A 55,944-nucleotide genomic window follows, 5' to 3' on the forward strand; every position below is an offset into this window, starting at 1 on the left:
TGGAAACAGCGCGCTCTGGGAGCGGTTTTCACCTTGGATATAGCGCATAAGAAAAATGCCCGTATCTTGCGATACGGGCATTTTCTTCAACCGGCCAGCAGATTGCTAGGTTTTCACACAGCCTGAATCGCAGGCCCTTTTTTTGTACATCGAAAACCGTCTTAAGGCTTGTGCGCCCGGGACAGAAATTCGTGGGATTGCATTTCCAGCAGGCGGCTCAGCGTGCGCTGGAACTCGAACGTCAGGCGGCCGCCGGTGTACAGGTCTTTCAGCTCGACTTCGGCAGAAATGATCAGCTTCACGTTACGGTCGTAGAACTCGTCGACCATGTTGATGAAGCGCCGGGCGATGTCGTCGGTGGTGACGCTCATTTGCTCGACACCGCTGAGCAGCACGGCGTGGAAGATTTTCCCCAGTTCGATGTAATCGTTCTGGCTGCGCGGGCCGTCGCACAGTTCGCGGAAGTCGAACCACGCCACATCGTCGCAGGTACGCAAAGCACGAATTTCGCGGTTTTCGATGATCAGCACATCGTTTTCCACCGCCGCCGTGCATTCCGGCGTCAGCGCCTTGAAGCTTTTGCGCAGGCTTTCGTGGGCGGCCTCGTCGAGCGGATAGTGAAACAGTTCCGCCTGTTCGAGGTGACGCAGACGATAGTCGACGCCGCTGTCGACGTTGACGATTTCGGTGTGCTGCTTGATCAGCGCGATGGCCGGCAGGAAACGCGCGCGTTGCAGGCCGTCCTTGTACAGGCCGTCCGGGACGATGTTCGAGGTGGCGACCAGCGTCACGCCGTTCTTGAACAATTCTTCCATCAGCGTGCCGAGGATCATGGCGTCGGTGATGTCGGACACGAAAAATTCATCGAAGCAGATGACGCGGGTTTCAGCGGCAAAGCGCTTGGCGATGACCGTCAGCGGGTTTTTTTCGCCGCCCAGGGTCTTCATCTCTTCGTGTACGCGCTTCATGAAGCGGTGGAAGTGAGTACGGGTCTTTTCCTTGAACGGCAGCGCTTCGAAGAACGTGTCGACCAGGTAAGTTTTGCCGCGACCCACGCCGCCCCAGAAATACAGGCCTTTGACCGGCGTCAGATCCTTCTTGCCGAACAGTTTGCTCAGCAGGCCCGGCTTGTTCTGATCGGCTGCGATCAGGTCGTCGTACAGGCGCTGCAGATGACGCACAGCAGTTTCCTGCGCGGCGTCATGGAAGAAATCCGGGCGCTTCAGATCAGCTTGATATCGTTCTAGGGGCGTCATAATTCGTTAGCAAGGTAACAAAAACGGGCCGTCACTGTAGCGATGGCCCGTGGGAATGGCAATCGGCCCTTGGTCGGGCCGTGCCGCTGTTTAGTCTTGAGCCGGGGTCAACGCAACGCGCAGCGCCTCGATGGCCGCGTCTCGCGCCGTGCTGTCCGCGAACGCCGGGCTGTCGCCAATGCGCTCGCCTTGCAGCCACACACTGAAGCTCAGGCCTTCGTTACGCACATCCAGCGCCTGACCGGATTGCAGTTGCTTGGTCACCTGGCCAGCCGCTTTGCCATCGGCGAAGTGGCGCGACAGCAGCAGTTGCTCGCCATCGGCCGCGAGCAGACGGAAGCGGAAGCTGCCGTCGTCTTCACGGAAGCTGACGAAACGCGCAGCTTTCGCGGCTTTCTTCTTGGTGGTCGCAGCCACTTGAACCTGATTGACGAAAGAACGCAGGCCGACCGCTTCACGCAGTTCGTTGAGGAACGGCGTCGCCACGGCACGGGCCTTCCTGGCGCCGACTTGCAGCATGTCTTCAAGATCCGCCGGACGTTCGATCAACTGGTGATAACGCTCGCGAGCCTCACCCAGATCGTTGTCGAGCAGCTGGAACAGACGGCTCTTCGCCTCGCCCCAACCCAGGCCGCCGAGCAGTTCGCTGCGAAACTCCTCAGCCTGCGCCGCAGTGGCGAAGGCCTGGAACAGGGTGAACAGGTGCGAGTTGTCCGGATCTTTCGCTTCGCCCGGCGCGCGGGAGTCGGTGACGATCCGCGAAATCGCGTCCTTCATCTCTTTGGCGCTGGAGAACAGCGGAATGGTGTTGTCGTAGCTCTTCGACATCTTGCGACCGTCGAGGCCTGGCAGCGTAGCCACGCTTTCTTCGATCAGCGCTTCGGGCATGGTGAAGAACTCTTTGCCTTGGCCGAACAGATGGTTGAAGCGCTGGCCGATATCGCGGGCCATTTCGACGTGCTGGATCTGGTCGCGACCGACCGGAACCTTGTGGGCGTTGAACATCAGAATGTCCGCCGCCATCAGCACCGGATAGCTGTACAAGCCCATGGTGACGCCGGCATCGGGGTCTTCGCCGGTTTCGACGTTCTTGTCCACCGAAGCCTTGTAGGCATGGGCGCGGTTGAGCAGGCCTTTGGCGGCCACGCAGGTCAGCAGCCAGGTCAGCTCGGGAATTTCCGGGATGTCGGACTGGCGATAGAACGTCACGCGATCGACATCCAGGCCACCGGCCAGCCAGGTCGCGGCGATCTCCAGACGCGAGCGCTGGATGCGCAGCGGATCATCGCATTTAATCAGGGCGTGGTAGTCGGCCAGGAAGTAGAACGAATCGGCATTGCTGTCACGGCTGGCAACGATTGCCGGACGGATGGCGCCGGCGTAGTTGCCCAGGTGCGGGGTGCCGGTGGTGGTGATGCCGGTGAGGATGCGGGTACGGTTCGTCATGGGTAATCGCTTGTCAGACTGCAATCAATTCGAGAGACGCGGCAGGATCAGATCCTTGAGATCGGTCAGCTTGCCATGAAAAAAGTGCCCGCATTCTGCCACTTTCAGCAGCGTATGGGGGCGCTCAAGCGTGTCAGACCATTGGTAAACCAGTGACGGGTCGATCACTTCGTCGGTTTCTGGCTGGATCACGGTCAACTCGCCCTGCTGCGGCAGCTGATCCTGATCGCCCAGGCGCATGACCGCTGGGGCGACCATGAACAAGTGCTTGAGCGGCACACCCTGTGCTTCGAGACGGCCGCCGAGACTTGCTGCAACAAATCCGCCGAAGGAGAAACCGAACAGGGTCAGCGGCAGGTTCGGGTGTTTTTCCAGCAACCAGGCGGCAGCGGCCTGGGCGTCATCGACTTCGCCGGTGCCCATATCGTGCGAACCTTCGCTGGCGCCGACGCCGCGATAGTTGAAGCGCAGGGTAATCAACCCCGCGTCGCGCGCGGTGCGCTGCAAGGTCGAGACGACTTTATTGAGCATGGTGCCGCCCTGCACCGGGTTCGGGTGGCAGATCAGCGCGATGCCGCGTGGCTGCTCGACTTCCAGGTACAGGCTTTCCAGTTGGCCGACGGGGCCGTCGATGACTACAGGGGTTTCACGCATCAGCAAGGGAGGAACTCCGTGACCTTGAATCGGGTCGACTCGTCTAGCAAATTGTCTGTGCCGATCTATTGCGAGTGAATCGCGGTATACAGCGCAGGTTCGAGCCGTTAACGTAAAGCAAAGCCGTTTATAGAGGAAGGACTCGTGGAACACTCGCTCTTAGTTTGGTTGTTACCGACTCTTGCCCTGGTTGTGGGTGTCGCCATTGGTTTCCTGATCGCTCGCGTCGCGCCGAATGCCGCGCCAAGCCGCACGCAGCGTCAACTGGATGACATTCAGGAACGTTTCGACAGTTATCAGAACGAGGTGGTCACCCACTTCAACAGCACCGCCAATCTGGTCAAGAAACTGACCCAGAGCTATCAGGAAGTGCAGGATCATCTCGCCGAGGGCGCCAACCGCCTGGCCCTGGACGAGCAGACCCGTCAACGCTTGCTCGCTTCCCTGCACTCCGAAGCGCCGCAGACACCGCGCGAACGCCTGACGCCACCGCGCGATCAGGAGCCGCCACGTGACTACGCACCGAAAAACCCGAACTCGCCGGGCATGCTCGATGAGCAATACGGTTTGAAGAAGTAATCAGGTTTCGCGCGACAACAGAAAGCCCCCGGACAAGTGATTGTCCGGGGGCTTTTTGTTTCTACTCCGGTATGTGGGACGAATGTATCGGCCTCATTGCCGGCAAGCCAGCTCCCACAGTGTCCGTGTCGTTCATAAAATCTTTGTACACCACATAACCCTGCGGCAGCACCTACAGGGGATTGGGGGCGCCGCCAAATCTGGCTTAACCCAAGACCTCGCCCGCCACCTGATCGATCGCGCCCTTGGTGATGTCGACGATCAGATCCGCCTCAGCCTCGGTCAGCACCAGCGGCGGTGCGAAGCCGAGGATGTCGCCGTGAGGCATTGCCCGGGCGATCATGCCGCGCTCAAGGCACGCCGCCGAGACCTTCGGCCCGACCTTCAAGGCCGCATCGAACGGTGTGCGTTGCTCACGATCCGCCATGAATTCCACCGCTGCGAGCATGCCGTCGCCGCGCACTTCGCCCACCAGCGGATGGCCTTCGAGGGTTTCACGCAGGCGACGATTCAGGTAGCCGCCGACCTTGTCGGCATTCGCCGTGAGGTTTTCGCGCTCAAGAATGTCGAGGTTAGCCAATGCGGCCGCCGCGCAGAGCGGATGCCCGGAATAGGTCCAGCCATGACCCATGGCGCCTTGGGACTCGGAGGCCTTTTCGATCACGTCCCACACTTTTTCGCCGACGATCACTGCCGACAACGGTGCATAAGCACTGGTCAAACCTTTCGCCGTCGTGATCAGATCCGGGCGCATGCCGTAACGCTGGCTGCCCATCTTCGACCCCAGGCGACCGAACGCGCAGACCACTTCGTCAGCGATCAGCAACACGTCGTACTTGTTCAGCACCGCCTGAATGGCCGCCCAATAACCGGCTGGCGGCACGATGATGCCACCCGTACCCATCAGCGGTTCGCCGATGAACGCCGCCACCGTGTCCGGACCTTCAGCGAGAATCATTTTTTCCAGTTCATCGGCGCAGTAGCGCACGAACGCCGCTTCATCCATGCCGGTTGGCGCCTTGCGATACCAGTGCGGGCACACGGTGTGTTTGATGCCTTCGACGGGCAGGTCGAAATGCTGATGGAATGTCGCGAGCCCCGTGAGGCTGCCGGTCATGATGCCCGAGCCGTGATAGCCGCGATCCCGGGAGATGATTTTCTTCTTCAGCGGACGACCGAGCACGTTGTTGTAGTAGCGCACCAGTTTGATCTGGGTTTCGTTGGCGTCGGAACCGGACAGGCCGTAATAGACCTTTTTCATGCCCTCCGGCGCCCAATCGATGATGCGGCTCGACAGCTCGATGATCGCCTCGGTCGAGTGGCCGACGTAGGTGTGGTAGTAGGCCAACTCTTTGGCCTGCTTGTAGATGGCGTCGGCGACTTCGGTGCGACCGTAGCCGATGTTCACGCAATACAGGCCGGCGAAGGCATCGATCAGTTCGCGGCCTTCATGGTCGCGGATGCGGATGCCCGAGGCGCCGGTGATGATGCGCCCCTTGAGCGCGCCGCTGGCGTGGTCATGGGCGTGGGTCGACGGGTGCATGAAGTGCGCGCGGTCTTGTTCAAACAGGTTTTCGAGTTCCGGGTTCATGGCGTTCTCCTTGAAGAAGGGGGTTAAAACTGGCCTTGATGGTGCAGGCAGAAATATTTGGTTTCGACAAAGGCTTCGAAGCCCTCGGCGCCGCCTTCACGGCCCAGCCCCGAGGCTTTCATGCCACCGAACGGAATCGGATGGCCGGTGAACTTGACGCCGTTGACCGCGACCATCGCGTGGTCGAGTCGGCGGATCAGCGGGTAGATCAAATCCATTCGATTGGAACAAATGTAGGCGGCCAGACCGTATTCGGTGTCGTTGGCCATTTCGACGGCTTGATCGAGTGAGTCGAACGGCATCACCCCGGCAATCGGCGCGAAGTTTTCTTCACGATAGATGCGCATCTGCGGGGTGACATCGGCGAGCACCGTCGGCTGATAGAACAAACCGCCGAGGGCATGGGCCTCGCCGCCAACCAAACGCTGCGCGCCGTGTTGCAATGCATCGGCAACACGCTCGGCGGTGACATCGAACGCGGCTTGATGCATCAGCGGGCCGATGTCGACGTGTTGCTCCTTGTCGTCGATCAGCGCCGGACCGACCTTCAATTCGCGCACGGCGGCGGCAAACTGGCTGAGAAAAGCGGGGTAGATGGCGCGATCCACCATGATCCGGTTCGCCGCGCAGCAATCCTGCCCGGAGGTCTGGAACTTGGCGGCGACGGCGACTTTCACCGCCAGCTCAAGATCAGCGTCGGCACAGACAATGAACGGCGCGTTGCCGCCCAACTCCAGCGACACCTTCTTCACATCCTCGGCCGCCGCTTGCAGCACCAATTTGCCGACACGGGTCGAACCGGTGAAGCTCACCGAGCGCACGCGGCTGTCCTGCACCAGGGTTTGCATGGTCATCTGCGGCTCGCCGAGCACGACGTTGAATACGCCGGCCGGGAACCCCGCCTCCTCCGCCAGTTGCGCGAGGGCGAAGGCCGAATACGGCGTTTCGTGCGCCGGTTTGATAACCACGGTGCAACCGGCCGCCAGCGCAGCGGCGGCTTTGCGAGTGATCATCGCCGAAGGGAAATTCCACGGTGTCAGCAGTGCACAGACGCCGACCGGTTCCTTGACCGTGCCCAGGTGCGCGCCGGGAATGTGGCTGGGAATGTTCTGCCCATACAGGCGCCGCGCTTCTTCGGCGAACCACGGAATGAAGCTAGCCGCATAAGCGATCTCGCCACGGGATTCGGCCAAGGACTTGCCCTGCTCCAGACTGAGAATCCGCGCCAGATCCTCCTGATGCTCAAGCATCAACGCCGCCCAACGCCGCAGAATCGCACCGCGTGCTTCGAGGCTTTGCTCACGCCAATCGCTGAAGGCACGGTGCGCGGCATCGACGGCGGCGACGATTTGCGGCTGATCGAGCAACGGCACATGGCCGATCAGTTTTTGATCTGCCGGGTTGTGCACGGCGATGCTGTGACCGCTGTCGCTGTGTACCCAATGGCCATCGACGTAGCACAGGGCCTTGAACAGTAGCGGATGTTTGTAAGTCATGGCGTTCACTCCAATCCGTTTTGCGTGGAACCATGCTAGGGGTTTGGGGCGTGGGGAATTTGCGGTTTGCCGGGGGCTGGCAGGTGGTTTTTTCTGATTGAGTGGCGGCAAACAGAAATTTCCGGCAACCAAAAATCACTGTGGGAGCTGGCTTGCCAACGATGGCGATATGTCAGTCACATTAATGATGAATGTCGAACCGCTATCGCTGGCAAGCCAGCTCCCACAAGGGTTGTGGTGGCTCAGGACTCCGTCGGCAGTTCTGCGGGCAACGCCCCGGCGGTCTTGATGGTTTTGGTGACGATGTAGGTGAAGTAGCGTTCGATACCCAGATCATCGAGCAACAACTGATCGATGAAGCGCTGGTAATGGTCGATGTCCGGCGCCTGGATCATTGCCATGTAATCGACGCCGCCACCGGTGGCGTAGCAGAACGCGACTTCGCTGGCTTCGCTCATGCGCTGCTCGAAACGGCGCATGTCCTGGGCCGTGTGTCGCGCGAGGGTAATTTCCACCAGCACTTGCTGGCTCTTGAACACCGCGCCCCAATCGATCTGCGCCCGATAGCCCTTGATCAGGCCAAGCGCTTCGAGCTTGCGCACGCGCTCCCACGCCGGGGTCACCGAGAGGTTGATTGCCTCGGCCAGACTCGACTTGGTGATACGCCCGTCTTCGGCGAGGATCCGCAGGATTTTCAGGTCGTAACGATCGAGTTTGTGCATGGCCGAGGCCCTCCGGTTAATAGAGAACCCTGTGGGAGCTGGCAAGCCAGCTCCCACAGGTAATGGAGTCAGGTCAGGACGTCGGCGATGACGGCCACCGTGTCGCCACATCGCACCAATCCGGGAAAGTGCCGCGCCGCGAGCAATCCGCTGCGCGCCGCACGGTATTCCACTGGCGCGACGCCGCTGCGGGTAGCGTCGTAAACCCGGGCGATCACTTCGCCCTGGCTCACCGCGTCACCCAGATCGCGGCACATTTCCAGCAAACCATCGTGCTCGCTGGCAATGAAACAGTCGCCATCAGGCATGTCGAGCATGATCGACGGCGACGTCTGCACTTCGCCCTCAACGATCCCCGCATGCACCAGCAGATTGCGCACACCGCGCTCGGCAATCGCCACGCTGCGCGCCGTGGACGAACCGCCGCCGCCCAGTTCCGTGGTGATGAAAATCTTGCCCTGGGATTCAGCCGCCGTGTCATACATCGCCCCGGCATCCAGCTCCAGCATGCGCATGCTGTACGGCGCACTGAACGCGCGCATGCCGGCCTCGCATTGCGCCTGTTGCTGCTTGTCCGGCAGCACATGGCACGCGGCGAACGGCAGGAAATCCAGCGTCCGCCCGCCCGAGTGGATGTCGAGCACGATGTCTGCCAGCGGCAGCAAAGTGCGGGTGAAGTAATCGGCGATTTTTTCGGTCACCGTGCCATCCGGTTTGCCGGGAAAACTGCGGTTCAGGTTGCCCTTGTCGATCGGCGAAGTACGCCGGCCGGCATGGAACGCCGGGGCGTTCATGAACGGGATGATGATCACCCGTCCCGTCACCTCGGCCGCCGTCAGGCCTTGCGCCAGCTTGCTCAGCGCCACCGGGCCTTCGTATTCGTCCCCGTGATTGCCCCCAGTGAGCAGCGCGGTCGGCCCCGCCCCGCGCTGAATCACCGTGACCGGAATCATCACCGCGCCCCAGGCCGAATCGTCCCGTGAATACGGCAACTTGAGAAAACCGTGCTGCACGCCTTCGCGGTTGAAATCCACCGTGGCGCTGATCGGGTTGTCAGGCAGTTCGCTCATGATTCAGTCCTTCACGAACAGTTGGCGTGGCACGTTGCACAGGGTTTCGACGCCGGTGTCGGTGATCAAAATGCTCTCGGTGATTTCCAGGCCCCAATCGTCCATCCACAGCCCCGGCATGAAGTGGAAGGTCATGCCCGGTTGCAACACGCTGGTGTCGCCGGGGCGCAGGCTCATGGTGCGCTCGCCCCAGTCCGGTGGATAACTGATACCGATCGGGTAGCCGCAACGGCTGTCCTTGTGGATGCCGAATTTTTCCAGCACCTTGAAAAACGCTGCGGCGATGTCGCCCGTGGTGTTGCCCGGCTTCGCCGCTTCGAGGCCAGCGGCGATGCCTTCGACCACGGCTTTTTCGCCGTCGAGGAAATGCTGCGGCGGCTTGCCGAGGTAGATCGTGCGCGACAGCGGGCAGTGATAACGTTTGTAGCACCCGGCGATTTCGAAGAAAGTGCCGGCACCCTTTTCGAACGGCGTGTCGTCCCAGGTCAGGTGCGGCGCGCTGGCGTCGGCGCCGGTCGGCAACAGCGGCACGATGGCCGGGTAATCGCCGCCATGGCCGTCGGCGCCGAGGATGCCGCTGCTGTAGATCTCGGCCACCAGTTCGTTTTTGCGCATGCCCGGTTCGATGCGTTCGAGGATCCGCCCGTGCATGTTTTCAACGATGCGCGCGGCGATGCGCATGTAGGCGATTTCCTGCGGCGACTTGATCGCGCGCTGCCAGTTCACCAGACCGACCGCGTCGATCAATTTGGCTTTCGGCAAGTGCTTTTGCAGCGACAGATACGCCGCTGCACTGAAGTAATAGTTGTCCATCTCCACGCCGATGGTCAGCGCATCCCAGCCGCGAGCGGTGATGACTTCGCGGGACAGGTAATCCATCGGATGACGTTCGCGCGACTGCACGTAGATGTCCGGGTAACCGACGATGTTGTCCTGCTGCATGAACACCGTGCGCTTGGCACCGTTGGCGTCCTGGCCGCGACCGAACCACACCGGTTCGCCGTCGAGGGCCAGCAGCACGCACTGGTGAACGTAGAACGACCAACCGTCGTAGCCCGTCAGCCAGGCCATGTTCGACGGATCGGTGACCAGCAACAGCTCGATGCCCTGCGCCTGCATGGCCACACGCACCTTGGCCAGACGCTGGGCATATTCTTCCCGTTCGAACGGGAGATTGACGACTATCTGAGACATGCACCTGCCCTCTGATAAATGACGCACGGATGAAAAAAACGGTTAACTGCCGAACTGAAAACCCTTGCCCGCCGCGCGCGCGCGCTCGAACGCCAGATTGGCCATGGCGGTGTCCTGGGCGCCGGTGCCGGTCAGGTCGCACAAGGTGATCTGCGCCGCATCGCTGCGACCGGGACGCTGGCCGGCGAGCACCTGGCCCAGCTCGGCGAAGCTTGATTCGTCGCTGACCACACCGGCCGCGAGGGCGTGATGCAACTCGCCGAGAATTCGCGTCTGGCTCAAGCGGTCGGCCACGTAGCGGTCAACCTCTGCCAGCACGGACGGGGCAATTTCGTTTTTGTGTTCGGCATCGGAGCCCATGGCGGTGATGTGCAGGCCGGGCCGCAAATGGCGGGGTTCGATCAATGGCTCGCGGCTTGGCGTGCAGGTGATCGCGATGTCGATGTCGGTCATCGCCTCGTCGATGCTTGCGCAGGGCATCACCGCCAGACCGCTGTCGCGGGCCAGTTCGGTGCTGAAGGCCTGCGCCTTGGCGAAGTCGCGGGCCCAGACCCGCACACGCTCGATCGGGCGCACCAGGCGCAACGCCTGCAACTGCAACGCTGCCTGCTCGCCGGCACCGATCAGCGCTACGCTGCGGCTGTCGGCTCGCGACAATGCCCGCGCTGCCACCGCGCCTGCCGCTGCCGTGCGCACGGCGGTCAGATAGCCGTTATCGAGCAACAAGGCATCGAGCAAACCGGTGCGCGCCGAAAGCAGCATCATCATGCCGTTGAGGCTCGGCAGACCCAGCTTCGGGTTGTCGAAAAAGCCCGGGCTGACCTTGATCGCAAAACGCTCCAGCCCCGGCAGATAAGCGGTTTTCACGTCCACTTCGCCGTTGTGCTCGGGGATGTCCAGGCGCAAGATCGGCGGCATCGCCACGGCGGCGGTGGCCAGCAGCACGAAGGCTTGCTCGATGGCCTCAATGCTCGCCAGATCCAGCGCCACGCAAGCGCGCAGATCGGCTTCGCTCAACAGGGTGACGTCACTCATGCTGCCCTCCGGTTTTTATGGGTTTTCAGGCGTCTGCGCCGCTGAGCACGCGCAGGTGTTGTTGGGTGTCGACATTGCGTCCGCTGACCACAATGACCACCGGCCCACGCGGCGCTATCAAGCCGTCGAGCACTGCCGCGATCCCCACCGCCGCCGCGCCCTCAAGCACCAGCCGTTCTTCGTGATAGGCATGGCGCAGGGCATTGGCGATAGAGCTTTCGCTGAGCAGATGCAGGTGATCGCAGGTGTCGCGGGTCATGCTGAAGGTGTACCGGTTGTCGAGGCCGATGCCGCCGCCGAGGGAATCGGCCAGGGTCGGCAGTTCTTCGACTTCCACCGGATGTCCGACGGCAAGGCTGGCGTGCATCGCCGCACCGCGCTGCATGCTGATGCCATGAGTGGTGATGCGCGGATTGGCGCTTTTGATGGCCAGCGCTACGCCAGCGAACAGGCCGCCGCCGGACAACGGCACCAGCACATGGGCGACGTCCGGTTGCTGCTCGAGAATTTCCAGGCCCAAGGTGCCCTGCCCGGCGATGATCGCCGGATGATCGAACGGCGGCAGCAACGTCGCACCGTGGTCGCGGGCGATGCGTTCGGCTTCACGCTGGGCATCGTCTTGGGACTGGCCGACGATGCACACCTCGGCACCGAGATCACGAATCGCCTGCACCTTGTTCGCCGGCACCAGGTTCGACAGGCAAATGGTCGCCTTCACGCCCAACCGCGACGCTGCATACGCCAGTGCCCGACCATGATTGCCGGTAGACGCGGCCACCACGCCACGCTGTTTCTGTTCGTCGTCGAGTTGCGCCACGGCATTGCTCGCACCGCGTAATTTGAAGCTGCCGGTGATCTGCAAGGACTCGAGCTTCAGATAAACCGGCACGCCCAACCGGCGCGACAGGCTCGGCGAATGCTCCATGGGCGTGCGCCGCACCAGCGCTTCGATGCGCTGGCGGGCGAGGTAAACATCGTTTAGTTGCAGTGCTGGCATGACCGCATCCCGACTCAAGTGTTGGGCGCAGTCTAAGAGGGCTGAATTGTCGTGATGAATGTACTAGGGCAATTTAGTCGACAAACTTTTTTGCCCCGGGACACTGCTCAAAAATCGTGGATTTGCGGGTACTGGCCGAAAATTTCGCGCATGCCGATCAGCGCTTCGCGCATCTCTTCATCGCTGCATTCAGCGCCGACACACACACGAACCGCCCGAGGCCGAGGGGTGCCGCGCACGGTGAACGGATCGGGGGACGTGACCGCAATGTGTCGATGACGCAGCGCTCGCACCAGGCCGTCGACTTCCCAGTGTTTGGGAATACCGACCCACGCACTCAAGGCATTCGGGTGCTGCCCGAGCAGGTATTCGCCGAGGTATTCGCTGACCATCGCCTGTCGGCTGACCAGCAGGCGGCGCTGCAATTGCACCAGCGTGTCGGCGCGCCCGTCGCGAATCCAGCGCGCCGCGATCTCGGACACCATCGGCGTGGCCATCCAGCTGTTCACCCGCAAGATGCTTTCGGTGCGCAACGCCAGACGCTTGGGCACCACCAGATAACCGATGCGCAAACCGGTCAGCACCGACTTGGTCATGCTCGTGCAATAGAACGACAGTTCCGGCAGGTAATGGCTGATCGGCGGCGCACGCTGTTCGTCGAGCAACGGGCCGTAGACGTCGTCTTCGATGATGTGCACGCCGAAGCGCCGGGCGATGTCGGCGATTTCCCGGCGACGGCTGTCCGGCATCAGGCTGGTGGTGGGGTTATTGAGGTTCGGCGTGCAGACCAGCGCGGTGATACGTTCGTTGCTGCACATGTCCTCGAAGTGTTCCGGGTCGATGCCATAGCGATCCATCTCCAGACCTTTGAGGGTGAAGCCGAGCACTTGGGAATTGCCGATCACGCCGTGGTCGGTCAAGCCTTCGCAGAGCACCACGTCATCCGGACCCGCCAATGAGGCAAGGGCGAGAAAGATGCCGTGGGCGGCGCCGTTGGTGATCAGGATGTCGTCGCGTTCGACCTTCAGGCCCTGACGGCCGATCCAGTGCATCGCCGCTTCACGGTGGGATTCAAAACCGGCAATCGGACGAAAGGCATGAATCCACGGCTGGTCGTCTTCGGTACTGAGTTCGCGACAGGTTTCGCGCCAGAACTGATCGTGCTCGCGGGTATGCAGAATCCGCGTGATGGAAAAATCCACCAGCGCCCGTTCGGAACTGTCGAGGATATACGTGGCGACCCGGTCGCTCATGCGCCGCGAGACAAAACTGCCGCGCCCGACTTCGCAACGCACCAACCCCTGGCGCTCCAGTTCCTTGTAGGCATTGGTGACGGTCTGCACGCTGATGCCCATGGCGTCGGCGACCTGCCGTTGTGGTGGCAGGCGCTGATCGTTGGCCAGCACCCCTTGCTCAATGTCGTCGGCGATGGCCTGAACCAGAATCTTGTATTTCGATTCGCCGCTGCGGGCGATTTCCAGTGCTGCTTTCCACTTGTCCATCGGCGTTGAACCCGCGTGTTTGCCAGTGCCGACAGCATCCCGCGAGAATCCGGGCAAAGCAATTGTCCTAGTGCAATGCATTGTTGCGCGGGGCTTTTGTATGCTCGGGTCAAGGTCGATGCACAGGCCGGCGATACACGCCGCCAACAACAATCAATCGACCTGTACCGGAACGCGGTTCCCGTACGCTTTGCTCTTGTCACACTGCCTCCTAACACAGAGCCGTCAACGACGGGTCCACAAGAAACAGGAGATTTTATCGATGAGCAATTCCTCTTCCCGCACCTCCCATGCTTTGCGTCACCTGTTCGTGGCTTGCGCGATGTTCGGCCTCGCCGCCGGCGCCCACGCCGCGACCACGCTGGAAACCATTACGCAGAACAGCAGCCTGCGCATCGGTTACGCCAACGAAACCCCGTTCGCTTACACCGAGACCGATGGCCGGGTGACCGGTGAATCGCCGGAAATCGCCAAAGCCATCTTCGCCAAAATGGGCATCAAGCAGGTCAACGGCGTGTTGACCGAGTGGGGTTCGCTGATCCCCGGCCTGCGCGCCAAGCGTTTCGACGTGATCGCCGCCGGCATGTACATCACTCCGGAACGTTGCAAGCAGGTGATTTTCACCGACCCGCAATACCAATTGCCGGACGCCTTGCTCACCGCCAAGGGCAATCCGAAAAACCTGCACAGCTATGAAGACGTCGCCAAGAATCCTGACGTGAAACTGGCGATCATGGCCGGCACGGTCAACCTGAAATACGCGCGGGATTCGGGCGTCACCGACGCGCAAATCCTGCAAGTGCCGGACACCACCGCCCAGTTGCAAGCCGTGCGCGCCGGTCGCGCCGACGCCGCTGTCGGCACGCAATTGACCATGAAGGGCCTGGCGTCCAAGGGTGGCGAGAAGGTCGAAGCGGTTACCGAATTCAAGGATGACCCGTCGCACATTGGCTACGGCGCCCTCGCCTTCCGCCCGGAAGACAAGGACCTGCGTGATGCGGTCAACGCCGAGCTGAAAAAGTGGCTGGGCTCGGAGGAACACCTGAAAACGGTCGCACCGTTCGGCTTCGACAAGGCCAACGTGACCACCAAAACGGCTGCCGAGTTGTGCAATCCTGCTTAAGGCTCAATAGTCGAAACAGGCATGGCGCCTTGGCGCGATGCCTATTCCCTGCTTAATCCGGATGGTCAGGTTTAAACCATGGGCGAATTACTTCCGCTGTTGATACAAGGCGCCTGGGTCACGCTTCAGGTGACCTTCTTCGGTTCGATTCTGGCGATTATTGCGGCGATTCTCGCGGCACTCGGGCGCATGTCGCCGTGGCGGGCGCTGCGCTGGTTTTCGGTTGCCTACATTGAAGTGTTTCGCGGCACCTCGTTGCTGGTGCAATTGTTCTGGCTGTTTTTCGTGCTGCCGCTGCCGCCGTTCAATCTAGAGTTGAGCTCTTACAGCGTGGCCATCGTCGGCCTCGGCTTACACATCGGCGCTTATGGCGCGGAGGTGATGCGCGGTGCAATCAGCTCGGTGGCGAAGGGTCAATACGAAGCGGCGACGGCACTGAATTTCAGTGGCTACAAGCGCTTTCGGCGGATCATTCTGCCGCAGGCATTGCTCGCGGCGATTCCACCGGGCACGAACCTGCTGATCGAGTTGCTGAAAAATACGTCGCTGGTGTCATTGATTACGTTGTCGGACTTGAGCTTTCGCGCCCGGCAACTGGATCAGGCGACCTTCCAGACCCTGGAAATCTTTAGCCTGGCGCTGGTGATGTATTTCATCCTGGCGCAAGCGATCAACCTGGGCATGCGCAGCGTCGAGCGTCGACTGGCGCGCGGCCGGATGCGTGGAGGTCTGTCATGACCCTGTTCGACTGGGCGTATGCCTGGCAGATCCTGCCCGATCTGCTGCGCGCTTCACTCAATACCGTGGGCATCACGCTGATCGGTTTTCTGATCGCCATCGTGCTCGGGCTGTTTCTTGCCATTGGCCGACGTAGCCGATTGTTCTGGCTGTCATGGCCGGTCGCCGGGATCATCGAGTTCATCCGCAGCACGCCGCTGCTGATCCAGGTGTATTTCCTTTACTACGTGCTGCCCAACTACGGCGTGAGCATGAGCGCCATGCAGGTGGGGATTATCGGCATCGGCGTGCATTACGCCTGCTACATCGCCGAGGTCTATCGCGGCGGCCTCGATGCGGTGCCACGGGCGCAATGGGAGGCGGTGACCGCGTTGAACATCGCGCCGTACAGCGCCTATCGCAACATCATTCTGCCCCAGGCTTTGCGGCCGATTCTGCCGCCGCTGGGCAACTATCTTGTGGCGATGCTGAAAGACACGCCGGTGCTGTCCGCCATTACCGTGGTGGAAATCATGCAGCAGGCCAAGAACATTGGCTCCGAGAACTTCCGCTACCTGGAACCGATCACCATGGTCGGCCTGTTCTTCCTCGCCCTGAGCATCGCTTTGGCTTATCTGGTACGGCGCCTCGAAGTGCGCCTGGAGCTACGCTAATGACTTCTCCCCTTGCGAATTCCTCTGACCTTTCCCGGCGCGGCAACCTGACACCGCTGCACCCGCAGGAGGCCACGGCCATGCAACAACCGACAGCGGTCAAGCCGATCGTCAGCTTCCAGGACGTCACCAAAAGCTACGGCAATTTCACGGTGCTCGATCACCTGAACCTGGATGTCACGCCGGGCGAAAAAGTCGCGATCATCGGCCCCAGTGGCTCGGGCAAGTCGACACTGCTGCGGGTGTTGATGACCCTGGAAGGCATCGATGACGGGGTGATTCGCGTCGAAGATGACCTGCTGACCCACATGCCCAATCGCAACGGCGTGCTGGTGCCGGCCAATGATCGGCATATCCGTCGGGTACGCGGCAAGATCGGCATGGTGTTTCAGAGTTTCAACCTGTTCCCGCACATGACCGCGCTGCAAAACGTCATCGAGGCGCCGGTGCAGGTCTTGGGCATGAAAGCGGCCGAGGCGCGCGAGCGGGCAGCGGATCTGCTGGAACTGGTGGGATTGGGCAGCAAATTGGGGCACTACCCTTCGCAGTTGTCAGGTGGTCAGCAGCAGCGGGTGGCGATCGCCCGGGCGTTGGCGATGCGGCCCAAAGTCATGCTGTTTGACGAGGTGACGTCGGCGCTGGATCCGGAGTTGTGCGGTGAAGTGCTCAACGTGATCCGCAAGCTCGGTGCCGAACACAATCTGACCATGTTGATGGTCACTCACCAGATGGGTTTTGCCCGGGAATTCGCGGATCGGGTGTGCTTCTTCTACAAGGGCCAGATCCATGAACAAGGGACACCGGCGCAGATCTTTGAGCATCCGCAGCAGGAGCGCACTTGCGCGTTTCTGAGTGCGGTGAAAGAGGCCAACTAAACAACATATGGTGCCTGTGCTGACCACAAAACGCGTGTACGACAGATAAACCTGTGGGAGCTGGCTTGCCAGCGATGAGGCCTGCAAATCCAACCCAAAAAAATGCCCGATCACCAGGATCGGGCATTTTTTGTATCATCTGACGCTTACGGATACTGCTGAACAGTGCCCGGCTGTTGCTGCTGTCCGCCATATTCCTGACCCGGAATCGCCTTCAGGTTCACTTCAACCCGGCGGTTCTGCGCACGGCCATTGACGTCGCCGTTGCTGGCAATCGGGTTATCCGGGCCGGCGCCACGAGCAGTCAGGTTGGCACCGCTGACACCTTGCGATGTCAGGTAGGTCGCCACGCTCTGCGCGCGACGCTGGGACAGATCCATGTTGTGCTGACGGCTGCCGGTGCTGTCGGTGTAGCCGACGATTTCGATCTGGTTCTGGTTGAACTCCTTGAGGGAGTTGGCCAGGTTGTTCAGCGGCTGATAGAAGCTTGACGCGATGTTCGCCGAATCGGTGGCGAAGGTAATGTTGCCCGGCATGATCAGCTTGATCTGATCGCCCTGGCGCTGCACTTCAACCCCGGTGTTGGCCATGCTGGCGCGCAGTTTCGCTTCCTGCTTGTCGGCGTAATAACCGTAACCGGCCGCAGAAGCACCCACCACTGCCGCGCCAATCAGCGCGCCCTTGCCACGGTTATTGTGGTCGATGGCGGCACCGGCCAGTGCACCGGCCAACGCACCGAGCCCGCCGTATTTAGCGGTTTTGCTCATGCCTTGGGAGCCCCCGTCAGCCTGGCCCTGATTGTCATACGGATTGGGCGAGGCGCAACCGGCGAGCAAGGCCACGGCAGTAGCGGCAATAATCAAACGAGGCGTGGTGAACATGGAAAGCTCCTACTTTTTTTGCATTCTGTGGTGCAGCGGTCACTGGAACGGCCCGTGCGGGCGTTGGATCATGACAATGCGGAATAATTCCGCCGCATGCCCGTGACAAAATGTTTAAGCCCGCACAAACGGGTTCTCACGCATTTCTTCGCCTAGACGCGTGTCGGGTCCATGCCCGGTCACCACGGTCGCCTCTTCATCGAGGGTATACAGCCGCTGCTTGATCGAACGCACAATGGTCGCCTGATCGCCACCCCACAAATCGGTGCGCCCTACCCCGCGACGAAACAGCGTGTCGCCAGCAATCAACAGCTTAGCCTCTGCAAACCAAAAGCTCATGGAACCCGGCGTATGGCCCGGCGTGTGCAACGCCACGCCGCAGCCGCAGGCCAGCTCCTCATCATCGGCCAGCCAGCGATCCGGCGATGGCACTGGCGTGTACGGCACACCGAACATCTGGCATTGCATCTCCAGGTTGTCCCAGAGGAACTGGTCTTCCTTGTGCAAATGCAAGGTGGCGCCGGTTTTTTCTTTCATCTGGCCAGAGGCGAGGAAGTGATCGAGGTGTGCGTGAGTGTGAATGATGCTGACCACTTTCAGGCCCAGGGCATCAAGGCGCGCGAGAATCAGCTCATGGTTGCCGCCCGGATCGACCACGATGGCTTTCTTCGTGATCGGGTCGCCGATGATCGTGCAGTTGCACTGCAAAGGTCCGACGGGGAAGGTTTCGCGGATGAGGGTGTGGCTCGGAACGGTCATGGGCAATCCTGGGCAATCGATGAGCAGCGGCGAGAACGCGTTTTCTGCGGATATTAACGCCGCTAAACCAATACCCCCAACTCCTTGGCCCGCGCCACCGCCTGAGTGCGCCGCTCCACCCCGAGTTTGCTGTTGATGTGGCTGGCGTGGGTTTTCACGGTGTGCAGCGAGATGAAGAGCTGGTCGCTGATTTCCTGATTCGAGCAACCTTGTGCGATCAGGCGCAAGACCGCCAACTCTCGGGAGCTGAGTTGTTCCATCGCTGAGGATTCGACGCAGGGACGCGAGGGGGCAAGCGGGAGATGTTCTAAAAGCTTCTGCCCGATCAGGCTGGTTGGCGTCAGCAACAGTTGGCCGCGCAGCCAGTCCGGGCGCTGCTTAACCAGCACGTCGAAGGGTTGCAAGATGCCTCCGGACGCCGCCTCCAGCGCCTGGCTCAACGCCTTGCGCGCCTCGGGTTCGCGTGCGCCGGCCAACAACAACGCGACCTTCTGGGTCAGCGCCATCACGCTGAGCAATTGGCGCCCGGTCTGCTGGCCGTTTTCCAGCAGCACGTTCAGGCGTCCTTCAGCGAGCATCGGCTGGCCCTGGATGCAGTCGAGCAAGGCCTGCTGCAATTCGACATGCAACGGCAGTTGCGGATGAAACTCCGGCGGAGCGGCGGCGCGCTCGCCGGTGTAGGTCTGGCCGAGGCGTGTCAGCCAGGCTTCGGCCAGATCCATGCGCCCCTGTGCCAGCCATAACTCGCATTTGACCAAGGTGATCATCGCCAGATAGTAGATCGGCGGCACATCCCAGATGTGCATCAGGCGCTCGGCTTCGGCCAGTTCGGCGAAGGCTTTGGCGAAATCGCCCGCGCTGCCATCGAGCCGCGCAATGACGCAATGGCCGATCAGCACGCTGATGTCGCGGCAGGCCCGCGCCTCGCTCAAGCCACACTGCAATTTCGCCCGCGCCGCGTGTGGCTGCAAACGCATCGCCAACAGGAAGCCCTCATACAACGTCAGGCGTGCGCGCACCGCATACAACCGTTGCGGTGACAATCCGCGCAAGCGCTCCAGCCCCTGATGCACTTCATCCAGGGCGCGCAGTATTTCACCCCGCGCCTGTAATACCCGGGCGCGGTCGTAATGGGCCAACGCTTCGAACAATGGATTGGCGACCCGTTGTGCCAGCTCCAGGGATTCACGGTTCAAGCCCCGGGCGCGCCACAGGTCACCGTCGGCAATCGCCAGGTTGGACAGAGTCGACAGGCACATCAATCGCTGCCCGTAGCGCTTGGCCGGCAGGCTTTCCAGGGCCTCAGTGCAATATTGCCGGGTCAGGTCGCGATGACCACGCCCCCGGGCGATGATCCCGCTCAGCGCCAGCCATTGCGCGAGCATCGACTTCTGCGCGGTGGCCGACGGCGCCGGCAGGAAGCGGCTGAGATGGCTGGCCAGCTCTTCGGCGGCATCGAGCTGACAGGCCAGCCCCAAGGCCCAGCTGTACAACACAATCAGTCGAGGCGTGCTGATCAACAAGCTGTCGGGCAAGTCCATCTTCCAGCGCAGCAGCATGCCGACGTTCTGCTCAGCCAGCAGCTGTTCCTCGGAAAGGTTTTGCACCAGATTCGCCGCCACATCGAGATGGCCGGCGCGCAAGGCCTGCTCGACCGCTTCATCCAGCAAACCCTGCGCGTTGAACCAGCGACAGGCACGCAGATGCAACGTCGCCGACGGAACCAGCGCCTGAGTGATCGGGCGGCTGCGCAACAAATCGGAAAACAGATGGTGATAGCGATACCAGTGCCCGTGTTCGTCCAGCGGTACCAGAAAAACCTGATGAGCAAGCAGGAATCGCAGGATCTCGGCGCTGTCGTGGGCCTCGCGCACGGCGTCGCACAGTTCGCTGCAAAAACGCTCCTGAGGCGCGGTGTCGTAGAGGAACGTCTGGACTTCCGGCGGCAGGCAATCAAGCACTTCTTCGAGCAGGTAATCGCGGATCAGCCCTTCCCCGCCATTGAGCGCGTGGGGCGGCAGCGCGCCGTCATTGCCGCCCTCGGACGCCGCCAACAGCCAGAAACGCAACCCCGCGACCCAGCCTTCGCTGCGCTGGATCAGGTTTTCAACAGCCTCCCCGCGCAACGAACTGCTGTGGCGATCGAGTAACGCTAGCGCTTCGTCGTGGGTCAGGCGCAGATCCTGCTCATGCAGTTCCAACAGTTGCCGGGACAGGCGCAACCGCGCCAGATGCCAGTCGGGGCGCTGGCGACTGGTGACCATGACCAGCAGGCCGGCGGGTAGATGATTGAGGAAAAACTGCAGGCACCGGTCGAGCACCGGGCCTTGGGCGAGGTGATAGTCATCCAGCACCAACAGCAACGGAGCCGTGGGCTGAAGGTGCAGGGCCAGCTCATCCAGCAGGCCGTCGAGCCATTCCTCGAAAGCAAACGGTTGATGGCGCTGACGCATTTTCAGTAGCCCGAGTGCGCGGCTGCCCAGCTGCGGAAAGTAATCTTGCAGGCCTTCGAGCAGGCGTTCAAGAAAACGCCCCGGGTCGTTGTCTCGCGGGCTCAGCCCCAGCCACAGACTTTGCCAGTGAGCCGGCAGGCTCTGACAAAACTCCACCGCCAGCGAACTCTTGCCGAAACCGGCGGGGGCGCTGACCAACAACAGGCGTCCGCCGAGGCCGGTACTCAGGCGCTCGCACAGGCGAGGTCGCAGCACATAGCCGTCTGGTAGCGGCGGGCGATAGAAACGCCCGCCCAGTGCCGTGGCGGCAATACTTGCAGGACCCGGAAGCGGGGACAGATCAGTCATGGCCGGCTCTTGTTCGAAGGCGATTGGCGGCGTTGCAGATGTCCGCAGCCTAGCCTTAAACGAGGCGGTTATGAAGGTTGTTGCTACAAATGGCTACAAAAAGACTACGTTACTGCACGTTCCGTGTAGGCGCTGCAGAAGGCTGCGATCTTTTCAGGATCAACAGATCGCAGCATTCGGCAGCGCCGGCACAAGTGAGTGCCGCGCACAAAAAAACGCCCCGACCGGATCGGGGCGTTTGATGAGGATGCGGCCTCGCGGTGCTACCGGTTAGCGAACACCGTCCTGACGCAACGCGGCCGGGGTGAAGTCGCTGGTGGTGGCAGTAAAGCCGAAGTCATACGCCTGCTTCTCTTCGTTCTTCATGCCCAGTGCCAGGTAACGGCCCGATTGCAAGTCGTAGAGGGTTTCGAGGGCATACCACGGCACTTGCTTGTCGTAGTAGTTCTCGGCATGCGCTTCGGCCACGCGCCACAGTTGACCGCGACCGTCGTAGTGGTCGATCACCGCCGCTTGCCAGGTGTCTTCATCGATGTAGAAGTCACGCTTGGCGTAGATGTGGCGCTGGCCTTCCTTCAAGGTTGCAACCACATGCCAGACGCGGCGCAATTCATAACGCGCCAGATCCTGGTTGATGTGGCCGGCCTTGATGATGTCGGCGTACTTCAGTTTCGGGTCATCGAGCTTGTAGCTGTCGGAAGCGATGTACATTTCTTTCTTGCCTTCGAGCTTCCAGTCGTAACGATCAGGCGCACCGTTGTACATGTCGAGGTTGTCCGAAGTACGCAGACCGTCCGCCGCCGTACCCGGGCCGTCATAGGAGACTTGCGGCGCACGCCGCACACGACGCTGACCGGCGTTGTAGACCCACGCCGAACGTGGCTCCTTAACCTGATCGAGGGTTTCGTGTACCAGCAGTACGCCGCCGGCCAGCCGCGCCGGCGCAGTCACTTTCTGCTTGAAGTAGAACAGGATGTTGCCCGGGTTCGCCGGATCGTAGTCCTTCATCTTGTCGCGGAACACGAACTGATCCTGGAAGTACACCAGACTGTACGAGCCGTTCGGTTGCGGTGTGGCCTGGGTCACCAGACGAGTCACGCTGCCGCCGCGATAACGGGTGATGTGGTTCCAAATGACTTCCACGCCGCTTTTCGGAATCGGGAACGGCACGGCGGTCTGGAAGTTTTCCAGGCCGTTGCCGCCGGACACGAGATTGGTACTGGTGGCATTTTTCTTGATGGCGGCGAAGACTTCATCGGGCACGGTGGCACCGCGATGGGACGTGTAGACCGGCATCTTGAAGGTTTCCGGGTAGCGCTTGAACATTGCGTACTGACCCGGTGCGAGTTTGTCCTTGTACTGATCGACGTTTTGCGCGGTGATGGTGAACGTCGGTTTTTCACTGGCATACGGGTTGGACAGGAAGCCACGGCTGTCGACCGAACCGGCATTTTTTGGCATCGGTTTCCAGGCCGGGATCGAACCATCAGCATTGCCGGCCATTTCCGCGCCCATTGGCGTCAGGCTCTTGCCCAGTTTGTCCGCTTCGGCTGCGGGTACTGCCGCCATCACACTGGTCGCCAATAGCGAAAGCCCCAGTACACCGGCGTGGAACAGACTCTTTGTTATTTTCATAGGTGTGTTCGTCCTGAAATGCAGTGCTTAGAAGTTCACGCCGAAGCTGAGCGCAACGAAGTCGCGGTCATCCACGGTGGTGTACTTGCCGTCGAAGAAGTTGGTGTAGGCCAGACTCGCGGTGTAGGTGTTCTGGTATTCGGCATCGACACCCAGGCTGACCGCTTTGCGACCTTCCTCGAAGTTGCCGCCAGGGCCTGGCGAGTAGCCGCTCACGTCGTGAGACCAGGCCACGTTCGGCTTGAGGTTCACACCGGCGAACACGTCGTTGTATTCCCAGATCGCCCGACCGCGATAGCCCCACGACGTTGAGGTGGTGAAACCTTCGTCGTCGCAGTTGCGGCTGCGGTTGTTGGTTGGCGTGCCAGGGCCCGCGCCGTTGATGGTGCTGTTGTTCAGCGCCACGCAAGTATTGGCGCCGCCGGTGGCTGGCAATTCACCCGGGCCGTAGACCGGATCGCGGCCGTAGCGGACGTTGGAGGTGCTTTCCAGGCCGCCGACATGGGTCACGCCCACTTCGCCCACCACGGTCAGACGGCTGGCGCCCATGACCTGATCGAAGAAGTGCGTCAGGGTGGTCTGGAACTGAGTGATTTCCTTGCGACGGTAGCCGTGCAGATCAGTGCCCGGAGGCGCCGACAGCAGCGAAGCATTGGCCAGGGCACCGCCCAATGGACGCACGCCGGCGAACAGGATGTCGGTGGAGTTCAGTTGTACCGGTGCATTCGGACGGTAGGAGAGTTCACCGCTCCATGCAGTACCGGTAGGCAGCGTCGTGGAGAAGCTCAGACCGTAGAGGCGAATGTCTTCAGGGTACTCGACGAAGTACTTCGAATTACCCGCGACCACCAGCGGCCCCAGTGCCTGGAAAGCCGGCGGCAGGGCTGCCACGCCGTTGTAGATCGACTGCGGCGCACCGGTCGCGCTGAAGATCGGCGCACGGCTGTGGTAGTTCATGAAGTAGGCACCGAACTCGGTGTCGAGCGGGTCGAACATGTACCTGAACGACGCGCCCCACTGGCCGCCGTCGCGGGCATCGCGGTCGGCGCCACGGCGCACCAGCACGCCTTCCTCGTTGACGTCGACACCGGCCGCCGCCAATGGGCCCAGAGCAATCCCCGGGATTTGCGAACGCTTGTTCAGCACGCGCAGATTGTCGGTACAGCCGTCGGCAATGATGTCCGGCTGCGAAAAGAACGTGCCGCAGTTATCGACGACGGTCTGATCCCATTCAAGCTGATAGAACGCTTCCGCCGACAGATTTTCGGTCAGGCTCTGGGACACGTAGAACATGTTGACCGGAATCAGGCCTTCCTTGATCTCGGCGCCCGGACGACGGAATGCGGACACGTCGATCGGGTTGATCGAGTTGATGCCGCCACCGATAAAGGTACTTTCACCCCAGCTCACGACCTGCTTGCCCAGACGCACGGAGCCCGGCTGATCGGCAACGGAGTAGTTGTGATAGACGAAGGCGTCGAGGATCTGACCGCCGGCGGACTTGGCGCCTTCCTTGCGGTTGCTGTCGCTGATGTCCTTGAACTCGCGGCTTTCGTCCTTGAGTTCGAAGTCGTACCAGTATTTGCCACGGACGAAGACGCCGGTGTCACCGTACTTCAGTTCGAGGTCGTGAATGCCCTTGAAGATCTTCGAGAAGGTTTCGCCGCTCTTGAAGTTGGCATGACCGTCGTCGGAAGTCTGGGACAGGCCGCGGCCGCCGTTGTTGACGCCGATGAGGTTCTTGTTCGGACTCTGGGTCGACCAGCTCGAGCCGATCGACAGGGATGAGTCGAACTGACCTTCGATTTCACCAACGTTGAAACTGACGCCGAATGCGGGCCCGGCGAGCGAAGAGGCAAGACTGACGGCCAGAGGCAGTTTCGCCCGGCGCCAGAACTGGTTAACTGAGGTCATCGACGCTACTCCATGTGCATTATTTTTATGGCAGTGAGTACTTTTAAAAACGCTTGGGGATCCGGATGCCAATGGCTGCCCGAGATCATTCCAAATTTGCTCGCCCCGTGTAGTGCGTGTGCTCCGTTCTTAAAAATCCTTGAGCGGACTATAGCCAGCAGGTAGTACTGCTTGATCCCTCTAAAGTGTGATTTGCAGCTGCCGGCCACTCTGGAACAGTCCTTTCGCCAGTCCGACACATGTCGGCCTCGCAAGGATGGCTGAAAATTCGGATTTGACAAGCCAAGCGCTTGCTTGGTGGGTCTGGCGCGCCGTTTTCGGCGCGCCGGGAACGCTCAAAGCGTCGAGAGGAAGGTACTGTCGGTGGCCTGCCATTCGGTGATGTCGAGGCGGATGCGCTTCTTGTCGATCTTGCCGACACTGGTCTTGGGAATTTCCGTAACAAGGGCGATCTGGCTCGGAATCGCCCACTTGCTCAGATGCCCCAGTTCCACGAAGGGCTTGAGGTGTTCCTTGAGTTCGCGCGCCCCGATTTCATGCCCTTCGTGGATCACCAGCAGCGCAAACGGCCGCTCGCCCCACTGCGGATCGGGAATGCCCACCACTGCTACTTCGCGTACCGATGCGTGACGGCTGATCAGGTCTTCGAGATCCAGTGAGGAAATCCATTCGCCACCGGTCTTGATCACGTCCTTGATGCGGTCGCGAATGTCGATCACGCCCATGCCATCGAGCGTCGCCACGTCACCGGTATGCAACCAGCCGCCGGCCCAGAGTTCGGCGCCCTTCTGCGGTTCCTTGAAATAACCCTCGGTCAGCCACGGTGCGCGCAGCACCAATTCACCCTGGGTTTCACCATCGGCCGGGAGGAAGTTGCCTTCGCTATCGACAATCGCCGTCTCCACCAACGGCCCGGGCACGCCGGCCTTGATCCGATAGGTCGTGCGTTCGTCTTCGCTGCCGGCCATTAACTCATCGTTGAGATGCGCACAGGACACCAGTGGCCCGGTTTCCGACATGCCGTATGCCGCCGTGAGTTGAATGCCCCGCGACTTGGCGTTTTCATACAGCGACCGGTTGAGCGCGCTGCCACCGATGACGATTTTCCAGCCGCCGAAATCGGTGCCTTGGGCACCTTTGGCGTTGAGCAGCATTTGCAGAATGGTCGGCACGCAATGGGAAAAAGTCACCTTCTCCTTGCGCCACAATTCGACGAGAAACTCCGGATCGTAGCGTCCCGGATAAACCTGCTTGAGACCCAGCATGGTCGCCACATACGGCAGGCCCCAGGCATGGACGTGGAACATTGGCGTGATCGGCATGTAGACATCGTTGGTGCCGAGCAGCCGCACGCTATCGATGGAACCCATGATCGTCGACACGCCTATGGTGTGCAGCACCAGTTGCCGATGGGTGAAATACACGCCTTTGGGATTGCCGGTGGTGCCCGTGGTGTAGAACGTGGTGGCGACGGAATTTTCGTCGAAGTCTTCGAACGGGTAGTGCGGGTTCGCGGCGGCCAGCAGTTGTTCGTACTCGCCGACCAGGTTCGGCAGCTCGGCGGTTTTCTCCGGCAGATCGGTCAGCAGCAGGGTTTTCTCTACGGTGGTCAGGTGCGGCGCGATGGCCTGGTACAGCCCGACGAACTCGCTGTTGACCAGCACAAAGCGGTCTTCGGCGTGGTTCATCGTGTAGAGGATCTGCTCCGGCGACAGGCGCACGTTGATGGTGTGAATAACCGCGCCGATCATCGGAATGGCGAACATGCATTCCAGGTAGCGATGGCTGTCCCAGTCCATCACCGCAACCGTATCGCCGGCCTTGACCCCGGCTGTCGTCAACACGTTGGCCAACCGGGCGACCCGCTCGATCAGGGTCGGGTAGCTGTAGCGCAACTGGTCACGGTAGATGATCTCGCGGGTTTTCTCGTAACGGGCGCCGGACATCAACAGCCGTTTAATCAGCAATGGATACTGATAGGCACCTTCGGCGGGAGGAATAACGCGAGTCTGCAACATAGGAATCCCTTTTCTGACGGCACGGTATTGGCGAAGAGTTTTCTACTCTAGAGCCCTTACGTGACGGCCAAATCAGCCAAAGGAATGATTTGCAGAGGTGGACAAATGCTAGCTTTGCGCCAGCATTTGTTGCGGATCAGGATCAAAAGATCGTCCGAACGCGGCCCGAGCCTGCGGCAGCTCCTGCAAGATTCAGGCACATCTGGAATTTTGTGATCGCGGCCGTTTTGTGTAGAGGCCGATCAATGCATCTCGGTAAACGCGAGTTTGACGCCAATGGCGATCAGCACGGCGCCCATGGTGCGGTCGAACCAGTGGCCCATGCGGGCAAAACCGGCGCGTACCCGCTGTTGGCTGAACAGCATTGCCACCAGGCAGAACCAGATCGCGGTGGCCATGGCCAGATAAACGCCATAACCGGCCTGCACCGACAACGGCGTGTGCGGGTTGATCACCACGGTGAACAGCGAGAGGAAGAACAGCGTGGCTTTCGGGTTCAGCCCGTTGGTCACGAAACCTGAAGTGAACGCCCCGCGCGCCGTGCGTTCGCCGACTTCTTTGTGCAGATCGTCGGTGACGGTTTTCGCTGGTTGCGCGCGCAACGCCTTGAAGCCGATGTACAGCAGATAAGCCGCCGCCGCCCACTTCAATGCGTTGAACAACATGATCGACTGCGACACGATCAAGCCGATTCCGAGTAACGAATAACCGACGTGGAGGAAAATTGCCGTGCCCACCCCGAGGGCCGTCCAGGTGCCGGCGCGTCGGCCGTGGGTCACGCTTTCACGCACCACCACGGCGAAATCCGGACCGGGGCTGGCCACCGCCAACAGGTGAATCAAAGCGACGGTCAAGAATTCTGTCCAGTACATGGGGGCTCCTTTCGGCCAAGCGTAACTATTTATGTCATCTGGTAGGCTCGGCAGATTACGCCTTCCGATCAATGCACAAAAGGTACAGTTGATGACGAATCCCCGCCGCGCGGTTTTCCTGGATCACCCTTCCCTGGATCTCGGCGACCTCGACCTCAGCCCGTTGCGCGACTGCTTCAGCGACCTGCAACTGTTCGCCCAGACGTCCCCGGAACAAGTCGCCGAACGCCTGCACGGCGCCACGGTGGCGATCACCAACAAGATCCTCATCGATGCCGCCGCCATGGCCGCCAACCCCGAACTGAAGCTGATTCTGATCACCGCCACCGGCACCAACAACGTCGACCTCGCCGCCGCCCGCGCCCATGGGATCACCGTGTGCAATTGTCAGGGTTACGGCACGCCGTCAGTGGCGCAACACACGATCATGCTGCTACTCAACCTCGCCACGCGCCTGGCCGACTATCAGAAGGCCGTCGGCGAAGGTCGCTGGCAGCAGGCGAAGCAGTTCTGCCTGCTGGACTATCCGATTGTCGAACTGGAAGGCAAAACCCTCGGCCTGCTGGGCCACGGCGAATTGGGTGGGGCGGTGGCGCAACTGGCCGAAGCGTTCGGCATGCGCGTATTGCTGGGGCAGATTCCCGGGCGCCCTGCCCGTCCGGATCGTTTGCCGCTGGACGAGTTGCTGCCGCAAATCGACGCCCTCACCCTGCACTGCCCGCTCAACGAACACACCCGCCACTTCATCGGTGCCCGAGAACTCGCCTCGATGAAGCCTGGTGCCTTTGTGGTCAACACGGCACGCGGCGGGTTGATCGACGAGCAGGCGCTGGCCGATGCGTTGCGTAGCGGTCATCTGGGCGGCGCGGCCACCGATGTGCTGAGCGTGGAACCGCCCACCCAAGGCAATCCGTTGCTCAGCGCCGATATCCCGCGTCTGATCGTCACGCCGCACAACGCCTGGGGCAGTCGCGAAGCCCGGCAGCGCATCGTCGGCCAACTGACCGAAAACGCCCAGGCGTACTTCAGCGCTAAGGCGCTGCGGGTCGTCAGTTGATAAACTGCGGGACTTTTTTTCAGGGGAGCAGTTATGGATCCGCGCAGTGAAGTACTGCTTCGTCAGGCCGAATTATTTCAGGGTCCGCTGTTGCTGGCCGGGTTGCCCGCCGATGATTTGCTCGGCCGCTTGCCCGATGCGTTCGGCTGGTGCTGGCATGCCGGCGACCAAGCCGCGCTCGACGCACGCTTCGAGGGCCGCAGCCATTTTGGCGTGAACGTCCCGGAGCGTGAGTTCGATAGCGCCGTGGTGTTCCTGCCCAAATCCAAGGATTTGACCGATTACATCCTCAACGCCGTAGCCTCGCGCCTGGCCGGGCGCGAGGTGTATCTGGTCGGGGAGAAACGCAGCGGCATCGAAGGTGCGTCCAAGCAGCTCAACCCGTTCGGCAAGCCACGCAAGCTCGACAGCGCGCGCCATTGCCAGCTCTGGCAGGTCACCGTCGCTAATACCCCGCAGGTCAAGTCTCTGGAAAGCCTGGCGCAGACGTACGAACTGCCGCTGGCCGAAGGGCCGCTGAAAGTCATCAGCCTGCCGGGTGTGTTCAGCCATGGTCGACTGGATCGCGGCAGCGCGCTGTTGCTGGAGCATCTGGACAAACTGCCGAGCGGCCATCTGCTCGATTTCGGTTGTGGCGCCGGCGTGCTTGGGGCAGCGGTCAAACGTCGCTATCCGCACAATCAAGTCACATTGCTGGATGTCGACGCCTTTGCCGCCGCCAGCAGCCGCCTGACATTGGCGGCCAACGGTCTGGACGCCGAAGTGCTGACCGGTGATGGCATCGATGCGGCGCCGATGGGTTTGAATGCGATTCTGAGCAACCCGCCGTTCCACGTCGGCGTACACACCGATTATTTCGCCACCGAGAACTTGCTGCGAAAAGCGGCAAAACATCTGAAAAACGGTGGCGAACTGCGCTTGGTCGCAAACAGTTTCCTGAAGTATCAACCGTTGATCGAAGAGCATCTGGGCGTGTGTGCGATCAAGGCTGAAGGCAACGGATTCAGAATCTACCGGGCAAAACGTGGCTGAAAATTAGCGCTTGCCGAATGGGTTTTGCCTAGGCAGAATCCGCTCCGTCCTAGGGGAGTAGTCTCCCACGAGCGCCACGCTCGTCCGGCATACGTCAACATACTTGATCCTCAGATCATGGCGTATGCGACCCAAGCGACCGCATCAGACGGATCGCGGGGTTTGACAAGACCTATGACACGAACACCTTACCCGGGGCGGGGAGGCTGTACGTGTCATAGCCGTGTCGACCCGCCCCTTAGGAAATCCTGATGCTGGACTCGTTACTCGTTCCCACCGCAATCGTTGCCCTGGCCGAAATCGGCGACAAGACGCAACTGCTCGCGCTCATTCTCGCCGCTCGCTTCCGCAAGCCCTGGCCGATCATCGCCGGCATCGTCGCCGCGACCCTGGCCAACCACGCCGCCGCCGGTGCCGTGGGTGCGTGGGTCGGCGGTTTCTTTCCTGACGCCGTCCTGCACTGGATCCTCGCCGCGAGCTTCACCGCCACTGCGCTGTGGACACTGGTGCCGGATAAAATGGACGACGATGAAGCCAGCACCGCGCGCAAGTTCGGGCCTTTTCTGACCACGTTAATCGCGTTCTTCCTTGCGGAAATCGGTGACAAGACCCAGATCGCGACAGTGATGCTCGCCGCGCAATACCCGGAACTGTGGCTGGTGATTATTGGCACCACGGTGGGCATGCTGATTGCCAACGTGCCGGTGGTGCTGGCGGGGAATTTTGCGGCGGACAAGTTGCCGCTGACCCTGATCCGTCGCCTGGCAGCTTCGGCGTTCATGATCCTGGCGGTCGTCGCGGTGTACAAAGCCATGCAGAGCAGCGGCTGGGTCTAGGGGCAGCATTGAGCTTCAAGCCTGAAGCTGCAAGCAAAGCGGATCTGCTTCAACTTGCAGCTCAAAGCTTGCAGCTTACTGCCTGCTACTGTTGTATAGCGGCATCACTTTGGGTATCGCCGCTTCCAGCGATGCAATCCGGCTCGACGAAGCCGGGTGCGTGCTCATGAATTCCGGTGGCGAACCTTCCGAGGCCTTGGCCATCTTGTTCCATAAGGTGATCGCGGCATTCGGGTTGTAGCCGGCGCGGGCGGCCAGTTCGAGGCCGATCAGATCGGCTTCGTTTTCGTTGGCACGGCTGTTGGGCAAGGTCATACCGTAGTTGGCCACGGTATCGGCCAGCGCCAGACTGTCCTGACCCAGACCGAACAACGCGCCCGCCCCTTGCTTGGCCATTTCCATGCCGTAAGCCTTGGACATCGCTTCACGGCCGTGCTCGCGCAATGCGTGAGCGATTTCATGGCCCATGACCGCAGCGATTTCATCGTCGGTCAGTTTCAGGCTGTCGATCAGTCCGGTGTAGAAAATGATTTTGCCGCCAGGACCGCAATTGGCATTGAGCTCGTCGCTCTTGATCAGATTGACCTCCCACTTCCACTGCGCCGAATCCGGACGGAAGTTCGGTGCCTGGGCAATCAAGCGATCGGCAATGGCCTGGACACGCTTGGCGTCGTTGCTGGTTTTGTCCAGCACACCTTGGGTGTTCGCCTCGCCGACGGTCTTCTGATAGGACTGCGCATACATCTGGTCGACTTCCTGCGACGACAGCATGCTGAACATGTACTGCTTGCGCTCCACCCCCACGGCACCGCCGCTGGTGGTGTTGACCGACTGGCAACCGGCTAGCAACAGCGCTGCGCCCAGCGCACTTACAACCAATGTCTTGTTCATCAAAAAACTCCCTGGAAACCTGTGGCGTATCGTAGGCGGGGAATTGTATTGGCGCCAGATACAAAGCGTTCAGGTTCGTACAACATCAAAAGATCCTCCGAACGCGGCCCGAGTCTGCGGCAGCGCCTGCACAAGCACCACCAAGATCCTCTTAACCCGGGGTCAGACACTCAGGGCCGTTGAGCTTGGGATCATTGACCATATTCGCCAGCACCCGCTCGCGCAGAGCCGCCGGTTCGCTGGCAAGCAATGCCTGCAACACATGCAGCGGCGTCTCCGGATCCAGCCATGCCGCCTGCCCCGCCTCATCGAGAATCAACGGTCGGCGCTGATTCGACGCTGGTTGTGTAATCACCGCCGCGCTCAGCCACACCTGCTCCTGCACGGGATACGCTTCCCAGATTGCCGCGAAGAACAATGACGAGCCCTCCCCCGGCGTCAGCCAGTACGGGCGCTTGCGCTGGGTGCCGCGCCATTCGTAGAAACCATTGGCCGGCAGCAGGCACCGACGCAGACGCAGGGCTTCGCGAAACATTGGTTGTTCGGCGACGGTTTCAGCCCGGGCATGGGCCGGAGTGCGCGACAGATCGGTCAGCCACGGCGGCGTCAACCCCCAACGGGCGCGGGCGAGCGAGCGTTGGCCATCCGGCTCGGCACGCAGCATCAACACCGAATCATTGGGGGAAATGTTCCACTGCGCCAGTTGATCGGCAGGAAAACCTGGCAAGGCCGCGAAATCACGGTTCCAGCGAAACAGGGCATAACGTCCACACATGGGGCAACACGACTCAGGAATAAAACGAACGCCAGCCTAACAGACCAACGTGCCGGGGAAGCTTTCCGGTTCGTCGCCGGGCAACGGCAACGCGGCATTGTACGCAGTGATCAACTCGCGGGCGTAATCGGCCTGATCATTGTCGACCGACAGCCCGAGCACACCGAAAATCGGCAGTTCACCGGTACCGCCGATCAAATCGCGCCCTACCAAGTGCGCCTCGATGCCTTCGCTGGCGAGCATGCCTTTAAGCATCTCGCCTTCCATCAGGTTTTCCGGCTCGTAAATTCGCTGCATGGTTGCTCCTCAGTCGTTCTCGCCACGTACTTCGAGCATCCATTCGTCCCCATCAACCTGCAAAACAAACGTGATCGGCCTACAACAGACCTGACAGTCTTCGATATAGGTCTGATCACCACCCGACAGATCCACCGTGGTCTCGACCGCCTCCCCACAATACGGACAATCATAAAACGCCTGTTCCAGCATCGCGGTCTCCCAAGTGACTTGTGCGTATAATCGCCGGTCTATTTGCAGGGCCATTTGTGTCTGGCTACCTTTTCAGACCGTGCCCCGTTGGTTTTCGATCAAAACCTTTAATTACCCTAGCCGTTTCTAACAAGAGAGCATGATGGGCGAATTCGATGCCATCCGACCTTACGACGACAGCGAAGTACCAGTGGTACTGGCAAGACTGCTCAGCGACAAGGCGTTTCTAGATATCCTCACCCACTTCCGCTTTCCGCGTTCCGCCGGTGCCTTCGGCTGGATGCTCAAACCCCTTATAGCCCATCGGTTGCGCCGTGAATTCGCCGGCGTCACTTCGGTGGCGACGTTACAGGACAAAGTCGAATCCTACGTTGATCACACCATCGAGCGCGCCACCGATGGCGTGACCTACACCGGTGTCGAGCAATTCAAGTCTGGCAGTGCGTACCTGTTCATCGCCAACCACCGCGACATCGTGATGGATCCGGCCTTCGTCAACTACGCCGTGTACCACGCCGGCCTGCCGACGCCACGCATCGCCATCGGCGACAACCTGCTGCAAAAGCCGTTTGTCAGCGACCTGATGCGCCTGAACAAGAGCTTCATCGTGCACCGTTCGATCACCGGGCGTCGCGAAAAAATGGCGGCGTATCAACTGCTATCGGCTTACATCAATCATTCGATTCGCAACGATTGCGCGTCAATCTGGATCGCTCAGGCCGAAGGCCGGGCCAAGGACGGCGACGACCGCACCGAGTCGGCGATCCTCAAGATGTTCCACATGAGCCGCAAGGACGAGCCATTCGGCGAGGTCATCCAGTCGCTGAACGTGACCCCGGTATCGATCAGCTACGAATACGATCCGTGCGATCAAGCCAAGGCTCGCGAGCTGTACATCCGCGCCACCACCGGCACTTACGCCAAGGCGCCGGGCGAGGATGACGTCAGCATCGCCAAAGGCATCACCGGCTATAAAGGCCGGGTACACGTCAACTTCGCCGCACCGATCACGCAGTTGTTCGAAGACACCAAGCAATTGGCCGTCGAAATGGACAAGCAGATTCTCGGCGGCTATCGCCTGTTCCCGGTGCATTACCTGGCGTATGCGCAATGGGCCGATGCCGATCCGCAGTTGCAGGTGCCGACAGCGGCCGAGGTGTTCCCGGCGGATGAGCTGGCCAAGGCGTCGGAGGAGTGGCAGCGTCGACTGGATGCGTGCCCTGCCGAGCATCGTCCATATCTGGTGCTGCAATATGCGACGCCGGTGCGTAACCAGTATCGGGTTCAGGCGGGAATGGCGCTTTAAGCTTTGAGCAGGATCAAAAGATCGCAGCCTGCGGCAGCTCCTTGGGATTTATGTTCACCCTGAAGGAGCTGCCGAAGGCTGCGATCTTTTGCTTTCAGAAGCGGGTGCTGATCCAGGAAACGAGCAGCGCCAGGCCCAGGCAGGCGAATCCGAAACGATAGAAAAACCTGTTCATGCGCAGCGTCGCCCAATCCAGCATCGGCTCTTCGCTCGGGCGGCTTTCGCGCTGGGCGGCGAGGCTGGCCATAGCGCGTTGTTCGCGGCGACGGGTGGCGTGCAGCAGCCAACTGCCGGGAAATGCGAACAGCAGCGCCAGCAGGTTGATCAATTTGGCGGGATGGGAAGTAAACAGCGTCATCAAATGCAGCGACATCTCAAACCTCAAGCTAAACCGGTTATGGCGAACGCCAGACCGACGACCGCGGCCGAATTCTACCGAAACCCTCCCGCCCTGCCGCAGTCTTCGCGATAAAAAACATGACAATCGACCGATGGCTGTCCTGTGTCACGGCCCCGTCATCTGGATCGGTCACCCTGCGCGCCTCGAAAACGACACGGAATCCGTCATGTTGCACGCCGAAAATCAGGATCGCCTGTACCTCATCACCCCCAGCGACGAACAGCAGACACTCGTCGGCAGCCTCGCTTTCAATGTTCAGGATCGCCATTGGCTGGTGTATTGCGCGCTGGGCGGGCATCAACATGCCGATTTGCCGGAGACGGATTTGCTGACGGGCGTGAGCGTCCTCGACTTTTATTCACAGGCCGCCTGAACACCACCCCGTGCAGGAGCCCGAGCCTTCGGCAGCTCCTACAGAGGGAATTTGAGGCAATAAAAAACGGCGCTTGTGATAGCGCCGTTTTTGCATCAAGCCAAAGTCTTACTCAGCCAGAACCTGCCCCACCGTCGGATCCTTGAACAACCGCGTCAACGCATCGCTCAATACATCGCTGACCAGTTTGGTGTTGGTTTCCTGGTTCGGAGCCATGCCGAAACGCTGATCCAGCGACGCACCGTAACGGCCGCTGTAGCGACGGTTGGCGTTCTGCACATCCGAGCGGAAGGTCGCGCCGATGGTGGCTTCGGTCACGTACATGCCTTCTTTCGGCGACTGGTATTTCAGTTCGGCCAGGGTCACGGTCAACTGCGGCGCGTTCGGCGCGCTGTTGGTCGGGGTGAAGCCGAGCAGGCGCACGGCGGCTTCTGCCTGGGCCTGCAGTTTCGGCAGGATCTGCTCTTTCTGCACGGTGATGGCGCTGGTTTCCGGGTACAGGCCGCCACGGGTGCCAAGGGTTGGCGACGGACGACCGTCAACCACGCGAACCACAACAGGCTGGCCACGACCGACCGGTGCCAGCTGAGTGGTCAGCTTTGGTTCCGGGCTCAGTTGTTGCGGGCTGTGGGCGCAGCCGGCCAGGGTCAAACCGGTCACAGTGATCAAACCGAACAACAGGCGTTGCAACATGCTCTTCTCTCCAGAATCAGGCACAAACAGGCCGGCAGTATAGCGGTGGGCCACTGCGGGTAACTAGCTCCGCACAGTGAATACTGAAATGTCTGACAAAACCTTCAGAATCCGGTTCCTGTCACGGATCAGTCACCGCGCTTTCACCTTCGCGTAACGGCTGCCTGCGAACCTTCAGGGGCAATCCACCCAAAAGGAACCGGACATGCGCTATCTCATCTCATTGTTTGCCCCGCGCCCGCTGCACCGCAGCTTTGCCCTGCTCGACCGCAACGGCCACTGCCAGGCCTTCAAGCAGTGCAGCTTGCAACCGATGGGCGACGGCTGGGTCGAAATCGAAGAAATTCGCCTCAACTGGTTGCACCAGCCACTGCCCGCCAGTGCCCGGGTGATTCAGCGCCAGCCTCGTGCACGGGCGCAGGCAATGTTGAGCATCTGACCGGATGCTTAATAAAAGTCATTAAACACGACCAACTCCGCGCGTTTCTTCGATACAATCTCCCCCCGATTATAAGGACGTCTCCTGATCGGGCCCCGCAACACCGTCAATACCGCAGTCATTGACACCCCAATCGCCCACAGAGAGCCGCCCACACAGATCGAGTGAAGCTGGCGTGCTTGCTGTTCGTTGAGCAAATCCCACCTTTTCGCGAATCTGCAGAGCTGTCGTCACGCTCGGCTTTTGCCGGCGGATACAGCCCTTTTTGAGGTTCACGTCTTCAAAAGAGCGTGAAAAAAAACGGGTTTTCACAACTTCACAAGAGTGTGGCGAGCAAATGAATAGTTTTGCGTCTGAACATGCACCATTAGCGTCTGAAACAGCCCAACGACACAGGAACGGGTATACCTCGAAGACTGGTTACTGAAGCCTGTCCGCTACGGATTTGGTTGCACAAACGGATGTCTCGGCCATAAGTCGAATTGCCAGCGCTGAGCTGAAATGAGTTCATGGAGCTCTTGAAGCCAGCCCGTCTGCATCCGTCGAAGTTGCGATGAATTGCGAAGATTCGGACATGGCGAAACGAGTCATGGGTATCCAGGGTCAACTGACCTGCCCTGGAACGCCTGGCAGCCATGCCGACAATTTGGTGCTGCAGATTTTGGAGACGCGTTAAATGGCGCATAACGAAGCAGTCGACGTAGTACTGGTTGGGGCCGGCATCATGAGTGCCACCCTTGCCGTGCTGCTCAAAGAACTCGACCCCGCGATCAAGCTGGAAGTCGTCGAGTTGATGGATTCCGGTGCCGCAGAGAGTTCCAACCCCTGGAACAACGCCGGTACCGGCCACGCCGGCCTGTGCGAGCTCAATTACACGCCGCAGGCTGCCGACGGCAGCGTCGACATCAAGAAAGCCGTGCATATCAACACCCAGTTCGAAGTGTCAAAGCAGTTCTGGTCGTACCTGACCAAAAAAGGCACCTTCGGCTCGTGCAAATCGTTCATCAGCCCGGTGCCGCACCTGAGTTTTGTGCAGGGCGACAACGGTGTCTCGTTCCTCAAGAAGCGCTTTGAGGTGCTGAGCAAGCACCACGCCTTTGCCGACATGGAATACACCGAAGACAAGGCCACCATGGCCGAGTGGATGCCGCTGATGATGCCGGGGCGTCCGGCCGACGAAGTGCTCGCCGCCACTCGCGTGATGAACGGCACCGACGTCAATTTCGGCGCCCTGACCAATCAGTTGCTCAAACACCTGACCAGCGCCCCGGATGCTCAGGTCAAATACTGCAAGCGCGTGACCGGCCTGAAGCGTAACGGCAGCGGTTGGACCGTCAGCATCAAGGACGTCAACAGCGGCAACACCCGTGAAGTCGACGCCAAGTTCGTCTTCCTCGGCGCTGGCGGCGCGGCACTGCCGCTGTTGCAAGCCTCGGGCATCGAAGAAAGCAAAGGCTTCGGCGGGTTCCCCATCAGCGGCCAGTGGCTGCGTTGCGATAACCCGGAAGTGGTCAAGCATCACCAGGCCAAGGTGTACAGCCAGGCTGCTGTGGGTTCGCCGCCGATGTCCGTGCCGCACCTCGACACCCGCGTAGTCGACGGTAAGAAATCCCTGCTGTTCGGACCTTACGCCGGTTTTACCACCAAGTTCCTCAAGCACGGTTCGTTCATGGATCTGCCGATGTCGGTGCGCGCCGGCAACATCGGCCCGATGCTGTCCGTCGCGAAAAACAACATGGATCTGACCAAGTACCTGGTCAGCGAAGTGATGCAATCGATGGAGCAGCGCCTGGATTCCCTGCGCCGCTTCTACCCCGAGGCGAAAGCCGAAGACTGGCGCCTGGAAGTGGCCGGCCAGCGGGTGCAGATCATCAAGAAAGACCCGAAAAAGGGTGGCGTCTTGCAGTTCGGCACGGAACTGGTCGCGGCCAAGGACGGCTCTCTCGCCGCCCTGCTCGGCGCTTCACCAGGTGCCTCGGTGACAGTTTCGATCATGCTCGAACTGATCGAAAAATGCTTCGCCAGCAAAGCCGCCGGCGAGTGGGCTACCAAGCTCAAGGAAATCTTCCCCGCCCGTGAAAAGGTTCTGGAGAACGACGCTGCGCTGTATCGCAAGATCAACACGCAGAACAACGTTGCGCTGGAACTGGTCGAGGCCAGCAGCGAGACCGAAAGCTACGCCTGATTTGGCCGCCGCATAAAAAACGCCCCGTACTCGTCGAGTGCGGGGCGTTTTTTATGCGCCTTCTGCAGGAGCACGGCTTGCCGGCGATGCGATTTCAGAAACGCCTGCGCCGGCAAGCCGTTCTCCTACAACCTCAGCCGCGTGCTTTCCCGATCAGTTCGATATATTCCTGGGCATTACGCTGATCCTTGATCAACGCCACAAAGTCATTGCCGTGCTCGTCCTTGCCGTCGAGATCAAAACCGGCCTCGACAAAGAACGTCAAAAACCGCTCAAAATCGTCGATGCGCAGACCACGGTACGCCTTGATCAGTTTGTGCAGCGACGGCGAGGTGGCATCGACCGGCTCAAAATCGAGGAACAGTTTGATCTGCTCATCGCCGATCTCGTCACCAATCACTTGCTTCTTATCTTTACGCATTGCCGACTCCAGCTCGCAGACATTTCACGGGGCGGGCAGTTTACCCCCGCGCAGGCGCCGGGCTCAACGCGGACGAACAGCGCCGGTGTGCAGATCGGCCCAGATATGGCCGTTGGCGTAGCTGAGGAACTGGCAATACACGGTGTCGTTGCGCAGCAAATCAATGATGACCCGGTACTGGGCGAGCGGGTAATAAAGGGTCAGGGTTTTGCTTTTTTCATCGTACAATGGCTTTTTCAGGCTTTTGCTTTCGCCATCGAAATTGACCAGCACCTGCGTGATCGTCGCGCCTTTGTTCAGGGATTTGCCCTTGAGACGGATCATCAGCGGCGCAGTGACCGGGATCGGCTGCTGATTGGACTGACGCTGGGCGCCGGGGCGGCGGCCAGAGGCAGGCTGATGGTCAGCAACATGGCTGCGCAGCTGCGGATCAAAAGGCTTATGACAGGCTCCGGAAGCAGGGCCGAGCACTTTAGCAGTCTTTAAAAGCAAAGATCGCAGCCTTCGGCAGCGCCTACACGGGATCTGCAGAACTTGCCGAAGGCTGCGGTCTTCTGATTTTCAATCGAACTGCGCGCGCATCCAGGCTTGATACGCGGCTACACCCGGCTCACCTTCACGCGGCGCCCAGTCCGCCAGTTCACCCTCGCCCACCGGACGATACGGTCCGGCCTTGCATTCAAACATCAGGCTGTCCGCTTCCAGTACCACCAGGCCATGAAACACACCGGTCGGCAGATCAACGCCAACACAATCGCCACCGGCCACCAACACCTGCTTGTTCACGATGCTGCCAGCCTCATCGAAGATCAGCACGCCAAGCCGTCCCTTGAGTACCAACAAGGTTTCGGCCTTATTGTCGCCCAAGTGCCGATGAGGCGGGATGTAGGTGCTCGGCTGCAAGCCCACGGCCATCCGATGACACGCATCTTCCATTTGATGGAAGTTGTGATGCTGGCGACCACGTGGATTTGCCGAAGCTTTCCCGGCCAAGTCACTGAACAGGGTTTGATCGAGAAAGGCCGGCGCGGTCATGTCTTACAGTCCTTTAACGGCGAAGATTCCATTGGCGTTGCGCCAGTAGCCTTTATAGTCCATGCCGTAACCGAAGATGTAACGGTCGATGCACGGCAAGCCGACGAAATCGGCTTTCAGGTCGGGACGCGCCTTGCGGTCGTGATCCTTGTCGATCAGCACGGCGGTGTGGACTTTGCGCGCGCCGGCGTGTTTGCAGAAGTCGATGATCGCGCCCAGGGTGTGACCTTCATCGAGAATGTCGTCGATGATCAGCACGTCACGGTCGATGAACGAGACTTCCGGCTTGGCTTTCCAGAACAGGTCGCCGCCGCTGGTTTCGTTGCGATAACGGGTCGCGTGCAGGTAGGACGCTTCCAGCGGGAAATGCAGATGCGTCAGCAGCTTGCCGGAGAAAATCAGCCCGCCGTTCATCACGCAGAACACCACCGGATTGCTGTCGGCCAGTTGGTCGTTGATTTGCGCACCGACGCGGGCAATAGCGGCCTCGACCTCAGCTTCGGTGTACAGGCAGTCAGCCTCTCGCATGACTTGACGGATATGCTCGAGATCAGCGGACATGGCGCTCTCCAGGGATTGGCGGAATTGGAAAAGCGGGCAAAGGTACGCATCCCGCGAGGCCGAATCAAGCATTTGTGGACTAACGTACTCTATGTCCTATAGGACATCACCCTCGGATAGATTAATCTAGGCCGGTTTTTTTGCCCGCCGCCGGAGCCTTTCCCCATGCCCATCCTCGAGATCCGCCATCCGCTGATCCGCCACAAGCTCGGCCTTATGCGCCGCGCAGACATCAGCACGAAGAATTTCCGCGAGCTCGCTCAGGAAGTCGGCGCCCTGTTGACCTATGAAGCCACCAAAGATTTGCCGCTCGAATCCTACGATATTCCAGGCTGGTGCGGCACCGTGTCGGTCGAGAAAATCGCCGGCAAGAAGATCACCGTGGTGCCGATCCTGCGTGCCGGCATCGGCATGCTCGAAGGCGTGCTCAGCCTGATTCCAGGCGCCAAAGTCAGCGCCGTAGGCGTGGCCCGCAATGAAGAAACGTTGCAGGCCCACACCTACCTGGAAAAACTCGTTCCGGAAATCGACGAACGCCTGGCAATGATCATCGACCCGATGCTCGCCACCGGCAGTTCCATGGTCGCGACCATCGACCTGCTGAAAAAGGCTGGCTGCAAAGACATCCGCGCCATGGTGCTGGTCGCCGCGCCGGAAGGCATCGCCGCTGTCGAGAAGGCTCACCCGGACGTGACCATCTACACCGCGTCCATCGACGAACGCTTGAACGAACACGGTTACATCATCCCGGGCCTGGGCGATGCCGGTGACAAGATCTTCGGCACCAAGCAGAAGGACGCGTGACCATGCAGCAAGAGTTCAACGATCCGCTCTGGCGCACGGTACTGTCCGGCGCCCAGATGCTGTTCGTGGCTTTCGGCGCCCTGGTGCTGATGCCGCTGATCACGGGCCTTGACCCGAACGTGGCACTGTTTACCGCAGGTCTGGGCACGATCCTGTTCCAGATCGTCACCGGCCGTCAGGTGCCGGTGTTCCTGGCGTCGAGTTTTGCCTTCATCACCCCGATCATTCTCGCCAAGGGCCAGTTCGGCCTCGCCGCGACCATGGGCGGTGTGATGGCGGCCGGTTTCGTCTACACCTTCCTCGGCCTCGCCGTGAAGATCAAAGGCACCGGGTTCATTGATCGTTTGCTGCCGCCGGTGGTGATCGGTCCGGTGATCATCTCCATCGGCCTGGCTATGGCGCCGATTGCCGCCAACATGGCGATGGGCAAGGCCGGCGACGGCTCGGAACTGATCCACTACCAGACCGCAATGATGATCTCGATGCCGGCTTTGTTGACCACGTTGATCGTGGCGGTGTTCGGCAAAGGCATTTTCCGTCTGGTGCCGATCATTTCCGGCGTGCTGGTCGGCTTTGCCATGGCGTTCTATTTCGGTGTCGTCGACACCGCGAAGATTGCCGCTGCACCGTGGTTTGCCATCCCGCACTTCACCGCGCCGGAATTCAACTGGCAGGCGATTCTGTTCATCGTCCCGGTGGCGTTGGCGCCGGCCATTGAGCACATCGGTGGCGTGATCGCCGTGGGCAGCGTGACCGGTCGTGACTATCTGAAGAAACCGGGCCTGCACCGCACGCTGCTCGGAGACGGCATCGCCACCACGGCAGCCGGTCTGTTCGGCGGCCCGCCCAACACCACTTACGCCGAAGTAACAGGCGCGGTGATGCTGACCAAGAACTACAACCCGAAAATCATGACCTGGGCGGCAATCTTTGCCATCAGCCTGGCGTTTGTCGGCAAGTTCGGCGCACTGCTGCAAAGCATTCCGGTGCCGGTGATGGGCGGGATTCTGTGCCTGCTGTTCGGTTCGATTGCGGCGGTGGGCATGAACACCCTGATCCGTCACAAGATCGATCTGGCCGAGGCACGCAACCTGGTGATCGTTTCGGTGACGCTGGTGTTCGGCATCGGTGGCGTGCTGATCGGCACCGGCACCGGCCCGGACGATTGGGGCCTCAAAGGCATTGCGCTGTGCGCGGTGGTGGCGATTGCTCTGAACCTGATTCTGCCGGGCAATGACGGCTGGAAGAACAAGAAGGCGGATGAGCCGCTGATTTAACCTCCCCCCAAAGATCGTTCCCACGCAGTGGGAACGATCACGACGCAATACCTGTAGGAGCGAGCCTGCTCGCGATGCGTTTATAGGGCCAGCGGCGCTCTTTCGCACAAGGTCGCCAATGCCTTCGCCCATTGCGGGTCATCGTTGAGGCACGGCACCAGCACTAATTCCTCGCCCCCCGCTTCGCGGAACTGCTCTTTGCCGCGATCACCGATTTCCTCCAGCGTCTCGATGCAGTCCGCAACAAACGCCGGGCACATCACCAGAATTTTTTTCACGCCGCTTTTGGCCAGCTCATCAAGGCGCGCTTCGGTGTAGGGCTCGATCCACTTGGCCCGTCCCAATCGCGACTGAAACGACACCGACCATTTGCCGTCCGGCAAGCCCATGCGCTCGGCAAACAACGCCGCCGTGCGCAGGCATTGCGCGCGATAACACGTGGCCAACACCGCAGGTGCCGCGTTCTTGCAGCAATCCTGGTCCTTGAAGCAATGATTGCCGGTCGGATCAAGCTTGGTCAGGTGCCGCTCGGGCAACCCGTGGAAGCTCAGCAGCAGGTGGTCGAAGTCCTGCTGCAAATGCGGTCTGGCGCTGGCGACCAGCGCGTCGAGGTATTCCGGCTGATCGTAGAACGGCTGAAGAATCGACAATTGCACGTCGAGTTTTTTCTCGCGCACGACTCGCTTGGCTTCTTCGATCACCGTGGTCGTGGTGCTGTCGGCGAACTGCGGGTACAGCGGCGCCAGCGTGATGCGTTTGTGCCCCGCCGCGGCCAGTTGCAGCAATTTCGTCTCAATCGACGGCTCGCCATAACGCATCGCCAGTTCTACCGGGCCGTGCGTCCATTGCGACGTCATGGCCTGCTGGAGACGACGACTGAGCACCACCAGCGGTGAGCCCTCTTCCCACCAGATCGACGCATAGGCGTGGGCCGACTGCTCCGGACGCTTGATCAGGATCAGCGATACCAGCAAACGGCGTACCGGCCATGGCAAGTCGATGACGTACGGATCCATCAGAAACTGATTGAGGTAACGGCGCACATCGGCCACCGATGTGGAGGCCGGCGAACCGAGGTTGACCAGAAGCAAAGCGTGATCGGTCATGCAACTTCCTATTTCAGAGGCGGCTGGCAATATCATCCAGGGCTGCGCGCAAATCCGTGAACCGGAACGTGAAACCCGCTTCCAACAAACGTGCCGGCGTGGCCCGTTGACCACCCAGCAACAACAAAGACATCTCGCCCAGCCCGACTTTCAATACAAGGGTCGGCAGCGGCATAAACGCCGGACGGTGCAACACGTGACCCAGCGTCTTGACGAACGCGCGATTGCGCACCGGTGCGGGCGCGCAGGCATTATAAGGACCGTTGGCGTCATCGCGGTGCAGAAGAAAATCAATCAACGCGATTTGATCGTCGATATGAATCCACGGCATCCACTGCCGCCCGCTGCCGATACGCCCGCCCAATCCGAGCTTGAACGGCAGCAACAGGCGCGACAAAAAGCCGCCCTCGGCTGACAGCACCAACCCGGTACGCACCAGCACCACACGAATCCCCTGCCCTTCGGCACGCTGGGCGGTTTCCTCCCAGGCGATGCACAACTGACTGGCGAAATCATCGATCACCGGCGGGGACTCTTCGGTCAGCTCCCGCTCGCCGCCGTCCCCGTACCAACCGACCGCTGAACCGGATATCAGCAGCGCCGGTTTCTGTTGGCGAGTACCCAGCCAGGTCAGCAGGTTTTCAGTCAGGGTGATGCGACTGCTCCACAGTAACGCCTTGCGTCGATGAGTCCACGGACGATCAGCAATCGGGGCACCCGCCAAATTGATGATCGCGTCCAGCGGCTCTTCGCCGAGTTCTTCGAGACGGGCAATCCCGCGCACTTGTTCACCACAGATTTTCGCGACCTTCTCCGGGCGGCGACTCCATACCGTCAGGTGATGGCCCTGCCCCAGCCAGTGTCGGCAGAGCTGACGTCCTATCAGACCAGTACCGCCGGTCAGCAATATGTGCATGACTTCTTCCTCGCGTGGCGTTTTACCCGCATCCCTAGTCTATTTTTAAAAGAAGGGATCTTTGTAGTCGGGCAGGCTCTATGTTTAAACAATAGGCCAAGCTGTCAAAACGAGAATGCAGGAAGTTATACCAAAAAACAAAATTGTACAGGTTTCATCCACGGCGTAGTCTGTACAGAAAGGTAAACGAGGCCCCTATGACTGTACCTATCGCAATCATTGGCACCGGCATCGCCGGACTTTCCGCCGCCCAGGCTCTCACGGAGGCCGGGTACACCGTTCAATTGTTCGATAAAAGTCGCGGCAGCGGCGGACGCATGTCGAGTAAACGCAGCGATGCGGGGGCTCTGGACATGGGCGCGCAATATTTCACCGCCCGCGACCGCCGCTTCGTCACCGAAGTTCAGCGCTGGCAAAGCAACGGCTGGGTCGCCGAGTGGACGCCGCAGTTGTACACGTTCCAGGGCGGGCAGCTGAATCTGTCGCCGGACGAGCAGACCCGCTGGGTCGGCACGCCCCGCATGAGCGCCATTTCCCGCGGCTTGCTCGACGGGCTCGACGTGCAATTCAGCTGCCGCATCACCGAGGTGTATCGCGGTGAACAACACTGGCACCTGCAAGATGCAGAAGGCTTCACCCACGGACCGTTCAGCCATGTAGTAATCGCCACGCCGGCGCCGCAGGCCACCGCCTTACTGGCCGCTGCGCCGAAACTGGCCAGTGCCGTCGCCGGAGTGAAAATGGAGCCGACCTGGGCCGTGGCGCTGGCCTTCGAAACACCATTGGAAACGCCGCTCGAAGGCTGCTTCGTACAGGACAGTCCGCTCGACTGGCTGGCCCGCAATCGCAGCAAACCGGGTCGCGACACCACCCTCGACACCTGGGTTTTGCACGCCTCAAGTGCCTGGAGCCGGCAACACATCGACCTGTCCAAGGAAGCCGTGATCGAGCAATTGCATGGCGCCTTCGCCGAATTGCTGCACTGCGTCATGCCCGCCCCAACGTTCAGCCTCGCCCATCGCTGGCTCTACGCCCGCCCTGCCGGCAACCACGAATGGGGCACGTTGGCCGACGCCGATCTCGGTTTGTATGTGTGTGGCGACTGGTGCCTGTCGGGACGCGTTGAAGGCGCCTGGCTGAGCGGTCAGGAAGCCGCACGCCGCTTGCATGAGCATCTGCAGTGAACCGCATCAACCCAGGCAAACTGCTGCTGTCAAAATGGACAGCAGCCCACCCGCAAAACCGCGAAAAACATTTTCTGGTCACTGAACTGTTCCGAGATGAGGACGGCACGGTGCTGCAGATCGAATTGCAGGCGGTGCTCACCCAGCGCATCGAACGGCTGGATTGGCAACGCCTGAAAGACAACGCGACCTGGCAAATGGGCTGGAAATAAACTCTCCTGTAGGAGCGAGCCTGCTCGCGAAAGCGGACTCTCAGACGCCTTTCAACCATCAGTGAAACCCAATCGCAAGCAGGCTCGCTCCTACGGGTTTATCAGCGGCTCGCAAAAAACCTATACAAACCATTTGACTTGTACAGCCTTGAATCTATGCTAAGCGAATGTTGTACAGAACTAGCTTTCTGTACAGGTTCAGATTCGAGGTTTTTGTCATGTCTGATCGTTCCTCGCTACGCCCGAAAATCGCCATCAGCGCTTGCCTGCTGGGTGCCGAAGTGCGCTACAACGGCGGTCACAAGGAATCGCGCCTGTGCAGCCGCACCCTCAGTGACTATTTCGATTTCACACCTGTTTGCCCGGAAGTCGCGATCGGTCTGGGCACGCCTCGCGAGCCGATCCGTCTGGTGGGCGATGCCGATCACCCCGAAGCCGTCGGCACGGTTAACCGCGAGATCAACGTCACCGGGCCGCTCACCGAATACGGTCAGCAAATGGCGGCAGAACTGAACGACATCTGCGGCTACATCTTCATGCAGCAATCACCGTCCTGCGGCCTGGAGCGGGTGAAGGTCTATCACGCCAACGGCGCACCGGTGAACGGTGGTGGACGCGGAATTTACGCTCAGGCCTTCTGTGCCGAACACCCCGACTTGCCAGTGGAAGAAGCCGGTCGATTGAATGACCCGGTGCTGCGGGAAAACTTCCTCACCCGTGTGTTCGCCTACAGCGAATGGCAACACGTCCTCGAACAAGGCCTGAGCCGCCGCGCCCTGACCGAGTTTCACTCGCGCCACAAATATTTGCTGATGGCCCACAACCCCGAGCAATACAGAGCGCTGGGCAAACTGCTGGGCAACATGGGTGACAGCGATCCGCAGGAACTCGGCCCGCGCTACTTCAGCGAATTGATGGCCGCGTTGAAAAAATGCGCGACCCGTCGTACCCACACCAATGTCTTGCAGCACATCAGCGGATATTTAAAACGTGCGATCAGCGCCGAGGACAAAAAGGAAATGCAGCACGTCATCGGCCAGTACCTGCGCGGCGTCGTGCCGCTGGTGGTGCCCTTGACGCTGCTCAAGCATCACTTTCGCCAACACCCTGATCCTTACATCGCGCAACAGGTTTACCTGCAACCGCACCCGGAAAATCTCAGCCTGCGAAACGCCATTTAATGAACGACAAACTCGACAGCAGCGCCCGGGAAGACCTTGGCGCCGATTTCAAGAAAGCGCTCGACGAAGGCTGGCTGCCCATTCGCGAGGTGGCGCGCCAGACCGGCGTCAACGCCGTCACCCTGCGCGCCTGGGAACGGCGTTACGGCCTGATCGTGCCGCAACGCACCCCCAAGGGCCATCGGCTGTTTTCGGCCGAACACGTCCAGCGCATCCACTCGATCCTGACCTGGCTCAACCGGGGCGTGGCGGTGAGTCAGGTCAAGCAATTGCTCGACACCCCGCAACCGGTGACCAGCGCCGTCGAGAATGACTGGCAGACGCTGCGTCAGACGTTGCTGCAAGCCGTCACCGTACTCAATGAGCGCAACCTTGATGACGCCGTCAATCAGGCGATGGCGTTGTATCCGCCGCGCACACTGTGCGAGCAGTTGCTGATGCCCCTGCTCGCGCAACTGGAGCAACGCTGGCAAGGCCAGTTTGGCGCGCAGATGGAACGCGGCTTCTTTTATTCCTGGCTGCGTAGCAAATTCGGCGCGCGCATCTACCATAACAATCGCCAGTTGCGCAGTGCGCCGTGGGTGCTGATCAACCAGTCGGATCTACCGCTGGAACCGCGCTTGTGGCTGACCGCATGGCTGATCAGTAGCGCCGATTGCCCCGTGGAAGTTTTCGACTGGCCGCTGCCCTCCGGTGAACTCTCCCTGGCGGTCGATCACTTGCAAGCCCGAGGCGTGCTGCTGTACTCCAGCAAAGCCATGAACGTCGTCCAATTGCCGAAACTGTTGAATGGCGTCAATTGCCCAAAAATGATCGTCGGATCGACGGTCTCCATCCATCACGCCGAGTTGTCCGTCAGAACTGCCGAGATCGCTGATTTGTTCCTGGCCGAAGATCCTTTGGCGGCGCATCAAGGCTTGATCGAGCGTGGATTGATTTGATGAACCGTACGGACGCCTCCATGCAACTGATCTGGCTGCGCAGCGACTTGCGACTGCACGACAACACCGCCCTGAGCGCCGCCGCCGAGCGTGGCCCGACCGTGGCGGTGTATCTGCTGACCCCGCTGCAATGGCAGGCGCACGACGATGCGCCGTGCAAGATCGACTTCTGGCTGCGCAACGTGGACGAGCTGAGCAAAAGCCTCGCCGACCTCAACATCCCGTCGCTGATCCGCAGCGCCCCTCATTGGGATGAGGCGCCACAGGTGCTGCGCAAGCTCTGTCAGGAGCTGAAGATCGACGCGGTGCATGTCAACGAAGAATACGGCGTCAACGAAAGCCGTCGCGATGCGGCGGTGGCCGAAGCGTTGCAGGCCGAAGGCATCGGGTTCTTCAGTCATCTGGATCAGTTGCTGTTCAAACCCGGCACTGTGTTGACCAAAACCGGCACGTATTTCAAGGTGTTCAGCCAGTTCCGCAAAGTCTGTTACGAGCGCCTGCACCGTTCCATGCCGAGCGTGGTTCGTGCACCCTCAAAGCAAGCGGCGCTGCATATCGCCAGCGATCCGGTGCCCACCAGCGTGAAAGGCTTTCCAGTGCCCGGCGACGCCCTGCGCGCCCTGTGGCCGGCCGGTGAGAAAGAAGCACGGCGCCGCCTCGACACCTTTACCGATGCGCAAATCGAGTACTACGAAAGCGAACGCGACTTCCCGGCCAAACCCGGCACCAGTCAACTGTCCGCATACCTGGCCGCCGGGGTTATCTCGCCACGCCAATGCCTGCACGCCGCGCTGCAAAGCAATCAGGGCGAATTCGAAAGCGGCCTGGTCGGCGCCGTAACCTGGATCAACGAACTGCTCTGGCGCGAGTTTTATAAACACATTCTGGTCGGTTACCCGAGGGTTTCTCGCAGCCGTGCTTTCCGCCCGGAAACCGAAGCCCTGCAATGGCGTGACGCGCCGGACGATCTCAAAGCCTGGCAAGAGGCCCGCACCGGATTGCCGATCATCGACGCAGCCATGCGCCAACTGGTCGAAACCGGTTGGATGCACAATCGCCTGCGCATGATCGTGGCGATGTTCCTGACCAAAAACCTGCTGATCGACTGGCGCGAAGGCGAGCGCTTTTTCATGCGTCATTTGATCGATGGCGACCTCGCAGCGAACAACGGCGGCTGGCAATGGAGTGCGTCCACCGGCACCGACTCGGCGCCCTACTTCCGCATTTTCAATCCGATCAGCCAGTCACAGAAGTTCGACAGCGAAGGTGTATTTCTCAAACAGTGGCTGCCGCAACTGGCGAGGTTGAACAAGAAACAAGTACACAGCCCGGCGACGGGCGACGACTTGTTCGGCGCGGCGGATTATCCATCGCCGATTGTCAATCTGAGCGCCTCGCGAGAACGGGCACTGGCCGCGTTCAAGAATCTGCCGTCACGCCAATCAACCGGAGACGGCGATGAGTGAATTCCTGCGCCGCTTCGCCCGGCAGTTCGCCGAGCTGGATCACAACAACCTGCACCGCCTGGCCGAGCTGTACAGCGAGGACATTCATTTCACTGATCCGCTGCATGAAGTGCAGGGCCTGGCGCAGTTGCGCGATTACTTCGGCGAGCTCTACGCCAACGTCAGCGAATTGCGTTTCGATTTCCACGGCGTCGACCAGACCGGCGAGGGCGAAGGGTATCTGCGCTGGGTCATGACCTACCGCCATCCACGCCTGGCGGCCGGGCGGCTGATTCACGTCAGCGGGTGCTCGCACTTGCTGTGGCGCGACAAGGTTTATCGCCACCGGGACTACTTCGATGCCGGGGCGCTGCTTTATGAACATTTACCCGTGTTGGGCCGGGTTATCGCCTGGCTGAAAAGGAGAATGGGATGAGTCGTACTGCTCCAAGGCGATATTGGCTGACCGGCGCCAGCAGTGGCATCGGCGCGGCTCTGGCTGAAGAAATTCTCAAAAGCGGCGCGCACCTGGCGGTGAGCTCCCGGCAAACAGCGCCACTCAAAGTGTTGTCCCAACGCTATCCGGGGCAAGTCCTGGTGGTGCCGGGGGATTTGACCAACAGCCAGACCGTGCGTGAAATCGGCGAACAGATCCGCGAAGTCTGGGGCTCGCTGGACACCGTCATTCTCAACGCAGGGACATGCGAATACATCGATGCCCGCCAGTTTGATGCGTCAATCATCGAGCATGTGGTTCGCACTAACCTGCTCGCCAGCAGTTATTGCATCGAAGCCGCGCTGCCGTTGCTGCGGGCCGGTATCGCGCCGCATCTGGTCGGCGTGGCCAGCTCGGTAACGTACGTGCCGCTGCCCCGGGCCGAGGCCTATGGTGCTTCGAAAGCGGGTTTGCGTTATCTGTTCGAATCGTTGCGCATCGACCTGGCAGACGAAGGCATCGAAGTCACCGTGGTCAGCCCCGGATTTGTCGATACACCACTGACCGCCAAGAATGATTTCCCCATGCCTCTGAGCTGGCCGGCGGATAAAGCGGCGCGGCACATTTTCCACAAGCTCAAGGATCGGCCTCTGGAAATCGCTTTTCCAGCGCTGTTCATGGCCGCGCTGTGGCCACTGTCGAAGCTGCCGGCGCGGGTGCAACTGGCCGTTGGCAAGCGCATGGTGCGCCGCCCGCCACCGCTGCGGGATACGCCATGAAAATCGCCATTGTCGGCAGCGGAATTTCAGGGCTGACCTGCACCTATCTGCTCAACCGTCGACACGACGTCACAGTGTTCGAGGCCAGCGACTGGGTCGGCGGCCACACGCACACAGTGAATGTCACCGTGGACGGTCGCGACTACGCCGTGGACACCGGATTCATCGTGTTCAATGACTGGACGTATCCAAACTTCATCCGCCTGCTCGGCCAGCTCGGCGTCGCGTTCAAGCCCACCGAAATGAGCTTCTCGGTGACCGATCCGCAAACCGGCCTGGAATACAACGGCAACAACCTCAACAGCCTGTTCGCCCAACGCAGCAATCTGTTCTCGCCGGGATTCTGGGGCATGTTGAAGGACATTCTGCGCTTCAACAAAAACGCCCTGCGCGATCTCGCCGAGCAGCGCATCGCCGCCGACACGACTCTGGACGATTACCTGAAGGCCGGCGGTTATGGCGAGCGCTTCATCCTGCATTACATCGTGCCGATGGGCGCCGCGATCTGGTCGATGCCAATGGCCGAGATGTTGAAATTCCCGCTTGAGTTCTTCGTGCGTTTTTTCAAGAACCACGGTTTGTTGTCGGTCAGCAATCGCCCGCAATGGCGTGTGATCGAGGGCGGATCGAGCGCTTATGTCGCGCCACTGAGCGCCTCTTTCAAGGACAAGATCCGCCTTAATTGCGCGGTGAGCCGGGTTGATCGTGACGACCATGGCATCGTTATCCACAGCCCCGCCGGCATCGAGCGCTTCGACAAAGTGGTTTTCGCCTGCCACAGCGATCAGGCCTTGAAACTGCTGGCCGCACCGAGCCGCGCAGAACAGGCGATTCTCGGCGCCCTGCCCTATGCCGACAACGAAGTGGTGCTGCACACCGACACCGCGTTGCTGCCTTCACGCAAAGCGGCGTGGGCGAGCTGGAATTTCCGCCTCAACGGCGCCGGACACACTCACGCCGCCGTCACCTACGACATGAACATCCTGCAAGGCATTCGCAGCGACACTACGTTCTGCGTCAGTCTCAATCAGAGCGCCGGCATCAGCCCGTCCAAGGTGCTCGCCAAATACACTTACGCCCATCCGCAATTCAGCCTTGAGGCCGTGGCCGCGCAAAAGTGCTGGGCGCAAATCGATGGTGAGCAGAACACCCATTTTTGCGGCGCTTACTGGGCCAACGGTTTCCATGAAGACGGCGTGGTCAGCGCGCTGCGTGTGGGCGCCGCGTTTGGAGAAAGCCTGTGAACAGCGCGCTCTACACCGGCTGGATTGCCCATCGGCGATTTGTCCCGAAACGTCATGAATTCCGCTACCGGATCGGGCTTCTGTACCTCGATCTGGCGGAACAGGATGCGGTGCTGGGGCTGTCCTCACTGGCGGGGAGCAGTCGCTTCGCGCCATTTTCGTTTCGCGAAACCGATTACCTCAAAGACTTCACCAGTCGCGGAATTCGGTTGATCGACGCGGTGCGCCAGCAAGTCGGCGAGGCGCTGGGCCACGAGCCCGCCGGCTCGATCTGCCTGCTGACCCAGGCACGCAGCTGGGGGCTGGCGTTTAACCCGGTCAGTTTCTTTTATTGCCATGAAGCCGACGGTCAACTGGCCGCGATTCTGTGCGAAGTCACCAATACGCCGTGGCGCGAACGTTATCACTATGTGCTGCCTGCGACACGGCCAGTGGATCTGCACGATTTCCATCAGCATTTTGCCGTAGCCAAGGCGTTTCATGTGTCGCCGTTCCTGCCTCGGGATCTGCAATACCGCATGAGTTTCAGCCCCGCCGCCCGCACGCTCGGCGTGCACATGGCGGACTGGCAGGGTGAAGAAAAACTGTTCGACGCCACCCTCAATCTGCATCGCGAGGATCTCGACCGCGCCAGCCTGCATCGGTATCTGCGGCGCTTCCCGTGGATGACCGCAAAAACCGCTCTGGCGATTTATTGGCAAGCCCTGCGCCTGTTTTTCAAACGCATTCCCCTCGTTGCCCATCAGCCCGCCGATGGTCGCTTTCAAACCGCCACCGTGCCACCCAAGGAGCGCCGCCATGAAATCCACTAGCGTTACCGCCAAAGCCAATACGATCGGCACCAACGGTCTCGGCGGATCGCTGCTGCGCCGTGGCGTGTTACGGCAGTTGGCGCACCTCAAACAGGGGCAACTGTTGGTGATCGAGAATGGCGAACGGCACTTGTTCGGCGCCGCCGGCAGTCCGCTGGTCGGCGAGATTCACGTCCTCGATTCAGCGACCTGGGGCATGGTCGCCAGCAGTGGGTCGATCGGTGCGGGTGAAGCCTTCATTCACGGCTATTGGAGTTCGCCGGATCTGACGGCTGTGGTTCGCGTATTCGTCAGCAACCTCGACGTGCTCGATGCGATGGAGGGCGGCCTGGCAAAACTCGGCCGGCCGTTCGTGCAAGGCCTGCACTGGCTCAACCGCAACACGCGCAAAGGCTCGCAGAAAAACATTGCGGCCCATTACGACCTCGGCAACGAGCTGTTCGAACAGTTTCTCGACCCGACCATGATGTATTCGGCGGCGCAGTTCCTCAGTCCCGACGACAGCCTGGAACAGGCACAGTTGAACAAACTGGAGCGGATCTGCCAGAAACTCGCACTAAAACCCGAGGATCACTTGCTGGAAATCGGCACCGGCTGGGGCAGCATGGCGCTGTATGCCGCGCAGCATTACGGCTGTCGCGTGACCACCACAACGCTGTCGAAAGAGCAGTACGCGTTCACCGCAAAGCGCATCGAACAGCTCGGTTTGCAGGATCAAGTCACGCTGCTGCTCAAGGACTACCGCGACCTCACCGGCCAGTACGACAAACTGGTGTCGATCGAAATGATCGAAGCGGTCGGCCATCGTTTTCTGCCCACTTATTTCAAGCAGTGCGCGCACCTGCTCAAGAGCAACGGGCTGATGCTGTTGCAGGCGATCACCATCCGCGATCAGCGCTATGAACAGGCGCGACGCAGCGTCGATTTCATCCAGCGCTACATCTTCCCCGGCGGCGCCCTGCCCAGCGTGCAGAAAATTCTCGAAGTGGTCAGCCGCGACACCGATATGAACCTGCTGCACATGGAAGACTTCGGCCTGCATTACGCGCGAACCTTGCGCCTGTGGCATGAGAATTTTCGCCAGGCTCATGGCCGTTTGAGCGAGCTGGGCTACGACGTTTATTTCCTGCGACTGTGGGAGTTTTACCTGTGCTACTGCGAGGGGGGCTTCCTCGAACGCACCATCGGCACTGCGCAGTTGGTGCTGGCCAAACCGTCAGCCATGCCTGCACCGTTGCTGGGACGCTTCGATGCTTAAACGCCTGGCCAATGCGCTGATGTTCCAGCTTGGCTGGCTGGCCTGCGTATTGGGTGGCAACAGCCCATGGTTGCTGGTAGCGCTGGGCATTCTGGTGATTCATTTTTGCTGGATCAGCAGTTGGGCGATGGAAGGTCGGCTGATGCTCAGCGTGGTCATCCTCGGCACGGCGGTGGACAGCCTGCTGCGCGCGGCGGGTGTGTTTGAATTCCAGGACTCGTCGCCACTCATTCCCCTGTGGCTGATGTTGCTATGGGCATTGCTCGCCACGACATTGCGCCATTGTTTGCAATGGTCGGCGCGGCCGTGGTGGCTGGCGGCACTGCTCGGCGCCGTGGGTGGCGGGCTGTCGTATTACGCGGGCGGACGACTGGCCGGGGTGCAATTTCCCTACGGCGAAGTACCGACGCTGATCGGCATCGGCCTATTGTGGATGGCGCTGTTTCCGTTGCTGCATTACATGTCCAGCCGGCTGAGCGGTGTGGCTGCCGAATAGGCGTCCGTCAGGCCTTTCACACAGTTGCCGGCCGCTGCCTTACACTGCCGGCCATGAAAACCATTCCCCACCAGCAAATCACCGAGCCTGCGGTCACCTGTTCGACCTGCGCAGCCTGCTGCTGCCAACTCGAAGTGATGCTGATCACCGACACCGGCGTGCCTGAGCGCTTTATCGATACCGATGAGTGGGGTGGCGAAGTCATGCTGCGTCTGGACGATGGCTGGTGCGCGGCGCTGGATCGCGACAGCATGATGTGCACGATCTACGAAAAACGCCCGCTGATCTGCCGCGAATTCGAAATGGGCGGGCCGGAATGCATTGAAGAACGCCAGGGAATTGCCACGGCGTATCGTTGAATTCGATAGCGGTGCATAACAACTGTGGGAGCGAGCCTGCTCGCGCAAGCGGTAGATCAGTCAGCAGTTGTGCTGAATGTCTTACCGTCTTCGCGAGCAGGATCGCTCCCACAAAGGAAAAGCATGGTCAGTCAAATCCTGGATTACAACGGCATCGTGTAATGCAGCGAGTAACTTTCTACGCCGTCGTTATCACTGCTAAGACCGGCGTTGGAGTAGTGCGTGGCACGGATGCCGACTTCATGTCCGCCATTGAAACGCAGGCCGAAACCCAGACGATCTTCGAATTGAAAAGCGCCGCCAATGTTGTTGTCTTCGTATTCGGTGTTGGAGAACAATGCAACACCAATCCCCGCCTCGATATACGGTTTCACCGACTGACCGGCAAACTCATAAACGAACACTGGCGAGAACGACAAACTGTTGTTGCTGGACGTTTTGTCACCTTCCCAATAGGTGTAGGCGCCGCTCCAGTAACCGGTCAGGCGACCGACATCGCTTTGCAGCCAGCTCTTGTCCCAGTCGAAATTCATCCCCAATCGATATGTCATCGTTGAATCGCTGGTCGCCCCGACCGCGAACTCAACACCAGCGGCTTGCGCTGCCAGACTTTGCCCCATCAATGCAGCCGCAATCGCGGCCAAGCAGAATAGTCGCTTCACTAGAAACATCCTTTCCGAACAGTTCGTATGGTTTTTTTAGGTGTTGCTTGTCGCTATAGAAATCGGCGCTTAATCAGAAGTTCAGACAATTCTTCAGATATTTCACACTTTTTTTACAAATCGAAGTTTTTCACTTCGCCCGACGCATTCCATAGCTGTGGCAAAACACTTTTGAAGTGCTGTGGATCACCGCTGGTCCAGAACCGGGCGGGCCGGTGCGGGCCTGGCGCGAGCAGATCGCGCTCGGCCAGCAAGCGCTGAAGTTGGCGCGCGACGGCGGCCCCGGTGTCGATCAGGCTGATGCTGTCGGGGAGCATCGCTTTCAGCAGGGGTTTGAGAAACGGATAGTGGGTGCAGCCGAGGATAATCGTGTCGCAACCATGGGCAAGCAGTGGCTCGACGTAGCTTTGCAGCAATTGGCGCAACGCGGGGCTGTGCAGATCGCCACTTTCGATCAGCTCCACAAGGCCGGGGCAAGGCTGAGTGATGACGCGCACATCGCTGGCGAAACGGTCGAGCAACGCGGCA

Annotated in this window: 57 protein-coding genes, 1 pseudogene and 1 riboswitch (1 of these 59 only partly in view); of the genes and pseudogenes, 26 read left to right on the forward strand and 32 right to left on the reverse strand. The window is 60.3% G+C overall.

Annotated elements, in window-relative coordinates:
• Positions 1-161: 161 nt before the first annotated feature.
• The 3 genes from zapE to GIW69_RS15275 all read right to left on the reverse strand — a co-directional run bounded on the left by zapE (position 162) and on the right by GIW69_RS15275 (position 3,356).
• Complete coding sequence (gene zapE / locus GIW69_RS15265) at positions 162-1,256, reverse strand: cell division protein ZapE (RefSeq protein ID WP_236483510.1); 1,095 nt, start codon at positions 1,254-1,256, stop codon at positions 162-164.
• 90 nt (positions 1,257-1,346) lie between these two features.
• Positions 1,347-2,702 carry a tryptophan--tRNA ligase gene (locus tag GIW69_RS15270; RefSeq protein ID WP_236483511.1) on the reverse strand — a complete coding sequence of 452 codons (1,356 nt, stop codon included), beginning with the start codon at positions 2,700-2,702 and terminating at the stop codon, positions 1,347-1,349.
• Between the two features lie 24 nt (positions 2,703-2,726).
• Positions 2,727-3,356: an alpha/beta fold hydrolase gene (locus GIW69_RS15275; RefSeq protein ID WP_236483512.1), complete on the reverse strand. Its 630-nt coding sequence runs from the start codon at positions 3,354-3,356 to the stop codon at positions 2,727-2,729.
• A gap of 144 nt (positions 3,357-3,500) precedes the next feature.
• On the opposite strand from GIW69_RS15275, the gene GIW69_RS15280 reads away from it, so the two are divergent.
• The gene (locus GIW69_RS15280) at positions 3,501-3,935 is read left to right on the forward strand and encodes a ZapG family protein (RefSeq protein ID WP_236483513.1); all 435 of its coding nucleotides are present in this window, start codon (positions 3,501-3,503) and stop codon (positions 3,933-3,935) included.
• A gap of 205 nt (positions 3,936-4,140) precedes the next feature.
• Here GIW69_RS15280 and GIW69_RS15285 read toward each other — a convergent pair whose 3' ends face one another.
• The 8 genes from GIW69_RS15285 to ehuR form a co-directional block, all read right to left on the reverse strand.
• Positions 4,141-5,526: an aspartate aminotransferase family protein gene (locus GIW69_RS15285; protein WP_236483514.1), complete on the reverse strand. Its 1,386-nt coding sequence runs from the start codon at positions 5,524-5,526 to the stop codon at positions 4,141-4,143.
• A 23-nt stretch (positions 5,527-5,549) separates the two neighbouring features.
• Positions 5,550-7,022, reverse strand: a complete 1,473-nt coding sequence (locus GIW69_RS15290; RefSeq protein WP_236483515.1) for an NAD-dependent succinate-semialdehyde dehydrogenase — start codon at positions 7,020-7,022, stop codon at positions 5,550-5,552.
• Between the two features lie 242 nt (positions 7,023-7,264).
• On the reverse strand, positions 7,265-7,744 hold the full coding sequence (locus tag GIW69_RS15295) for an Lrp/AsnC family transcriptional regulator (RefSeq protein ID WP_236483516.1): 480 nt from the start codon (positions 7,742-7,744) through the stop codon (positions 7,265-7,267).
• 68 nt (positions 7,745-7,812) lie between these two features.
• Positions 7,813-8,814: a N(2)-acetyl-L-2,4-diaminobutanoate deacetylase DoeB gene (doeB, locus tag GIW69_RS15300; protein WP_236483517.1), complete on the reverse strand. Its 1,002-nt coding sequence runs from the start codon at positions 8,812-8,814 to the stop codon at positions 7,813-7,815.
• 3 nt (positions 8,815-8,817) lie between these two features.
• Positions 8,818-10,008: an ectoine hydrolase DoeA gene (gene doeA / locus GIW69_RS15305; protein WP_236483518.1), complete on the reverse strand. Its 1,191-nt coding sequence runs from the start codon at positions 10,006-10,008 to the stop codon at positions 8,818-8,820.
• A 42-nt stretch (positions 10,009-10,050) separates the two neighbouring features.
• Positions 10,051-11,043, reverse strand: a complete 993-nt coding sequence (gene eutC / locus GIW69_RS15310) for an ectoine utilization protein EutC (protein ID WP_236483519.1) — start codon at positions 11,041-11,043, stop codon at positions 10,051-10,053.
• Positions 11,044-11,068: 25 nt separating this feature from the next.
• Positions 11,069-12,040 (reverse strand): hydroxyectoine utilization dehydratase EutB, encoded by a 972-nt coding sequence (eutB, locus tag GIW69_RS15315; RefSeq protein WP_236483520.1) that lies wholly within the window; start codon positions 12,038-12,040, stop codon positions 11,069-11,071.
• Between the two features lie 107 nt (positions 12,041-12,147).
• Positions 12,148-13,542 (reverse strand): MocR-like ectoine utilization transcription factor EhuR, encoded by a 1,395-nt coding sequence (gene ehuR / locus GIW69_RS15320; RefSeq protein ID WP_236483521.1) that lies wholly within the window; start codon positions 13,540-13,542, stop codon positions 12,148-12,150.
• Positions 13,543-13,804: 262 nt separating this feature from the next.
• On the opposite strand from ehuR, the gene ehuB reads away from it, so the two are divergent.
• The 4 genes from ehuB (at position 13,805) to ehuA (ending at position 16,931) form a co-directional block, all read left to right on the forward strand.
• Positions 13,805-14,665, forward strand: a complete 861-nt coding sequence (ehuB, locus tag GIW69_RS15325; RefSeq protein ID WP_236483522.1) for an ectoine/hydroxyectoine ABC transporter substrate-binding protein EhuB — start codon at positions 13,805-13,807, stop codon at positions 14,663-14,665.
• A gap of 78 nt (positions 14,666-14,743) precedes the next feature.
• Positions 14,744-15,403 carry an ectoine/hydroxyectoine ABC transporter permease subunit EhuC gene (ehuC, locus tag GIW69_RS15330; RefSeq protein ID WP_236483523.1) on the forward strand — a complete coding sequence of 220 codons (660 nt, stop codon included), beginning with the start codon at positions 14,744-14,746 and terminating at the stop codon, positions 15,401-15,403.
• Positions 15,400-16,056 (forward strand): ectoine/hydroxyectoine ABC transporter permease subunit EhuD, encoded by a 657-nt coding sequence (gene ehuD, locus GIW69_RS15335; protein WP_236483524.1) that lies wholly within the window; start codon positions 15,400-15,402, stop codon positions 16,054-16,056. The genes ehuC and ehuD overlap by 4 nt, the downstream gene beginning before the upstream one ends.
• 80 nt (positions 16,057-16,136) lie before the next feature.
• Complete coding sequence (gene ehuA / locus GIW69_RS15340) at positions 16,137-16,931, forward strand: ectoine/hydroxyectoine ABC transporter ATP-binding protein EhuA (protein ID WP_236483605.1); 795 nt, start codon at positions 16,137-16,139, stop codon at positions 16,929-16,931.
• A 146-nt stretch (positions 16,932-17,077) separates the two neighbouring features.
• Here ehuA and GIW69_RS15345 read toward each other — a convergent pair whose 3' ends face one another.
• From GIW69_RS15345 to GIW69_RS15375, 7 genes are all read right to left on the reverse strand, one after another.
• Positions 17,078-17,812, reverse strand: a complete 735-nt coding sequence (locus GIW69_RS15345; protein ID WP_236483526.1) for a YiaD family glycine zipper/OmpA-like lipoprotein — start codon at positions 17,810-17,812, stop codon at positions 17,078-17,080.
• A 114-nt stretch (positions 17,813-17,926) separates the two neighbouring features.
• Entirely contained in the window at positions 17,927-18,571 is a 645-nt protein-coding gene (locus GIW69_RS15350) for an MBL fold metallo-hydrolase (protein ID WP_236483527.1), read from the reverse strand.
• A 62-nt stretch (positions 18,572-18,633) separates the two neighbouring features.
• Complete coding sequence (locus GIW69_RS15355; RefSeq protein ID WP_236483529.1) at positions 18,634-21,372, reverse strand: winged helix-turn-helix domain-containing protein; 2,739 nt, start codon at positions 21,370-21,372, stop codon at positions 18,634-18,636.
• 270 nt (positions 21,373-21,642) lie between these two features.
• Entirely contained in the window at positions 21,643-23,007 is a 1,365-nt protein-coding gene (locus GIW69_RS15360) for a DUF1329 domain-containing protein (protein ID WP_236483530.1), read from the reverse strand.
• 27 nt (positions 23,008-23,034) lie between these two features.
• Positions 23,035-24,921, reverse strand: coding sequence for a DUF1302 domain-containing protein (locus GIW69_RS15365; RefSeq protein ID WP_236483531.1), 1,887 nt, complete (start codon positions 24,919-24,921; stop codon positions 23,035-23,037).
• Positions 24,922-25,256: 335 nt separating this feature from the next.
• The gene (locus GIW69_RS15370) at positions 25,257-26,939 is read right to left on the reverse strand and encodes a fatty acid--CoA ligase (RefSeq protein WP_236483532.1); all 1,683 of its coding nucleotides are present in this window, start codon (positions 26,937-26,939) and stop codon (positions 25,257-25,259) included.
• 242 nt (positions 26,940-27,181) lie between these two features.
• The gene (locus GIW69_RS15375) at positions 27,182-27,811 is read right to left on the reverse strand and encodes a LysE family transporter (RefSeq protein WP_236483533.1); all 630 of its coding nucleotides are present in this window, start codon (positions 27,809-27,811) and stop codon (positions 27,182-27,184) included.
• A 91-nt stretch (positions 27,812-27,902) separates the two neighbouring features.
• Here GIW69_RS15375 and GIW69_RS15380 point away from each other — a divergent pair, with 91 nt between their 5' ends.
• The 3 genes from GIW69_RS15380 to GIW69_RS15390 all read left to right on the forward strand — a co-directional run bounded on the left by GIW69_RS15380 (position 27,903) and on the right by GIW69_RS15390 (position 30,736).
• The gene (locus GIW69_RS15380) at positions 27,903-28,868 is read left to right on the forward strand and encodes a 2-hydroxyacid dehydrogenase (protein ID WP_236483534.1); all 966 of its coding nucleotides are present in this window, start codon (positions 27,903-27,905) and stop codon (positions 28,866-28,868) included.
• A 33-nt stretch (positions 28,869-28,901) separates the two neighbouring features.
• Positions 28,902-29,900, forward strand: coding sequence for a class I SAM-dependent methyltransferase (locus GIW69_RS15385; protein ID WP_236483536.1), 999 nt, complete (start codon positions 28,902-28,904; stop codon positions 29,898-29,900).
• 39 nt (positions 29,901-29,939) lie between these two features.
• A riboswitch (yybP-ykoY riboswitch) is annotated at positions 29,940-30,064 on the forward strand.
• Positions 30,065-30,151: 87 nt separating this feature from the next.
• On the forward strand, positions 30,152-30,736 hold the full coding sequence (locus GIW69_RS15390) for a TMEM165/GDT1 family protein (protein WP_236483538.1): 585 nt from the start codon (positions 30,152-30,154) through the stop codon (positions 30,734-30,736).
• A 75-nt stretch (positions 30,737-30,811) separates the two neighbouring features.
• Here the strand turns inward: GIW69_RS15390 and GIW69_RS15395 are convergent, their stop codons facing one another.
• From GIW69_RS15395 to GIW69_RS15410, 4 genes are all read right to left on the reverse strand, one after another.
• Positions 30,812-31,627: a M48 family metallopeptidase gene (locus GIW69_RS15395; RefSeq protein WP_236483539.1), complete on the reverse strand. Its 816-nt coding sequence runs from the start codon at positions 31,625-31,627 to the stop codon at positions 30,812-30,814.
• Positions 31,628-31,778: 151 nt separating this feature from the next.
• The gene (locus GIW69_RS15400) at positions 31,779-32,402 is read right to left on the reverse strand and encodes an SOS response-associated peptidase (RefSeq protein ID WP_236483540.1); all 624 of its coding nucleotides are present in this window, start codon (positions 32,400-32,402) and stop codon (positions 31,779-31,781) included.
• Between the two features lie 36 nt (positions 32,403-32,438).
• Positions 32,439-32,699, reverse strand: coding sequence for a putative signal transducing protein (locus GIW69_RS15405; RefSeq protein WP_236483542.1), 261 nt, complete (start codon positions 32,697-32,699; stop codon positions 32,439-32,441).
• A 9-nt stretch (positions 32,700-32,708) separates the two neighbouring features.
• Positions 32,709-32,891 (reverse strand): CPXCG motif-containing cysteine-rich protein, encoded by a 183-nt coding sequence (locus tag GIW69_RS15410; protein ID WP_236483606.1) that lies wholly within the window; start codon positions 32,889-32,891, stop codon positions 32,709-32,711.
• Between the two features lie 139 nt (positions 32,892-33,030).
• On the opposite strand from GIW69_RS15410, the gene GIW69_RS15415 reads away from it, so the two are divergent.
• Positions 33,031-34,197 carry a 1-acyl-sn-glycerol-3-phosphate acyltransferase gene (locus GIW69_RS15415; RefSeq protein ID WP_236483544.1) on the forward strand — a complete coding sequence of 389 codons (1,167 nt, stop codon included), beginning with the start codon at positions 33,031-33,033 and terminating at the stop codon, positions 34,195-34,197.
• 94 nt (positions 34,198-34,291) lie between these two features.
• Here GIW69_RS15415 and GIW69_RS15420 read toward each other — a convergent pair whose 3' ends face one another.
• The gene (locus GIW69_RS15420; protein ID WP_236483545.1) at positions 34,292-34,570 is read right to left on the reverse strand and encodes a hypothetical protein; all 279 of its coding nucleotides are present in this window, start codon (positions 34,568-34,570) and stop codon (positions 34,292-34,294) included.
• A 193-nt stretch (positions 34,571-34,763) separates the two neighbouring features.
• Between GIW69_RS15420 and GIW69_RS15425 the strand changes: the two genes are divergently transcribed.
• Positions 34,764-34,970: a hypothetical protein gene (locus tag GIW69_RS15425; protein WP_236483546.1), complete on the forward strand. Its 207-nt coding sequence runs from the start codon at positions 34,764-34,766 to the stop codon at positions 34,968-34,970.
• Positions 34,971-35,078: 108 nt separating this feature from the next.
• Here the strand turns inward: GIW69_RS15425 and GIW69_RS15430 are convergent, their stop codons facing one another.
• Entirely contained in the window at positions 35,079-35,663 is a 585-nt protein-coding gene (locus tag GIW69_RS15430; protein WP_236483547.1) for a YajG family lipoprotein, read from the reverse strand.
• A gap of 205 nt (positions 35,664-35,868) precedes the next feature.
• Here GIW69_RS15430 and GIW69_RS15435 point away from each other — a divergent pair, with 205 nt between their 5' ends.
• Positions 35,869-36,102, forward strand: coding sequence for a hypothetical protein (locus tag GIW69_RS15435; RefSeq protein ID WP_236483548.1), 234 nt, complete (start codon positions 35,869-35,871; stop codon positions 36,100-36,102).
• 676 nt (positions 36,103-36,778) lie between these two features.
• Positions 36,779-38,287 carry a malate dehydrogenase (quinone) gene (mqo, locus tag GIW69_RS15440; RefSeq protein WP_236483549.1) on the forward strand — a complete coding sequence of 503 codons (1,509 nt, stop codon included), beginning with the start codon at positions 36,779-36,781 and terminating at the stop codon, positions 38,285-38,287.
• 133 nt (positions 38,288-38,420) lie between these two features.
• Here the strand turns inward: mqo and GIW69_RS15445 are convergent, their stop codons facing one another.
• The 4 genes and pseudogenes from GIW69_RS15445 to GIW69_RS15460 all read right to left on the reverse strand — a co-directional run bounded on the left by GIW69_RS15445 (position 38,421) and on the right by GIW69_RS15460 (position 40,304).
• Positions 38,421-38,708 carry a PA4642 family protein gene (locus GIW69_RS15445; protein ID WP_236483550.1) on the reverse strand — a complete coding sequence of 96 codons (288 nt, stop codon included), beginning with the start codon at positions 38,706-38,708 and terminating at the stop codon, positions 38,421-38,423.
• A gap of 63 nt (positions 38,709-38,771) precedes the next feature.
• Positions 38,772-39,151: pseudogene (locus tag GIW69_RS15450) on the reverse strand (hypothetical protein).
• 118 nt (positions 39,152-39,269) lie between these two features.
• Positions 39,270-39,743 (reverse strand): WbuC family cupin fold metalloprotein, encoded by a 474-nt coding sequence (locus GIW69_RS15455; RefSeq protein ID WP_236483551.1) that lies wholly within the window; start codon positions 39,741-39,743, stop codon positions 39,270-39,272.
• Positions 39,744-39,746: 3 nt separating this feature from the next.
• Positions 39,747-40,304 carry a hypoxanthine-guanine phosphoribosyltransferase gene (locus GIW69_RS15460; RefSeq protein ID WP_236483552.1) on the reverse strand — a complete coding sequence of 186 codons (558 nt, stop codon included), beginning with the start codon at positions 40,302-40,304 and terminating at the stop codon, positions 39,747-39,749.
• 165 nt (positions 40,305-40,469) lie between these two features.
• Between GIW69_RS15460 and upp the strand changes: the two genes are divergently transcribed.
• Together upp and GIW69_RS15470 are read left to right on the forward strand one after the other, a co-directional pair.
• The gene (gene upp / locus GIW69_RS15465; protein WP_122599134.1) at positions 40,470-41,108 is read left to right on the forward strand and encodes a uracil phosphoribosyltransferase; all 639 of its coding nucleotides are present in this window, start codon (positions 40,470-40,472) and stop codon (positions 41,106-41,108) included.
• Positions 41,109-41,110: 2 nt separating this feature from the next.
• Positions 41,111-42,385: a uracil-xanthine permease family protein gene (locus tag GIW69_RS15470; protein WP_236483553.1), complete on the forward strand. Its 1,275-nt coding sequence runs from the start codon at positions 41,111-41,113 to the stop codon at positions 42,383-42,385.
• An 80-nt stretch (positions 42,386-42,465) separates the two neighbouring features.
• Here the strand turns inward: GIW69_RS15470 and hemH are convergent, their stop codons facing one another.
• A complete protein-coding gene (gene hemH, locus GIW69_RS15475; protein ID WP_236483554.1) occupies positions 42,466-43,491 on the reverse strand; it encodes a ferrochelatase in 1,026 nt (341 codons plus the stop codon).
• 13 nt (positions 43,492-43,504) lie between these two features.
• The gene (locus GIW69_RS15480) at positions 43,505-44,407 is read right to left on the reverse strand and encodes a TIGR01777 family oxidoreductase (RefSeq protein WP_236483555.1); all 903 of its coding nucleotides are present in this window, start codon (positions 44,405-44,407) and stop codon (positions 43,505-43,507) included.
• Between the two features lie 197 nt (positions 44,408-44,604).
• On the opposite strand from GIW69_RS15480, the gene GIW69_RS15485 reads away from it, so the two are divergent.
• From GIW69_RS15485 to GIW69_RS15540, 12 genes are all read left to right on the forward strand, one after another.
• Positions 44,605-45,591, forward strand: a complete 987-nt coding sequence (locus GIW69_RS15485; protein WP_236483557.1) for an NAD(P)/FAD-dependent oxidoreductase — start codon at positions 44,605-44,607, stop codon at positions 45,589-45,591.
• Positions 45,588-45,803: a TIGR02450 family Trp-rich protein gene (locus tag GIW69_RS15490; protein ID WP_236483558.1), complete on the forward strand. Its 216-nt coding sequence runs from the start codon at positions 45,588-45,590 to the stop codon at positions 45,801-45,803. The genes GIW69_RS15485 and GIW69_RS15490 overlap by 4 nt, the downstream gene beginning before the upstream one ends.
• A 218-nt stretch (positions 45,804-46,021) precedes the next feature.
• Entirely contained in the window at positions 46,022-46,984 is a 963-nt protein-coding gene (locus tag GIW69_RS15495; RefSeq protein ID WP_236483560.1) for a DUF523 and DUF1722 domain-containing protein, read from the forward strand.
• On the forward strand, positions 46,984-47,925 hold the full coding sequence (locus tag GIW69_RS15500; RefSeq protein ID WP_236483561.1) for a MerR family transcriptional regulator: 942 nt from the start codon (positions 46,984-46,986) through the stop codon (positions 47,923-47,925). Before GIW69_RS15495 ends, GIW69_RS15500 begins: the two co-directional genes overlap by 1 nt.
• A 20-nt stretch (positions 47,926-47,945) precedes the next feature.
• Positions 47,946-49,391, forward strand: a complete 1,446-nt coding sequence (gene phrB / locus GIW69_RS15505; protein ID WP_236483608.1) for a deoxyribodipyrimidine photo-lyase — start codon at positions 47,946-47,948, stop codon at positions 49,389-49,391.
• Positions 49,384-49,806 carry a nuclear transport factor 2 family protein gene (locus GIW69_RS15510; protein ID WP_236483562.1) on the forward strand — a complete coding sequence of 141 codons (423 nt, stop codon included), beginning with the start codon at positions 49,384-49,386 and terminating at the stop codon, positions 49,804-49,806. Before phrB ends, GIW69_RS15510 begins: the two co-directional genes overlap by 8 nt.
• Positions 49,803-50,585, forward strand: coding sequence for an SDR family NAD(P)-dependent oxidoreductase (locus GIW69_RS15515; protein ID WP_236483563.1), 783 nt, complete (start codon positions 49,803-49,805; stop codon positions 50,583-50,585). Before GIW69_RS15510 ends, GIW69_RS15515 begins: the two co-directional genes overlap by 4 nt.
• Positions 50,582-51,829 carry an FAD-dependent oxidoreductase gene (locus GIW69_RS15520; RefSeq protein ID WP_236483564.1) on the forward strand — a complete coding sequence of 416 codons (1,248 nt, stop codon included), beginning with the start codon at positions 50,582-50,584 and terminating at the stop codon, positions 51,827-51,829. The genes GIW69_RS15515 and GIW69_RS15520 overlap by 4 nt, the downstream gene beginning before the upstream one ends.
• A complete protein-coding gene (locus tag GIW69_RS15525) occupies positions 51,826-52,641 on the forward strand; it encodes a DUF1365 domain-containing protein (protein ID WP_236483565.1) in 816 nt (271 codons plus the stop codon). The genes GIW69_RS15520 and GIW69_RS15525 overlap by 4 nt, the downstream gene beginning before the upstream one ends.
• Positions 52,628-53,899 (forward strand): SAM-dependent methyltransferase, encoded by a 1,272-nt coding sequence (locus tag GIW69_RS15530; protein WP_236483566.1) that lies wholly within the window; start codon positions 52,628-52,630, stop codon positions 53,897-53,899. Before GIW69_RS15525 ends, GIW69_RS15530 begins: the two co-directional genes overlap by 14 nt.
• Entirely contained in the window at positions 53,892-54,395 is a 504-nt protein-coding gene (locus tag GIW69_RS15535; protein ID WP_236483567.1) for a DUF2878 domain-containing protein, read from the forward strand. Before GIW69_RS15530 ends, GIW69_RS15535 begins: the two co-directional genes overlap by 8 nt.
• A 53-nt stretch (positions 54,396-54,448) precedes the next feature.
• Positions 54,449-54,754: a YkgJ family cysteine cluster protein gene (locus tag GIW69_RS15540; RefSeq protein ID WP_236483568.1), complete on the forward strand. Its 306-nt coding sequence runs from the start codon at positions 54,449-54,451 to the stop codon at positions 54,752-54,754.
• 143 nt (positions 54,755-54,897) lie between these two features.
• Here the strand turns inward: GIW69_RS15540 and GIW69_RS15545 are convergent, their stop codons facing one another.
• Positions 54,898-55,416 (reverse strand): acyloxyacyl hydrolase, encoded by a 519-nt coding sequence (locus GIW69_RS15545; protein WP_236483569.1) that lies wholly within the window; start codon positions 55,414-55,416, stop codon positions 54,898-54,900.
• A 113-nt stretch (positions 55,417-55,529) separates the two neighbouring features.
• Positions 55,530-55,944, reverse strand: the 3' portion of a protein-coding gene (murI, locus tag GIW69_RS15550; RefSeq protein WP_236483570.1) for a glutamate racemase. It continues 377 nt past the right edge of the window; only the last 415 of its 792 coding nucleotides appear in the window; its start codon lies off the right edge, out of view; its stop codon occupies positions 55,530-55,532.

It is taken from the genome of Pseudomonas syringae (assembly GCF_021605415.1).
Taxonomy (GTDB): domain Bacteria; phylum Pseudomonadota; class Gammaproteobacteria; order Pseudomonadales; family Pseudomonadaceae; genus Aquipseudomonas; species Aquipseudomonas syringae_S.

Coding starts and splice junctions, on each gene's coding strand:
- zapE (WP_236483510.1), bottom strand. CDS start 1,256: ATGACGCCCCTAGAACGATATCAAGCTGATCTGAAGCGCCCGGATTTC.
- GIW69_RS15270 (WP_236483511.1), bottom strand. CDS start 2,702: ATGACGAACCGTACCCGCATCCTCACCGGCATCACCACCACCGGCACC.
- GIW69_RS15275 (WP_236483512.1), bottom strand. CDS start 3,356: ATGCGTGAAACCCCTGTAGTCATCGACGGCCCCGTCGGCCAACTGGAA.
- GIW69_RS15285 (WP_236483514.1), bottom strand. CDS start 5,526: ATGAACCCGGAACTCGAAAACCTGTTTGAACAAGACCGCGCGCACTTC.
- GIW69_RS15290 (WP_236483515.1), bottom strand. CDS start 7,022: ATGACTTACAAACATCCGCTACTGTTCAAGGCCCTGTGCTACGTCGAT.
- GIW69_RS15295 (WP_236483516.1), bottom strand. CDS start 7,744: ATGCACAAACTCGATCGTTACGACCTGAAAATCCTGCGGATCCTCGCC.
- doeB (WP_236483517.1), bottom strand. CDS start 8,814: ATGAGCGAACTGCCTGACAACCCGATCAGCGCCACGGTGGATTTCAAC.
- doeA (WP_236483518.1), bottom strand. CDS start 10,008: ATGTCTCAGATAGTCGTCAATCTCCCGTTCGAACGGGAAGAATATGCC.
- eutC (WP_236483519.1), bottom strand. CDS start 11,043: ATGAGTGACGTCACCCTGTTGAGCGAAGCCGATCTGCGCGCTTGCGTG.
- eutB (WP_236483520.1), bottom strand. CDS start 12,040: ATGCCAGCACTGCAACTAAACGATGTTTACCTCGCCCGCCAGCGCATC.
- ehuR (WP_236483521.1), bottom strand. CDS start 13,542: ATGGACAAGTGGAAAGCAGCACTGGAAATCGCCCGCAGCGGCGAATCG.
- ehuB (WP_236483522.1), top strand. CDS start 13,805: ATGAGCAATTCCTCTTCCCGCACCTCCCATGCTTTGCGTCACCTGTTC.
- ehuC (WP_236483523.1), top strand. CDS start 14,744: ATGGGCGAATTACTTCCGCTGTTGATACAAGGCGCCTGGGTCACGCTT.
- ehuD (WP_236483524.1), top strand. CDS start 15,400: ATGACCCTGTTCGACTGGGCGTATGCCTGGCAGATCCTGCCCGATCTG.
- ehuA (WP_236483605.1), top strand. CDS start 16,137: ATGCAACAACCGACAGCGGTCAAGCCGATCGTCAGCTTCCAGGACGTC.
- GIW69_RS15345 (WP_236483526.1), bottom strand. CDS start 17,812: ATGTTCACCACGCCTCGTTTGATTATTGCCGCTACTGCCGTGGCCTTG.
- GIW69_RS15350 (WP_236483527.1), bottom strand. CDS start 18,571: ATGACCGTTCCGAGCCACACCCTCATCCGCGAAACCTTCCCCGTCGGA.
- GIW69_RS15355 (WP_236483529.1), bottom strand. CDS start 21,372: ATGACTGATCTGTCCCCGCTTCCGGGTCCTGCAAGTATTGCCGCCACG.
- GIW69_RS15360 (WP_236483530.1), bottom strand. CDS start 23,007: ATGAAAATAACAAAGAGTCTGTTCCACGCCGGTGTACTGGGGCTTTCG.
- GIW69_RS15365 (WP_236483531.1), bottom strand. CDS start 24,921: ATGACCTCAGTTAACCAGTTCTGGCGCCGGGCGAAACTGCCTCTGGCC.
- GIW69_RS15370 (WP_236483532.1), bottom strand. CDS start 26,939: ATGTTGCAGACTCGCGTTATTCCTCCCGCCGAAGGTGCCTATCAGTAT.
- GIW69_RS15375 (WP_236483533.1), bottom strand. CDS start 27,811: ATGTACTGGACAGAATTCTTGACCGTCGCTTTGATTCACCTGTTGGCG.
- GIW69_RS15380 (WP_236483534.1), top strand. CDS start 27,903: ATGACGAATCCCCGCCGCGCGGTTTTCCTGGATCACCCTTCCCTGGAT.
- GIW69_RS15385 (WP_236483536.1), top strand. CDS start 28,902: ATGGATCCGCGCAGTGAAGTACTGCTTCGTCAGGCCGAATTATTTCAG.
- GIW69_RS15390 (WP_236483538.1), top strand. CDS start 30,152: ATGCTGGACTCGTTACTCGTTCCCACCGCAATCGTTGCCCTGGCCGAA.
- GIW69_RS15395 (WP_236483539.1), bottom strand. CDS start 31,627: ATGAACAAGACATTGGTTGTAAGTGCGCTGGGCGCAGCGCTGTTGCTA.
- GIW69_RS15400 (WP_236483540.1), bottom strand. CDS start 32,402: ATGTGTGGACGTTATGCCCTGTTTCGCTGGAACCGTGATTTCGCGGCC.
- GIW69_RS15405 (WP_236483542.1), bottom strand. CDS start 32,699: ATGCAGCGAATTTACGAGCCGGAAAACCTGATGGAAGGCGAGATGCTT.
- GIW69_RS15410 (WP_236483606.1), bottom strand. CDS start 32,891: ATGCTGGAACAGGCGTTTTATGATTGTCCGTATTGTGGGGAGGCGGTC.
- GIW69_RS15415 (WP_236483544.1), top strand. CDS start 33,031: ATGATGGGCGAATTCGATGCCATCCGACCTTACGACGACAGCGAAGTA.
- GIW69_RS15420 (WP_236483545.1), bottom strand. CDS start 34,570: ATGTCGCTGCATTTGATGACGCTGTTTACTTCCCATCCCGCCAAATTG.
- GIW69_RS15425 (WP_236483546.1), top strand. CDS start 34,764: ATGTTGCACGCCGAAAATCAGGATCGCCTGTACCTCATCACCCCCAGC.
- GIW69_RS15430 (WP_236483547.1), bottom strand. CDS start 35,663: ATGTTGCAACGCCTGTTGTTCGGTTTGATCACTGTGACCGGTTTGACC.
- GIW69_RS15435 (WP_236483548.1), top strand. CDS start 35,869: ATGCGCTATCTCATCTCATTGTTTGCCCCGCGCCCGCTGCACCGCAGC.
- mqo (WP_236483549.1), top strand. CDS start 36,779: ATGGCGCATAACGAAGCAGTCGACGTAGTACTGGTTGGGGCCGGCATC.
- GIW69_RS15445 (WP_236483550.1), bottom strand. CDS start 38,708: ATGCGTAAAGATAAGAAGCAAGTGATTGGTGACGAGATCGGCGATGAG.
- GIW69_RS15455 (WP_236483551.1), bottom strand. CDS start 39,743: ATGACCGCGCCGGCCTTTCTCGATCAAACCCTGTTCAGTGACTTGGCC.
- GIW69_RS15460 (WP_236483552.1), bottom strand. CDS start 40,304: ATGTCCGCTGATCTCGAGCATATCCGTCAAGTCATGCGAGAGGCTGAC.
- upp (WP_122599134.1), top strand. CDS start 40,470: ATGCCCATCCTCGAGATCCGCCATCCGCTGATCCGCCACAAGCTCGGC.
- GIW69_RS15470 (WP_236483553.1), top strand. CDS start 41,111: ATGCAGCAAGAGTTCAACGATCCGCTCTGGCGCACGGTACTGTCCGGC.
- hemH (WP_236483554.1), bottom strand. CDS start 43,491: ATGACCGATCACGCTTTGCTTCTGGTCAACCTCGGTTCGCCGGCCTCC.
- GIW69_RS15480 (WP_236483555.1), bottom strand. CDS start 44,407: ATGCACATATTGCTGACCGGCGGTACTGGTCTGATAGGACGTCAGCTC.
- GIW69_RS15485 (WP_236483557.1), top strand. CDS start 44,605: ATGACTGTACCTATCGCAATCATTGGCACCGGCATCGCCGGACTTTCC.
- GIW69_RS15495 (WP_236483560.1), top strand. CDS start 46,022: ATGTCTGATCGTTCCTCGCTACGCCCGAAAATCGCCATCAGCGCTTGC.
- GIW69_RS15500 (WP_236483561.1), top strand. CDS start 46,984: ATGAACGACAAACTCGACAGCAGCGCCCGGGAAGACCTTGGCGCCGAT.
- phrB (WP_236483608.1), top strand. CDS start 47,946: ATGCAACTGATCTGGCTGCGCAGCGACTTGCGACTGCACGACAACACC.
- GIW69_RS15510 (WP_236483562.1), top strand. CDS start 49,384: ATGAGTGAATTCCTGCGCCGCTTCGCCCGGCAGTTCGCCGAGCTGGAT.
- GIW69_RS15515 (WP_236483563.1), top strand. CDS start 49,803: ATGAGTCGTACTGCTCCAAGGCGATATTGGCTGACCGGCGCCAGCAGT.
- GIW69_RS15520 (WP_236483564.1), top strand. CDS start 50,582: ATGAAAATCGCCATTGTCGGCAGCGGAATTTCAGGGCTGACCTGCACC.
- GIW69_RS15530 (WP_236483566.1), top strand. CDS start 52,628: ATGAAATCCACTAGCGTTACCGCCAAAGCCAATACGATCGGCACCAAC.
- GIW69_RS15535 (WP_236483567.1), top strand. CDS start 53,892: ATGCTTAAACGCCTGGCCAATGCGCTGATGTTCCAGCTTGGCTGGCTG.
- GIW69_RS15540 (WP_236483568.1), top strand. CDS start 54,449: ATGAAAACCATTCCCCACCAGCAAATCACCGAGCCTGCGGTCACCTGT.